The following is a 57671-nucleotide window of genomic DNA, read 5'->3' as shown; positions in this document are numbered from 1 at the left end:
CGGAAATGGTCGGGGACTGAGTGATCGAGCCGCCGCGATCCGAGAAGTGCAGGTCGGACAGGAACCGGGTCAGGCCGGGAGCCATCAGGTTGATGGCGACCCCGGCGATTATGTGATCCACGTTGAACCCGACCGCGGCCACCGCCATGACGAGGCCTCCCATGGCGCCTGCCACGGCCGCGAGGAGCATTCCGAACCAGGGGCCGCCGATCATGGTCCCGAAGGCCCCGAACCAGGTACCCAGGATCAACATCCCCTCCAGGCCGATGTTGACCACCCCGGACCGTTCCGAGAAGATCCCGCCCATGCCGGCCATCAGGATGGGCACCGACCAGGCCAGGGCGATGGCCCACGTTCCGCTCGAGGTCAGATCGTCCGTCGGCAGGGAGGCGAACTGCTGGGTGGAGGCGAGCAGGAGCACCGCGCCCAACCCGTAGACGATCCAGCGGCGATTCCCGCTCACGAGGTTCGCCCCGAGGCTCATCGTCGGCCGCTCGCGCAGGGCACTCACGTGTCGGCCTCCTCGGCTCCGGCGGCGCTCTCGACCTGTGAGGACGCGGCCGCTGCGGCCTCGATCCTCCTGCGCCGCTGAGCCAGTGCGTAGGCGATCACGGCGAACAGGATGATCACGGCCACCATGATCGTGACGATCTCACGCGGGGCGTCCCCGCGTACCTCCAGCACGCCCGACGCCCGTTCCAGCCAGCCGAACGCCAACGCGGCCACGGCCGCCCCCACCGCGTGGTTGCGGCCGAGCAGCGCCACCGCTATCCCGGCGAAGCCCAGGCCCTGCGGGAACCGGAGGCTGTAGAAGTGCTGGTCTCCGAGCAGGTCCGCCATGCCGACCAGCCCGGCCACCGCCCCGCTGAGCAGCATGGCCAGGACGATGGTCCGCTTGGGCGGCACGCCGCTCGCCTCGGCGGCCCAGGGGTTGGCGCCGGTGGCGCGCAGGTCGTATCCGAGCCGGGAGCGGTTGATGATGAGGTGGTACGCGACGCCCACCAGCGCCGCCACGAGGATGAACCCGGTCAACTCGACCCGCTTGATCTCGCGGGTCACCAGCTCGACGATAGGGTTGAGGCTGGGGAACCAACCGGTGGTGGCGATGTCACCCAGGCGGGTGTCGAGCGACTCCGACTCGATCTTCCACCGGCCCAGCAGAAACGACACCACGCCGGACACCGCGATGGCGTTGAGCATGATGGTGGAGATGACCTCGTGGACGTTCCGGGTCACCTTCATCCAGCCCGCCAGCCCGGCCCAGGCCGCACCCACGATCATCGCCGTCACGAGGATGATGGCTATGTGGAGCGGCGGGAACAGGGAACCTACGCCGGCGCCGACGTAGGCGGCGAAGAATGCCGCCAGGATGTACTGGCCCTCCACGCCGATCTGGAAGAGGTTCATCCTCATGGCGATGGCGAAGGCGATGCCCGACAGGTAGAGCGGGGTGGCCCGGTTGAACGACTCGATGACCGTCTCCAGCCGGCTGCCGTACTCCCATATGTTGCCGAAGGCCACGAGGGGGTCGGCCCCGGACACCACCAGAACGAGCGCGGCCACCAGGAGCGCCAGCCCCACCGCGGCCAATGGCGGCCCTACCACACGGCGCACACCGGTCCAGCTCACGCGGCTGCCCCTGTCATGTAGGCGCCCAACTCCCTCGGCGTGACCCTGGCCGGATCCAGCCTGGCCACGATCTCACCGCGCAGCATCACTAGGAGCGTGTCGCTCAGGCCGATCAGCTCCTCGAGATCGGCCGAGATCAGCAGCAGTCCCAAACCTTCCGCCCGGGCCCGGCGCAGGTCCTCCCAGACGGCGGCCTGCGAGCCGACGTCGATTCCCCTCGTGGGGTGGGCTGCGATCAGCGGGTTGCATTCGATGGCCAGTTCCCGGCCCACCACCAGTTTCTGCTGGTTGCCGCCGGAAAGGGCATGGACGGGCGTGTGGACACCGGGTGTGCGCACGTCGAAGCGCTCGACCACGTTGGCGGCATGGTCCCTGGAAGCCTCATCGTCGATCCATACCCGGGAGCTCAGGAAGCGCCGCCGCGTCTGGTGACCCAGGATGCTGTTCTCCCAGACCGGCGCCGGCAGCAGCAGTCCCCGCCGGTGGCGATCCTCGGGGATATACCCGAGGCCGGCCTCCCGGCGTTGCCGCACCGACCAGCCGGTCACGTCGTCGCCGTGCAGATGGATGGAGCCTCCGGTCACCGGTGCGATTCCCAGGATCGCCTCCACCAACTCACCCTGGCCGTTGCCCTCCACACCTGCCACCCCGACGATCTCGCCGCACTGGACCGAGAATCCGACGTCCCGCAACCTCGTCACCCCGGCCTCATCCACCACCGAGATCCCCTTGACCTCGACGGCGGTCCGGTCGGTGACGGTCGCCTCACGCGTCTCGGGAGTGGGAAGTTCCGAGCCCACCATCAACTCGGCCAGATCCTGGGCGGTCACGTCCTCCGGCTTGACCCGCGCCACCGACCGGCCCTGGCGGAGCACCGTGATCGTGTCTGCTATCTCCAGCACCTCGTCCAGCTTGTGGTCGATGAAGATGATGGTGTGTCCCTCGGTCTTGAGTTCCCTCAGGTTGCGGAACAACTCCTCCACCTCCTGGGGAACCAGCACCGCGGTGGGCTCGTCCAGGATGAGGATGCGCGCCCCGCGGTAGAGGATCTTGATGATCTCGATCCGCTGCCTCTCCCCCACCTCCAAGGTACCGACGGCGTCATCGAGGTCGAGCGCCAAGCCGTAGGCCTCACCCAGCTCCCTCAGCCGGGACCGGGCGGTGGCGAAGTCGATCAACGCCCCCTTGGACGGCTCCGCACCGAGGATCACGTTCTCGATCACGGTGAGGTTGTCGGCCAGCATGAAGTGCTGGTGGACCATCCCTATACCCACGTCGATCGCCTCCCTGGGGGAGGAGAAGGTGCGCTCCTGCTCGAGCACCTCGATGCTTCCCTCATCGGGAGCCTGCATCCCGTAGAGGATCTTCATGAGCGTCGACTTGCCGGCGCCGTTCTCGCCGCAGATGGCGTGGATCTCGCCCGCCTCCACTACGAGGTCGATGCGGTCGTTGGCCAGCACACCGGGGAATCGCTTGGTGATTCCCTTCAACCGCACCGCGACGCTCATCGGCTCATCATCCCTTCGTCAGCCGACGCTCGTCACCTTGTCTCCCGATCGGGCCTCCGTCAACCCGCGTAGTCGGCGGGGTCGCGGCTCACCACGATCTCGCCGGAAACGATCTTCTCCTTGAAGGCGTCGAGCTCGGCCGTTATGTCGTCCACGTGGCCGCCGGAGGTCGAGTACCCGACACCGTCCACCGACAGGTCGAACACCTGCGGACCCGGCGCGAACGTGCCCGACTGGATCGCCTGGATGGTGTTGAACACCGCCACGTCCACCCGCTTGAGCATCGACGTCAGGATGTAGGGCTGGAAGTCCGCACCCGCGGTGAGGTACTGGTCGGAGTCGACCCCGATCGCCCACACATGGGTGTTGTTGGCCTCGGAGTAGTCCTTGGCGGCCTGGAACAGACCGCCCCCGGTGCCGCCCGCCGCGTGGTACACCACATCGGCGCCCTGCTCGAACATCGACTGCGCGATCACCCGACCCGCCGCCGGATCGTTGAACCCGCTGAAATCGGGCGGCTCCGTCACGTACTGGGAGATCACCTGGATAGAGGGGTCGATGGCTTGCACCCCGGCCAGGAACCCGGCCTCGAAAGCGTGGATCAACGGGATGTTCACCCCACCGATGTAACCGACCGTACCGGTCTGCGTCTTGAGAGCCGCTATCACACCCACCAGGAAGGACCCCTGCTCCTCGGCGAAGATGAGACCGGCCACGTTTGGAGCGTCCACCACTGAGTCCACGATCGCGAAGCTCGTGTCCGGATACTCCGCCGCCACGTTCGCCATCGGCTCGCCGAACAGGAACCCGACCCCGATCACCAGATCGGAGCCTTCCGACGCCTGCAAGGCCAGCAGCTCCTCACGGTTGGTCCCGTCCTCGTTGGCAGACGCCTCCGAGTTCTGTGTCCCCAACTCCGCGGCCGCCTTGTCGAGGCCCGCCGCCGCCGCGTCGTTGAACGACTGATCACCCCGACCGCCGATGTCATAGACCAGACCGACGCTCACCGGCTCGCCTGTCGCGGGCGGCGGAGGCACCACCCCCAGGTCGGTCGGGTCGCGGCTCACCACGATCTCACCGGAGACGATCCGCCCCTTCCAGTTGTCGAGTTGGCCCGCGATGTCGTCCACGTAACCGCCGGAGGTCGAGTACCCGACACCGTCCACCGACAGGTCGAACACCTGCGGACCCGGCGCGAACGTGCCCGACTGGATCGCCTGGATGGTGTTGAACACCGCCACGTCCACCCGCTTGAGCATCGACGTCAGGATGTAGGGCTGGAAGTCCGCACCCGCGGTGAGGTACTGGTCGGAGTCGACCCCGATCGCCCACACATGGGTGTTGTTGGCCTCGGAGTAGTCCTTGGCGGCCTGGAACAGACCGCCCCCGGTGCCGCCCGCCGCGTGGTACACCACATCGGCGCCCTGCTCGAACATCGACTGCGCGATCACCCGACCCGCCGCCGGATCGTTGAACCCGCTGAAATCGGGCGGCTCCGTCACGTACTGGGAGATCACCTGGATAGAGGGGTCGATGGCTTGCACCCCGGCCAGGAACCCGGCCTCGAAAGCGTGGATCAACGGGATGTTCACCCCACCGATGTAACCGACCGTACCGGTCTGCGTCTTGAGAGCCGCTATCACACCCACCAGGAAGGACCCCTGCTCCTCGGCGAAGATGAGACCGGCCACGTTTGGAGCGTCCACCACTGAGTCCACGATCGCGAAGCTCGTGTCCGGATACTCCGCCGCCACGTTCGCCATCGGCTCGCCGAACAGGAACCCGACCCCGATCACCAGATCGGAGCCTTCCGACGCCTGCAAGGCCAGCAGCTCCTCACGGTTGGTCCCGTCCTCGTTGGCAGACGCCTCCGAGTTCTGTGTCCCCAACTCCGCGGCCGCCTTGTCGAGGCCCGCCGCCGCCGCGTCGTTGAACGACTGATCACCCCGACCGCCGATGTCATAGACCAGACCGATACTGATGGGCTCACCCGCCGGAGCCTGGGTGGTGGCGGAGGTCGCGGAGGTCGCCTGGGCTGCGGTCGTGGCGGGCGTTTCATCGCCGCCGCAAGCGGCCGCCAGCAGCCCGAAGGCCGCCAGCACGATCAACAGCCTGGTCTTAACGCGCATGATTCTGGATCCTTTGATTCGGGCCCCGATGTACAGGGACGGGTGGGTTGGACATTCTACGCCGGGTGAACGGTCGCCGCTAATGGGGAGCCGGAGGATGTGACCGCCTCGCGCCGGATGCGCGGAGCGGTTAGACAGCCGACAGTCAGGAGGAGTCGACCAGATCCAACGGGGGGCTGTCGGGGGTGTCGACCATCTCGAAGATGAGCGAGTCGCCGTCGGGATCAGCATCCACCACGATGGTGGTACCCGGCGTGTACTCGCCCAGCAACACCTGCTCGGCCAGCGGATCCTCGAGGTACCGCTGGATGGCCCTGCGCAACGGGCGGGCGCCCAGGTCGCGGTCGTAGCCCCTGGAGACCAGGAAGGTCTTGGCGGCGTCGCTGAGCACCAGGTCGAGGGATTGGGTGGCCAACTGCTCCCGATCCCGTACCAGCATCAGGTCGACGATCTGTTTGACCTCGTCGGTGGTGAGCTGGTGGAAGACGATCACCTCGTCGATCCGGTTGAGGAACTCGGGCCGGAAGTGCTTCTTCAGGTTGTCGGTCAGCCTCTCCTTCATCTTCTCGTAGGTGACCTCGTCGCTCTCCTGCTGGAATCCCACCGCCTTCTTGCGCAACGACTCGGAACCCAGATTGGAGGTCATGATGATCACGGTGTTCTTGAAGTCCACGGCCCGACCCTGAGCATCGGTCAGGCGACCGTCCTCCAGGATCTGGAGAAGGGTGTTGAAGACGTCGGAATGGGCCTTCTCGATCTCGTCGAACAGCACCACCGAGAAGGGCTTGCGGCGCACCGCCTCGGTGAGCTGGCCACCCTCGTCGTAACCCACGTAACCGGGTGGCGATCCGACCAGGCGGCTCACCGTGTGCTTCTCCATGTACTCCGACATGTCGAGCTGGATGAGAGAGTCCTCGTCGCCGAACAGGAACTCCGCCAGCGCCTTGGCGGTCTCGGTCTTCCCCACTCCGGACGGCCCGAGGAAGATGAACGAACCGCTCGGCCGCTTCGGATCCTTGAGGCCGGCCCTGGTGCGGCGGATGGCCCGGCTCACCGCCGAGATCCCGTCGTGCTGCCCGATGATCCGCTTGTGGAGCTCCTCCTCCATGTGGACCAACCGGGCGGTCTCCTCCTCGGTGAGCCGATGGACCGGAATGCCGGTCCACTGGGCGAGCACGTCGGCGATCTCGTCCTCATCGATCAACGTGTCGTCCACCACAGCGGACGACTCGGCCGACTCGGCCTTGTAGCGGGCCCGGTCGGAGATCAGAGCCCGTTCCTGGTCGCGGAGTTGGGCCGCCCGCTCGAACTGCTGCGCGGAGACCGCTTCCATCTTGTCGTTGCGGACCGCGCTCAACTGGTCGTCGATCTGGCGGATCTGGGAGCTGGAGGAGCTCCGGAAGATCCGGTTGCGGCTGCCCGCCTCGTCGATCAGGTCGATGGCCTTGTCGGGGAGGAAGCGATCCGAGATGTAGCGGTCGGCGAGGGTGGCGGCCGTCTTGAGCGCGCTGTCCGTAAAGCGCACCGAGTGATGGGCCTCGTACCGGTCCTTGAGCCCGTGCAGTATCCGGACCGTCTCGGCAACGGTGGGCTCGTCCACGTGAATGGGCTGGAACCGGCGCTCCAGGGCGGAGTCCTTTTCCAGGTACTTACGGTACTCCTCCAGGGTGGTCGCCCCGACGGTCTGCAGCTCGCCCCGGGCCAGCATGGGCTTCAGAATGCTGGCGGCGTCGATGGCGCCCTCCGCCGCTCCCGCACCCACCAAGGTGTGGATCTCATCGATGAAGAGGACGATGTCTCCCCGGTTCTTGATCTCCTTCAGGACCTTCTTGAGGCGTTCCTCGAAGTCGCCGCGGTAGCGGGACCCCGCCACCAGGGCGCCCAGGTCGAGGGTGTAGATCTGCTTGGTGTTGAGGGTGTCGGGTACCTCGCCCGCCACGATCCGCTGGGCCAGGCCCTCCACGATCGCCGTCTTGCCCACCCCGGGCTCACCGATCAGGACCGGGTTGTTCTTGGAGCGCCTCGAGAGGATCTGCATGACCCGTTCGATCTCGGGGTAGCGACCGATCACCGGATCGAGCGCGTGATCACGGGCCATATGGGTGAGGTTGCGTCCGAACTGGTCCAGCACGGTGGAACCCGATTGGGACGAACCCCTGCCGGACGGAGCGGTACCGGCCCGGGCGGGCTCGTCTCCCGAACCGCCGGAGAGGAGTTGGATTATCGTATGCCGCACCCTGGGCAGGTCGGCGCCCAACTTCTCCAGCACCTGCGCGGCCACCCCGTCACCCTCGCGGATCAGGCCGAGGAGGATGTGCTCGGTGCCGATGTAGTTGTGTCCCAGCTGCAGGGCCTCCCGCAGGCTCAACTCCAGTACCTTCTTGGCCCTGGGAGTGAACGGGATGTGGCCGGCCGGGGACTGGTGCCCCTGGCCGATGGTCTCCACCACCTGGCTACGCACGGAGTCCAGCCGGATACCGAGGTTGAGCAGACCCCGGGCGGCGACCCCCTCGCCTTCGTGGATGAGGCCGAGGAGGATGTGCTCGGTGCCGATGTAGTTGTGGTTGAGTAGCCGCGCTTCTTCCTGGGCCAGGACCACCACTCTGCGGGCCCGGTCGGTGAAGCGTTCGAACACTGGCGGTCAACCTCCGACTCGGCGGCTCTGGCTCACAGGATACAAGCTTAGGAGTACTCGTCCCGGTAACCGGCGACTATAACGCAAGCCGGTGACAAGCCGATGGGAGAAGAGCGGGGCAATCCGCTTACCATACGGCGCTCTACCGCGGCGGCGAACGGATGCCATTGTCCACCGACACCATCAGGGCCCTGATCGAGATTCCCGGGGTCTGGGAGCGAATGGAACGCGTCGAGCAACGGCTGCTCGACGTGTCCCGCGCCGGTGACGACTTTCTCACCGAGATCTCCCAACACCTGCTGCTCGCGGGAGGCAAGCGCTACCGGCCGGTCCTCACCCAGCTGGCCGGTGAGTTCGGGCCCACCCGCGACCGCCGGCTGATCGAGGCCGGCGCGGCGGTGGAGCTGATCCATATCGGATCCATGTACCACGACGACGTGATGGACGGCGCCCACACGCGCCGCGGCACCACGTCGGTCAATGCCAGGTGGGACAACTCGCTCGCCATCCTGGCCGGCGACTTCCTCATCGCCCGGGCATCGGAGATCGCTGCTACGTACCTGGGCATGGCTTCGGTCGAGCTCCTGGCGCACACCTACCGGGACCTCGTGACCGGCCAGGCCCTGGAGCTCAAGCTGACAGGCGACGTCAGCCACGGGCCCGCCGATCATTACCGGGTGATCGGGGGTAAGACCGCCAGCCTCATCAGGACCTCGGCCCGCCTGGGTGCGCTGGCCGCCGACGCGGCGGACGATACGGTCGAGGCGGTGTCCACCGCCACCTGGGAGCTGGGGATCGTGTTCCAGCTGACCGACGACGCCCTCGACCTGGTGTCCACCGGGGAGGAACTGGGTAAGCCGGCCGGGAGCGACATCCGCCATGGCGTGTACACGCTGCCGGTCCTCTACGCCCTGGAAGGGTCGGCAGGAAGCCGGATCATGGCCCTCCTGCAACAGGAGGGACCCGTAACCGAGGATGCGGTCGGTGAGGTGATCGGCCTGGTCAGGGAGGGCGGCTACGTCCAGCGGGTGCTCGACGAGTGCCGGCACCGGCTCGCCAGGGCCGCCGAAGCCACCGCCGGCCTGCCCGACATCGAGGCCCGGGAGGTCTTCCGGCGCATGGGTGACTTCCTAGTCGACCGAGTGGGATCCGTCGGAGCGAGTCGCTAGTTGCTAGTTCCTAGTCGCTAGTTATTACTAAGCACTAACGACTAGCGACTAGGCTTCAGGGCGCAGGTGGGGGAACAGGACCACCTCGCGGAGATTCCGCTGGCCGGTCAACAGCATCACCAGCCGGTCGACGCCGATGCCGAGGCCTCCGGTGGGGGGCATGCCCAGTTCCAGCGCCTGCAGGAAGCTCTCGTCCACCGGGTGGGCGGTCTGGTCACCGGCCGCGCGGGCTGCCGCCTGAGCCTCGAACCGAGCCCGCTGGTCGAGCGGATCGTTGAGTTCGGTGAACGCGTCCACATACTCGGCGCCGGCGATGTATAGCTCGAAGCGTTCCACCAGGCCCTCGACCGAACGGTGCTGGCGGGCCAGCGGGGAGATGTCGATGGGATGGTCGATCACGAAGGTGGGCTCCCACAGATGCTGCTCGACGCGCTGGTCGAACACCTCTTCGACCAGCTTCCCGAATCCCCAATCCTGATCGGCCTGCAAACCGGCCGAGCCGGCCAGGGCTCGTAGCTCGGCAACGGGAGTGGACGGCGTGATGGCGGCGCCCAGCGCCTCGGACACCAGCTCGAGCATGGGGACCCGCCGGTAGGGAGGCCGGAGGTCGAGGGGACGACCCTGGTAGCTGAGCCCGGTGGCGCCGATCACCCGCTCCGCCACAGCCGGGATCACCTCCTCCATCAGGCGCATGATGTCGTGGTAGTCGGCCAGCGCCTGGTAGGCCTCTAGGGTGGTGAACTCGGGGTTGTGCCTGGCGTCGATCCCCTCGTTCCGGAAGACCCGGCCCAGCTCGAACACCCGCTCCATGCCGCCCACGACCAGCCGCTTGAGGTGCAGCTCCGTGGCGATCCGCAGGTACATCGGTAGCCCGAGCGCGTTGTGGTAGGTCTCGAACGGACGGGCCAGCGCGCCGCCCGCCTGAACCTGCAGCACCGGGGTCTCCACCTCGACGAAACCCCGCTCCTCGAACTGGCGGCGCAACTCGGACACCACCCCGGCCCGGACCTCTGCTATCCGCCGGGATTCGGGGTTGACCAGCAGGTCCAGCTCGCGGCGGCGGAACCGGACCTCCGTGTCCTTGAGTCCGTGCCACTTGGCCGGCAGGGGCCTCAGGCTCTTGGCCAGCAGTGCGAAGTCGGCCAGGTGGACGCTCAACTCGCCACGGCGGGTGGTCATCACCTCCCCTAGGGCCCAGATCCAGTCGCCCTGATCCAGATCCTCGAAGCCGGCCAAACCCTCCTCGCCGAGACCCCCGGCCTCGGCGAACAGTTGGATACGTCCCGAATAGTCCTGGAGCACACCGAAGATCAACCGGCCGAGGCGCCGGGTGTTCATGAGGCGTCCGGCCACCCGGACCTCCACCCCGGTCCTGGTGTCCGCCTCCAGGCTGCCGAACCTCTCGTGCAGCTCGGCGGCGGCTGCGTCCCGGTCGTATCCCAGCGGGTAGGGCTCGACGCCACCGGCGCGTAACCGGGCGACCTTGTCCAGGCGACGCGAGGTAAGAGGGTGCTCGGCCAGACCGGCCCCTTCGGGAACCTCGCGCTCGGGTGGTGTCTCGGGCTCAGCCATCGGTCGGCAGGCTACTCGCCCCGGCGGATAGCCCTGAGCATTCGTGTTCCCAAAGCCCACCACCCCCCCTACTCCCATAAAGCCCTACATATGAGACGCTGGAGCTGGTGTCCCGGGTCCTTCGTCGCCGTGTTCTGTGACCAGTCACCGTGGCGGACGGCGCGGGTCCGGCGTCCGGACAAAGGGGTTGAACACGTCACATACCTGCCGCATACTGTCCGGCAGTCACAAGCACCGCCGGTTTCCTGCTTTCGACGTCGAGGGAACCGGAACCGGGATCAATTCGGGAGCGGACCCGTAGGGGGATAGCGGGACGCGTTCGGACCGAAGGAGGTGGTGGCTGGGGGATGGGCCCGCCGGGGAGGGCGTATTCCGGCGTTTTTCGCGTTCTCGATGTCTCCGAGACTGATGACGAATCCCCGAATCAAGACAATAGGAGGGCACTGAAGACGTCCGGTTGTTGAGCACACTCCTAGAGATTGCGCTCCCATACGAGCCTGAGGCCTTCAAGGGTCAGGGTGGGGTCGACGGTGCTCACCAACTGCGACAGCGGGACTATTACCGAGGCGATCCCGCCGGTGGCAACCGTCGCCACCGGCCCCCCGCCTCTCCCCTCCGCCTCTTCGAGGATCCGGGCCAGGATTCCGTCGACCAGGCCGGCGTAGCCGTAGAGCAGCCCGCTCTGGATGGCTTCCACGGTGCCACGACCCACCACGGACCGGGGCTCCACCAGGTCCACCCGCCGCAGGGCGGCCGTGGCCGACACCAGCGCGTCCATCGAGACTTCGAGCCCGGGAGCGATTGCGCCGCCGATGTAGGCGCCGTCCGCATCCACCACGTCGAACGTCGTGGCGGTACCGAAGTCCACCACCACTGAGGGAGCGCCGTAGCGCTCCCGCGCCGCCACGGAGTTGACCACCCGGTCGGCCCCTACCTCCCGGGGATTGTCGATCTTGATGGCCATACCGGTCCGCACCCCCGGCCCCACCACCAGAACCCGCGACCCGACCAGCTTCTCCAGCGACGAGCGCAGGGCGGTTGCCACCGGCGGAACCACCGAAGACATGGCCGCCCCATCGAAGTCGGCGGCGCGATAGCCGGTCGGGCCCAGCAAGCCCCGCAACAGGATCGTGAACTCGTCCTCGGTCCGTTCCCGACCGCTCGAGAGGCGCCAACGGGCGACAATCTCGGAACCGTCGAACAGACCGATCACCGTCTGGGTGTTGCCGATGTCGATTGCCAGGAACATGGTCAGGCCGCCCCGCCCGGTGGCTCCATGGCCTGTTCACGCGCGGTCATGGTTCCCTCCGATCCGTAAAGGAGGCTGGGCCGTCCCAGCCTGACTCCGCGGTCCGCCGACGCGCCATGACGGTCGGCGACCAGATGAACGTTATCGATGATCCGGACCGGCCCGAAGCGCGCAGCCGCCACCAGAACCGTCTCGCCCTCGGCGATGGTCGCCGGGGTCATCGTGGCGGCCTCGCACAGACGGGCGTACTCCAATGCATCCTCGGGAACCGCGCTCCGCACGGCCGCCTCCAACACGGTAGCTCTCCGCTCACCCCGGTCGAACCGGTCGGCCGCCAGCATCAGCCCGATCGACAGGGCCAGAGCCTCGGCTCGGCGCGCTCCCAGCAGGACGTTGCGCGACGACAAGGCCAGGCCGTCGACCTCCCTCACGAGCGGGCAGCCCACCACTTCGACCGGGAAACCCAGGTCCTGGACGAGGCGGGCGATCAACGCGAGCTGCTGGGCGTCCTTCCGCCCGAAGTAGGCCCGGTGGGGCTGCAGGCCCGCCAGCAACCTGGTCACCACGGTGGCCACCCCGTCCATGTGGCCGGGACGGAACTCCCCTTCCAGCCGCTCCCCGATACCGGCCACCGTCACTCCGGTCAGGGGCCTGCTCGGAAACATCTCCTCCGGGCCGGGCACGACCATCAGGTCCACGCCGCATGCCTCGGCGAGCGTCAGGTCGCGGTCCGGATCGCTCGGGTAGCGGGCCAGGTCGGCGGGGTCTTCGAACTGCAAGGGGTTCACGTAGAGCGTGGCCATCGTCTGATCGCACTCGGCCACCGCGCGCTCCATCAGCGAGAGGTGGCCCTCGTGGAGGAAGCCCATGGTCGGCACGAGTCCCACCAAGCCGCCGGCCTGCGCCCTGGCCTCCGCCATGGTGGTTACCACTCTCAGGGCGACCCCCCTCCCTCGATGACCGGACCCGGCGAACGAGATCCTCCCGGCGGGCGGGCGGTCACCTGGAGTATCTCCTCCACCTCGACCCTCCCGGCCAGCTGGGCGGTCAGCCTGGTCAGAACCCGGAAGGCTTCCGATGCGTCCGGCGCGTGGCGGTCGACCGCCTCGATCTGGCGCCGGACGGTCCCGAGGTCGCCCCGCGAGATCGGCCCGGTCAACGACTCCCGGAATCCCAGGTCGAAGGCGTTGGCAACCGCCTGTTCCACCATCGGGCGGGCCGCCGCGGGATCGACGCCGGCCTCCGTGAACATGTACTCCGCCACGCAGAGCGCCGCCGAGACGTAGTTGGCGGCCACGCCTCCCGCCGCGTGGTACAGCGGCTTGCGATCATCCGCCACCCGGAACGGTCGGCACCCGAGCGACCGGGCGAAGGACTCCAGCTCGGTAGCCCAATCGTCGGGGGCGGTTATCCCGACGAAGGCGCCTGGGAAGGCGCGCGATCCGGCCTCCCAGCCCGGCAAGGTCTGCAGCGGGTGGAAGCTGCCGGTCACCAGGCCGGCCTCGCGGAGCGGGTCCAGGACCCGGACCGATGTCAGGCCCGAGAGATGGATGGCGCCGCGTATCCGGTCCGCCGGCGGAGACAGGGTTGCGGCCACCTCGGGAAGGGCATCGTCCCGGACCGCCACCACCAGCAGATCGGCCTCGGGCATCGGCTCTCCGATAAGGCGGATCCGGACTCCGAGGTGTTCGGCCAGCGGCTGGTGGCGGGTCCGGCGGCCGAAGATACCCACCAACTCGTGACCTGCGGCTCGAGCGGCCACCGCCAGCGATCCACCGGCCCGTCCCGGGCCTACCACGACGATCTTCATTCACGCTCCTGGTTGCGGTCCGGATGATCCGGTACCGATCCACGGACCAGATTACAAGCTCCACCGTGGTTGCAGACTCTGCCCGCGGCGGGTGGTGCGAGCGGGCCGATGCTCAGACGGCCACCGGTGCCGGGATGGCCGGGTGGGGGTCGTAGCCGATCACGCGGATGTCCTCGTAGCGATACGAGAACAGGTCGTTCCGCTCGGGAAGGACCAGCGACGGGAGAGGCCTGGGCCGCCGCCGGAGCTGCGCATCGGCCTGCTCGACATGGTTCCTGTACAGGTGCACGTCACCGAAGGTGTGGACGAACTCTCCCGGACGGAGGCCGGTCACCCTGGCCACCATCATCAGGAGCAGCGAGTACGAGGCGATGTTGAAGGGCACTCCCAGAAAGATGTCGGCGCTGCGCTGGTAGAGCTGGAGGCTCAGGCGACCGTGGGTCACGTAGAACTGGAACAGCACGTGGCACGGAGGGAGCGCCATCTCCGGCAGGTCGGACACGTTCCAGGCCGAGACGACCAGCCGCCGGGAGTCGGGGTCGGTACGGATCCGGTCCACCACGTCTGACAGCTGGTCGATGGTCCGGCCGTCGGCGCCGGTCCAGCTGCGCCACTGCACGCCGTATATAGGACCCAGGTCGCCGGTACCCGGGTGGGCCCACGCGTCCCAGATAGACACCCCGTTGTCCTGCAGATACCGGACGTTGGAGTCGCCGGCCAGGAACCACAGGAGCTCATGGACCACCGAGCGCAGGTGGACCTTCTTGGTCGTGAGCAGGGGGAAACCCCTGTCGAGGTCGAAGCGGAGTTGGCGTCCGAAGAGGCTGTAGGTGCCGACGCCGGTACGGTCCTCCTTCAGGGTTCCCTCGTACCTGACCTCTTGCAGCAAGCTCAGATACTGCTGCATCGTCTACCGGTGCGGTATGTCGGGAACACAGGTCAAAGTTAATCAGGCGCGCGGCAGCAATCGCGGTAATTGCCGCCAAGTGAATTTCGCGGCCTGATCCGGTCGCGCCGACCCATCAGAACGAGGTCTCGCTCCAGTAGTCGAGCACGTCGCCCCGGCCTTCCACCCGGATGTCATCGGGCGGGATCCGGTTCCAGAGGTACAGGTACAGGTCGGAGGCCCGGCCCGTCACGGTGCAATCCACCGGCCCCTCTCCCCCGGCACGGCCGGCCGAGTCGGCCGGTCCGAAGGAGACCGTCCAGTGACGGCCCGCATCGGTGGCGACCACCCTGAGGGTCTTAGCCTCGGGAGCTCTCGGACCGCGGTCGGGTCGCGAGATGAAGAACACCATCAACTCGTCGATCCCGTCCGCGGCGTGTTCCGCATCGAATCCGGAGACGGCGCCGGCGACCAACTCGGCGTCAACCCGATGGATGGCGGTCTCGTGGGCCTGGCGCCGCGCCCAGAACGCCCGGGAGTCGGGCATCTGCATGATGGTCCAGCAGTCGAGATCGTCGGGGGCCGACTCCAGGGCCGACACCAGCCGCGCGTGACCCTCCCGGAACCAGTCCACCAGCCCTCCGTCGGGGGGCCAGCCGCCGGGGAGCATATCCTCACGGCCGGGAGGCTCCGGCCTGGCATCCCGGACCATCGTGCCCGCCCATCGGTGCACCCAGCCGGTGTGGCGCAACAACTGCCGCACGTTCCACTCGGGACAGGTTGGCACCGGATCATCCAGGGACAGGCCGGCAGCCACAGTGGCCATGCGCCGGCCCTCGGAGCGCAGCGACCCGATCCAGGCGCTCACGTCCATCGGCTACCCCCCTGCGAGCGGGATCCTCAGGACCAGGTGATCCTGCTCCACCGACCAGACCGCCCCGCCGACCAGGGCGAAATCGGTGTAGTCCGTCTCGGCCTGCTCTATGAACGCCCTCCGGCCCTCGCCCGCCACCGGGGGCAGGGGACGCTGGCGCACGGCTTCGGCGCGGTTTCGGAAGCGTTCCAGCATCGCATCGATATCGAACTGTGCCACTGCCCCTCCTCTCTGGCTACCAGGAACGGTAGACGAGTACAGCGTGCTTGGAGCCGGCCACAGCCGGAGAAGACTACGCCGGACGATCAGACCGAGCCGAAAGGGTCGGGTATCTGTGGTCGGAACGTTCGCGCCTCCGCCACGCGCGACAGGAACTGCTCCGACGCTAGGTAGTAGCGGCCCCGCCGCTCTCCCACCGGTCGTAGCAGCCCGAGATCCACCAGCTTCCTGAGATCGGCCGATGCCACGCGCTCGCTTGTGTCGGCGTAGGCGACGTGCCGATACCGCCGCACCCGGTACCCCTCCGCCGCGTCGAACAGCGAACCCATGTTCCGTTCGTCCAAGCCGGCCTCGGCACGCACCCGGTCCACGGTTGCCCACACGCGGTTCGACTCCTCGATCCGCCACTCCATCGAGTGCGCCTGGTGGTAGTGGGCGCCGAGGACGAACCGAATCCAGGGTCGAGCATCGCGCTCCGGCGCCCAGCCGGTCCCCCCCACCTCGGCCAGCACTCTGTAGTAGCGAGGCGTGTTGATCCCGAGATACTCCTCGATGCTCGAGAACCAGGGATCCAGCGTGCCGTTGCGGCCCATGACCAGCGTGTGTAGGGCGCGCGCCATCCGACCGTTCCCGTCCTTGAAGGGATGGATCATCAGCAGGTTGAGGTGCGCCATTCCGGCCTGCACGATCGGTGGGCTCTTGTCGCCGGCCTCGTTGAGCCGCTCGGCGAGTTCCCGCATCAGCCCGGGCACCATCTCGCTAGCCGGACCTTCGTAGTCACCCACGAAGATAGGACCAGGTCGGTACAGGCCAGGGAGCTTGTCATGATCGTGCTGCATCATCATGTAGTGGAGGCTGCGGAGCAACCCGTCACTGTAGGAGAAATGAGGATCGTCGCTCATCTGGATGACGTATCCCATAGCATCCCGGTAACCGGCCAGAGCCGCCCAGTCGGGGTCGGATGCATCGAACCGCTCGGCCCTATCCACAGACGCCACCGCATCATCACGGCTCACATGATGGCCTTCGATGCCGGTCGATGCCCGGATGGAGTCGGCTTCCAGAAGCCTCCGGAGTAGCCCACCCCATCGGCGCGGTTCGTACAGTTGATATCGCAGGCGATGCCGGACACCATCGATCGCGGCGACCACCTCCAGTTCCGCATTGTCGGGTGCAGGGGGCTGGAACAACATTTCCGTTATTCCTTTACATAGGGAAGAAGTTCCTATATTAAAGGAACACCCTGGAATCTGGAAATCGATCCTCACCGGAGGTATTCAGCTGTCCGCCCCGTCTCCGGCGGGCGGCCCTTCGACACCCGCGGGCTGCTCAGAGGCCGCACCGAGGTGCTCCTCGTCCACGTGGTGCTGCTCGACGTAGGTGGAGATGAACGCCTGGATGATCGCGGTTGCCGGAAGGGCCACCAGCGCGCCGACCACGCCGAGGAGCGAGGTACCGACCAGCACCGACCCGAACGCCACCGCGGGATGGAGCGACATCGTGCGGGCGGTGATACGGGGAGAGAGGACGATGTTCTCGATCTGCTGGTAGACCACCAGCCCGACGATCACGACCACCGCGGTGATGGGCCGCACGGTCAGGGCCACCAGCACCGGAACCAGCGCGGCCAGGTAGGTACCCACAGCCGGGATGAACTGGCTGACCACCCCAACCCACACCGCCAGCGCCAGGGCGTACGGGACCCCCACGATCAGGAGGAAGACGTAGGTGAACACCGCCGAGATCAGGGCCAGGAGGGCACGGGAGTAGACGTAGCCGCCGGTCTTGCGGATCGCGATCTCCCAGATGCGGCTCACCTCGGCCTGGCGCTCGGGACGCACCAGCGACAGCACCGTCCTGCGGAAGCGGGGCCCGTCCGCCAGCAGGTAGAAGGTGAACAGCGCCATGGTGAACAGCTGGAGCAACAGGTTGACGGCCTGCGCGCCCACACCGAGCACGCCGCTGGCCACGGACGTGGCGTAGGTCTGGAACGACCCCTGGAGGTCGAGCATCCCGGCCGACAAGTTGGAGAGGTTCAGGTTGAGACCGAACCGGTCGTTCAGGAGGGCGCTCAGGTCGGTCAACCAGCCGGGGATGTTGGATATCAGGGAGGCGATCTCCACCACCATGGGCGGGAACGTGACCGCCGCGAACACCAGACCGACCACGAAGGCCGCCGCGAACACCACGCTGGTGGCCAATCCCCGGCGCCATCCCCGCCTGGCCAGGAAGTCGACACCCGGCTCCAGCGCGAAGGACGCGAAGAGGGAGAGCAGCAGCGCCAGGAGAAAACTTCTCAGCCGGATGATCGACCACACGAGGAGGTAGGTGCCGAGGAATGCCAGCACCACGAGCACGATGACACGAGGTACCCACGGCGGCATGCCGTCGTGCTTCCGGCTTCCGTCGTGCTCCATACCGGAAAAGCCTAACGGGAAGGGCTGATCCGGATGAGGACCCGGGTCGCCCGGGCCGTACCCCGCCGGTAGAAGGGTGCTGGGAGAGACGGGGACGGTCTGGCGGCGATGCCTCGACCTGGGGTTTCGTTGCCGGCCGGCAGGCCGACGAGACGTCCTCGGTACGCTCCTAGAGTAGACCTCCGCACGAGAACAGGAACGCCCGGAGATGGACAGGCAACCGATCGTCTGGAAGGCCTCCGATGCGGAGGTGGCCCGCTCACGCACCGTCGACTTCATGGCCCGCCACGGGATCGACACCTACGAGGACCTGGTCGAACGCTCCATCGCCGATCCAGAGTGGTTCTGGGAGGCCGCCATCGGCTATCTGCGCGTCCCCTTCTCGGAGCCCTATCACACCCTGGTCGATACCAGCGACGGGATCCAGTTTCCCCGGTGGTTCTCGGGCGGGGAGATCAACCTCTCGGAGGTGTGCGTGGATCGCTGGGTGGTGCAGGATCCCGAGCGGACCGCGCTGGTGGCGGAGCGGGAGGACGGAGCCCAGCGGAGCTACAGCTTCGGCGAGTTGCTGGAGATGGTGGAGCGGGCGGCCGGCGCCCTGGCGGAGGCCGGCGTCGGCAAGGGCGACACGGTGGCCGGCTACCTCCCGATGATCCCCGAGGCCGTGGTCTCGATGCTGGCGGCCGCCCGGATCGGCGCCATCTACGTGCCGATCTTCTCGGGATTCGGTACCGAGGCGGTCGCCTCCAGGCTCGAAGCCTCGCAACCCGCGGTGATGGTGACCGCCGACGGATACACCCGCCGGGGCAATCCGATCGGAATGAAGGAGACGGCCGACCGGGCCATCGAGGCGGCGGGCGTCGCGCCCAACGTGATCGTGGTCTCGAACGTGGGGCGACCGGACACACCCTGGACAGCAGGACGGGACCGTTGGTGGGAGGAGTCGATCGAGACCGCCGCCCGCCTGGGCGCGGTCGCTACCGGCAGCGAGGATCCGGTACTGCTGGCCTATACCTCGGGCACCACGGGGAAACCCAAGGGGGTGGTCCATGTTCACGGTGGTCTGGCCGTCAAGCTGGCGGTGGAGGGCGCCTTCCAGTTCGAAATAGCGCCAGCAGACCGGGTGATGTGGATGACCGACCTGGGCTGGATCATGGGGCCTTGGATGGTGGTGGCCGGCCTGAGCAACGGCGCTTCCCTGGGCTGCTACGACGGCGCCCCCGACTACCCGACGCCCGGGCGCACCTGGCAGCTGGTCGAGACGCTGGGTATCACGGTCCTGGGCATATCCCCCACCCTGATCCGCGCCCTCCAGCCCCACGGCGCCCACCATGCCGCCGCGTGCGACCTGTCGGCTCTCCGGGCCATCGGCTCGACCGGCGAGCCGTGGAATCCGGACCCGTGGTGGTGGCTGTTCCGGGAGGTCGGGGGCGAGCGGGTGCCCATCATCAACATCTCGGGCGGGACCGAGATCGGGGCCTGCCTGCTCTCGGTAAACATGCTCCAAGGCATCAAGCCCACCTCTCTGGGCGGTCCGGCTCTCGGCATGGCGGTCGACGTGTACGACGAGAAAGGACACCCCCTGAGGGGCGACGTCGGTGAGCTGGTGTGTTCAAAGGCGTGGCCCGGCATGACCCGGGGCTTCTGGGGCAGTGACGACCGGTACCTCGACACCTACTGGAACCGCTGGCCGGACATCTGGGTGCACGGCGACTGGGCATCGGTGGACGAGGACGGCTTCTGGTACCTGCACGGACGTTCGGACGACACGCTCAGCATCGCCGGCAAGCGGATCGGCCCGGCGGAGATCGAATCGGCCGCGGTTGCCCATCCCGGCGTGGTGATGGCGGCGGCCATCGGCGTGCCGCATCCCGTCAAGGGCGAGGCCATCGCGATATACGCCGTGCCTACGGCCGGGACCGACCACAGCCCGGAACTTGTGGAAGCCATCTCCGGCCAGGTGGTGGACCATCTGGGCAAGGCCTTCCGGCCGATGGCGGTCGAGCTGGTCGACGACCTGCCGCGAACCCGGTCGGCCAAGATCATGCGCCGGGTGGTGCGAGCCCGGGCCCTGGGTCAGGAACCAGGCGACCTGACCAGCCTCGAGAACCCCGCCGCCGTGGATGCCATCAATCGCCTCAAGGTCTAATTGCCAGGTCGTTTGATCCACTACAACCAGCAACTACTGACCACTACCTGCCCTGCTGTCGCATGATGTATCGGGCCACGCGGAGGATCTGGTCGTCCGAGAGGGTACGCCGGAAGGCGGGCATACTCCCGATCCCGGCGTAGATGGACTGGACGAAGTAGCGCTCGGGCTTGTCGATCGATCCGGCGCCCTCGCCCACGAGAGCCACGCCGGTTCCGCCCCGCAGGTCCGAACCGTGGCAGCGGGCGCACATCTGGACGTAGATCTCCTGTCCGGTGGCGTCCTCGGGCAACTCCGAGCCTCCGCACGCCGCCATCACCGCCGCCAAGGCGACGGCGGCGGCCGCGCCGAGGATGCGCTTTCGCACCTTCCCTACTCGCCCCGGATCGAGTTCAGGTAGTTGTAGATGGTGATGCGGCTCACCCCCATCACGTCAGCCACCTCGTTGATCGAGCGGCGGAGCCGGAAGGCCCCGCGCTCGTCCAGCAGCCGGACCGCCACCTGCTTCTGAACCCGTCCCAGCTCGTCCAGCCTTCCGCCCAACTCCCCTTCCACCTGGGCGACCAGGTGATCCAGGGCGTCGTGGAGGGTCAGGACGCGTACCGCCGCCACCGTTTCCCCCTCCCACTCGAGGGGTATGCAGTCGCCGTCGGTCCCGTTCGGGTCGACGATCTCGGCCCCCATCGCCTCGACCAGGGGCCGGACCGCCTCGAGCAGGGGGTGCTCCTCCCTCATGGAGTGACCGTCATGGTCACCGCCACCCGGGTGGCCCCGGCCTCCATCGCCGCCCTGATACCCGCGGCCGCCCTGTCGAGCACCACGTCAAGGTCGCCCTCGACAGCGGTTCCGAACGGGCCTATGTCAGGCGACAACGGAGCGAGCGCCTCTATGGCCGCCTGGACGTGGGGACCCTGCCTGCCCTCGGTGAAAGGCTCCACAGTGAACTCGGCTCGGGCAAGCACTCTCCACACTCCTTGATCTTGGACGTTACGAGGTTATACCCCGCCGCATGGTTGCCGAATTTGCTTCGGGGATTGCTAGGATTTTGACAAAATGTAAAAGATAGCCCGGAGGAGCCGGTCGCGAAGACCGGCGAGCAGGCCCTCCTGGCTGGAGGAGGCGACCATGACCCTGATCGCAGAGAGGACCATCGACTTCACTCTCAACGGCCGGGCCGTCTCCGTCCGCGCCGACCATCCCCACCTGCTGTCTGCCCTTCGCGAGGAGCTCGACGTCACATCGGTCAAGGACGGCTGCGCGCCCTCGGGCCAGTGCGGGTGCTGCACCGTCCTGGTCAACGGACGCGCCTTCGTGGCCTGCGTGCTGGCGCTGGAGAAGATCGAGGGCAAGGAAGTGGTCACCCTCGAAGGGTTCGACCCGGCGGAGCGGGACCGCCTTGCGTCCGCCTTCGCCGCCACCGGCGCCCTCCAGTGCGGGTTCTGCACCCCCGGGATCGTGGTGCGCGCGAAGGCGTTGATCGATCAGAAGGGTGCGGGACTGACCCGGAAGGTCGCGGCCGGCCGGCTCGGCGCCCACCTGTGCCGGTGCACCGGCTACACCAAGATCTTCGACGCCATCGACATGCTGGCCCGGGGCGACATCCCCCCGCTCGAGACCCCTTCCGGAATCGGGAAGGCCGGCATCAAGTACGAGGGCTACGAGCTGGCCCTCGGCGACCGCGACTACATCGACGACATGCGCCTGGACGGGATGCTCCACGCCGCGCTCCGGTTGACCGACCACGCCCGGGCCGACGTGGTGCGGATCGACACGAGCCGGGCATTGGCCATGCCCGGCGTGGAAGCCGTCTTCACCGCCGCCGACGTTCCGGGCGAGCTGAAGGTGGGCCTGATCCACAAGGACTGGCCGGTCCTGATCCCCGAGGGCGGTCGCACCTCCTACTACGGCGACGTCCTGGCCGTGGTGGTGGCGGTGGACCGGATGACAGCCCGTGAGGCCGCCGAGGCGGTCGACGTGGAATACCGGGTGCTCAGGCCCTTCACCGACCCGGCCGAAGCGGTGGCCTCCTCGGAGGACGCGGTCTGGGGTCTGGAAGGCAACGTCCTCTCCACGTCCAAGTATGCCCGCGGCGACTTCGACTCCGCCTACCGGGCGTCCGCCCACCAGGTGCACGAGACGTTCATCACCCAGCGGGTGGAACACGCCTTCCTGGAACCCGAGTCGACGCTGGTGGTACCGGCCGGCAACGGCCGGCTCATGCTCTATTCCGGCGGCCAGGGTGTCTGGGACGACCGAGACCAGGTGGCCTCGGTGCTCGGCATCGATCCATCCCTGGTAACGGCCGAGCTGGTGTCGAATGGCGGGGCGTTCGGCGGCAAGGAGGACATGGCCAACCAGGCGCAGACGGCTCTGGCCGCCCACCTACTGGGCCGCCCGGTCAAGTGCACCCTGTCGAGGGAGGAGTCGCTCCGGATCCATGCCAAGCGGCATCCGATCCGGATCGAGCTGTGGGCCGGATGTGACGAGAACGGCAGGCTGACCGCCCTCAAGGCCCGGATGCTGGGCGATTCGGGCGCCTACGCCTCGGTGGGCATGAAGGTGCTGGAGCGGGCCGCCGGGCACGCCAGCGGCCCCTACATCGTGCCCAACATCGACGTCGAGGCAGTGGCCGCCCGCACCAACAACCCCATCTGCGGCGCCTTCCGGGGCTTCGGCGCCAACCAGGCCCAGTTCGCCATGGAGGGCGTGATGGATCGTCTGGCGCATTCGGTGGGGATCTCGGGTTGGGAGATGCGGAGCCGCAACGTCGTGGAACCCGGCGCGCTCTGGGGTCCCGGCCAGATCATGGACGACGGCTGCCGGGGCGCTCGCCAGTCACTGGACGCGGTCAAGCCCCATTACGACGCCGCTCGCGCCGCGGGTAAGGCCGTGGGAGTGGGCCTCGGGCTCAAGAACAGCGGCCTCGGTAACGGCTTCAAGGAGATCGCCGGAGCGGTGGTGCGGTTCACCAGGAACGGCGCCGTCGAGGTTCGCCACTGCTGGACCGAGATGGGCCAGGGGATCCATACGGTGGCCCAACAGGTCGCGGCGGAGGAACTGGGGATCGACCCGAAGCGGATCCGGGTGATAGTGGACACCAGCCGGGAACTCGGCGCCGGCCAGACCACCGGATCTCGGGGCACCCTGATGGGCGCCGGAGCGGTCAGGTCCGCCTGCCGGGCCGCAGACGCCGGCGGACGGCTCCCGGATGTCGACTACCACGGCGAGTACCGCGTGGACTGGACCAATTCGCTCAAGGAGAAGGTCGAGAACCCGATCATCCACTCCGCCTTCGGGTACGCGGCGCAACTGGTGATCGCTGACCGCCGCACCGGCAAGATCGAACGGGTGGTCGCGGCCCACGACGTAGGTCGGGCCATCAACCCGATCCTGTGCGAGGGCCAGATCGAAGGCTCGGTCCACATGGGCCTCGGATACGCGCTCAGCGAGGATTTCCCCGCCGACGAGGAGGGCCGACCCACCAACATGACGCTGCGGAGCCTGGGCATCATCAGGCCGAAGGACATGCCGGATGTCGAGGTCATCCTGGTGGAGGTCCCGCAGCCGAAGGCGCCGTACGGGATCAAGGGAGTCGGCGAGATCGGCCTGGTGCCGACCGCCGGCGCGGTGGCCGCCGCCTTCCACGATATCGACGGGGAGTGGAGGAACCATCTGCCGATGAACATCCACCACCAGGCCGCGAAGACGTGACCACCACGCCCGGGATGGTGTGTGCACACCACCATCTGTACTCCACCCTGACGAGAGGGATGCCGGCGCCCCCGGAGACGGCCACGAGCTTCCTGGGGATCCTCGAGCAGATCTGGTGGAGGCTCGACACGGCCCTCGACCTGGAGATGATCCGCTGGTCGGCCATGCTGGGGGCTCTCGAAGCACTGGAGTCGGGCACGACCGGGATCGTGGACCATCATGAGTCTCCCAACGCCATCGAGGGAAGCCTCTCCGTGATCGAGGAGGCCTGCCGGGAGGTGGGGGTGCGGGTGCGGGCCTGCTACGGAGTCACCGACCGGCACGGGCCGGATGGCGCCCGGCGCGGCCTCGAGGAGAACCGCCGCTACCTGAGCGAGGGCGGGAGCGGGATGGTGGGTATCCACGCCGCGTTCACCTGCGAGCCCGAGACGCTGGAGAAGGCGGCCGCGCTGGCCCGGGAGTTGGGCGTGGGTGTTCACGTCCATGTGGCCGAGGGCCCGGAGGACGCTGACTGCGTGCGGCATCTGTCGGGGCTGACTGAAGACAACTGGTTGCTGGCCCATTGCGTCCATCTCCCCGACGACCACGGGCTCCGGGGCACGGTCCTCCATCAACCACGCTCCAACCTGAACAACTCGGTGGGCTATGCCAACCCGGCCCGCTTCGCCAACCCGGTGGCGCTGGGCACTGACGGGATCGGCGCCAACATGATCGACACCTTCCGCCTCGCCTACGTGATGCAGCGCTCGGTGGATGTGACCGCCACCCCGGACACGGCGTGGGGATGGCTGGAGAACGGATGGAACCTGATCCCCGAAGCCAGGAGCGACCGGGTCACCTGGAGCTACGACCCGATGGACCCGTGGCACATCGCCTTCACCCCGAGTATCCGCCCAATTGAAGTTGAAGTAGAAGGTGAAATCATCTTCAAGGACGGCACCCCTACCCGAGTGGACGCCGCCGAGATCCGCGCCAAGGCGCGGGAGCAGGCAGCCCGATTGCACGCCCGCCTATGACCGTCACGACGCACGCCCTACGGTCGGGAGCCGCCACGAGGGTTCTGACCGAGCCGCGATCTCCCCGCGAACCTGGCCGACCCACCCCACCGAGAACGCGAAAATCGCCCGAACCGGCGCTCTGCGCCGGGCCCTCCCCCACCACCACCTTTCCGAGGGACCGGACGCGGCCCGCTAAGCCCCTGCCGGGGTGGCCTTCCGGTCTGATGAACCCGATCCGGCCGGAGGGACGTCCTGTTCCGGCCGCCGGTGCCTTGGCGTCCACCAACGTATCCGGGGGGTGTGACACGATCCGGCGGTTCGATCAGCCGGAGTCGGGAGGGGCCGGATGACCGAGGCCCACGAGCCCCTCACGCCCTTCAGCCTGTCCGACCTCCTGGCCCGGATCAGCCACGAGTGGGAGAGCCGGCACCGTATCTACGACCTGCCGACGGCCCGATTCTTCAACGTGTCGAAGGGCCCCGACATATCGATCGACTTCCTGGGACGGCCGGCGGCGACTCCGGTCGGCCCGGCGGCCGGGCCGCACAGCCAGATGGCCCAGAACATCGTGCTGTCCTGGTTGGGAGGCTCCCGGCTCATGGAGCTCAAGACCGTCCAGATCATGGACGAACTCGAGATCGGGCGGCCATGCATCGACATGGAGACCATCGGCTACAACATCGAGTGGAGCCAGGAGCTCAAGATCCCCCAGTCGCTCGAGGAGTACGTCAAGGCCTGGATGATCATCGAGATGCTGCGCCGCTGGGACGAGGTCACCCCCCTCCTGGGTACGGATACCGGACCGCTCATCTTCGACCTCTCGGTGGGTTACGACCTGGCCGGCATATCCACCGACCGGGTGGCCTGGTTCATCGACTCGATGATGGACGCCCGGGAGGAGATCGAGCGGCTCCGGCCCCAGATCGGAGGGGAGTTCGCCCGGTTCCGCGACATGGACTTCCCCGCCCGGATCGCCGACACCGTCACCCTATCCACCTTCCACGGCTGCCCTCCCGACGAGATCGAGTCGATCACCAAGCACCTGATCACCCGGCACGGGCTGGACGTCATCGTCAAGCTCAACCCCACCCTCCTGGGCTTCGAACGGGTGAAGGAGATCGTCACCGAGACCCTGGGCTACGACACGACGGTGCTCCGCAAGGAGGACTTCGACAACGATCTGCAGTTCCCCCGGGGGCTCGAACTGATCGGCCAGCTCAACACGTTCGCGGCCGATCACGGGCGCCGATTCGGGATCAAGCTCACCAACACGCTGGTGGTCGAGAACACCAAGGGCTTCATGCCCGACAACACCATGTACCTGTCGGGACCGCCCCTCCACGTGGTCTCCACCACCCTCCTGGGAGAGCTCCACAAGGCGTTGCCAGGAATGCTTCGGGTGGACGGCCAGGACGGCCCGGTGCAGGTGTCCTTCTCGGCCGGGATCACCAAGGAGAACCTGCCAGCGGCGGCCGGACTGGGCCTGGCGCCACTGACCGTGTGCTCCGACCTGCTCAAGCCGGGCGGGTACGGGCGCCTTGCCCCGATGTTGAAGGCCCTCTGGAAGGCCATGGACCGGGTCGGCGCCGGGTCGCTGCCGGATTGGCAGGCGCACCAGGCCGAACTCGCCGATGGCCAGGGCGCGGTCTCCTCCTACATCGCCACGCTCCACAATCCGGCCACCAACCGCAAGTACACCCTGGCCGGCAACTCCAAGCTGCCCCGCTCCGTGGACCACGAGCTCCAGATGTGGGGGTGCGTGGCCTGCAACTTCTGCGTCACAGTCTGCCCCAACGACGCCTTCTTCCGGATTCCCACCCCCGATGAGCTGGATGCCACCGGCCTCCAGCAGTACCTGGTGCTCACCGAACTGTGCAACGAGTGCGGCAACTGCATGGTGTTCTGCCCCGAGATCGGCGACCCGGCGGTGATCAAGCCGCGGCTGTTCATCGACCCGGACCGCTTCGAGGCCGAGACGGACCAGGCGTTCCTCATCCACCAGGACCCGGACGGATACTGGGTGCAGCCCAACGCGGCGGCGGCCGACCACACCGGCGATCTGCTCCTCCTGCTCAACGGCGAGGAGGGCTTCGTGCTCCCACCCTCCGCCAAGCCCTGGACCGAGGATCCGGAGCGGGCCGACCTCTACCAGACGGAGCAGCCGGCTTGACCCTCTCCATGGAGGACGTCCGGCGCTTCGTCAGGGCGGATCAGGGTCTGGCCGTGGTCTCCTTCGCCCGGCCGGACGGCTCGGTGCACTCGTCCCTGGTGAATGCAGGAGTGATGGATCATCCTGTCACCGGAGTGGAATCGGTGGCCCTGGTGGTGCGGGGCAACACGGTCAAGCTCCGCCACTGGCGCCACACCCCGAGGGCCACGATCCTGTTCAAATCGGGTTGGTCGTGGATCGGCATGGAGGGCGTCACCACCATCATCGGCCCTGACGACCACCTCGACGGCTTCGACCCGGCACGGGTTCCCCAGCTGCTGAGGGACGTGTTCACGGCTGCGGGCGGCACCCACGAGGACTGGGACGAGTACGACCGGGTGATGGCCGCCGAACACCGCACCGCCGTCTTCATCGAACCCGCCCGGATAACCGGGTCAGGCTGAGCGCATCAACCCCATACCGAGGAGGTCGAACGATGAACCTGCTGCCGGGCGTGGAAGCCCAATCGATCACCACCAGCCGGCTCCGCACCCACTACTACCGATCCGGACCGCCCGACGGCATCCCGGTCGTGATGATCCACGGGAACCTGTCGACCGGGCGCTTCTACGAGCACCTGTGGGGCGACGCACCCGACCGGTGCCTCTTCGTAGCCCCCGACATGCGCTCATTCGGACGGTCCGACCCGGCCCCCATCGACGCCACCCGCGGGCTTGACGACTGGGCAGACGACACGTGGGCGCTGGTCGAGGCCCTGGGGATCGACACCCCTCCCCACCTGGTGGGATGGTCGACCGGCGGAGCCGCCATCGCTTCCTACGCCATGCGCCATCCGGCCGCCTCCCTGACCTTCATCGACCCGGTGTCGCCCTTCGGCTTCGGAGGCACCCACCGGGACGGCACCCCCTGCTACCCGGACTGGGCCGGCACGGGCGGCGGGACCGGCAATCCCGACTACACCCAGCGGCTGGCCTCCGGGGACCGAACCTCCGAGACACCGGTCTCGCCCCGTAGTGTGATGAACGCCGCCTACTGGTCGACCGAGTTCAGCCTTCCGGCGGAACGGGAGGATATCCTGCTGGACGAGGTGCTGCTGACCGTCTCCGGAGACGACGGTTATCCCGGAGACCTGACACCCTCGGACAACTGGCCGATGATCGCCCCCGGCACCCGGGGAATACTCAACGCGCTGTCCGGCAAGTACTGCAACTGGGCGGACCTGCCCGACCTGGATCCCAAGCCACCGGTGCTCTGGACCCACGGTTCCAACGACCTGGTGGTGGCCGACGGTTCCGTCTGGGAGATGGGCACCCTCGGCCAGATGGAGGTCATCCCCGGTTGGCCCGGCCTGGACGTGTTCCCGCCCCAGCCCATGGTCACCCAGATCAGGGACGTGCTGGAACGCTACGCCGCCAACGGAGGACGGGTCGAGATGGAGATGCTCGAAGGTTCCGGCCACGGCCCCCACATCGACGCCGCCGATCGCTGGTCGGAGATCTTCTTCACCTTCCTGGGATCCATCTAGCGACCCCAGTGCGGGCCGGCGGATGCGACCTCGAGGTCTAGCCCTTGTTGGTCTGCTGCCTCGGACCCTCAGCCGCCGGCACGACTCTCGGGTCGAGTAGCGGGACAAGCCGGGTCCGGTGGGCCCAGTCGATGATCTTTCGGTCCGTCGTGGCAAGACGCAACCCCGCGAGCATGGCCGTGGCAACGATCAGTTGATCCGCAGGGTCGTTGTGGAATCCGGTGTTCATCAGCAATACCGACTCGACGGCTATCTCGCCGCCGATCGGGATCTCGCGCAGTCCTGATCGGAGCCTGTCGCGACGCCAGACGCCGGGATGGCATCCCAGATCGATCCGCCCGTGATGGTGCAGGCGCGTGGTCTCCACGAACGTCATAGTGGATACCGCGACGCTGCCGTGTTCAAGACCGGACTCGACCACTTGCATGAACGACTCGCTGATCTCGTCACTGGCAATCGTGAGCCGGAGCAGGACACTGGTGTCCAGCAGCAGGTTCACCGGGATGTCCCGCCGTCAGACCGGATCGCCGGTCCCGGATCCGCCACGGTCATCGATCATGTCCCAATCGTCCAGGGGAATTGCCGGGTAGTCGTCGATGTCGGCGATGATCCGCAGTTGACCCTGGCACGATCCGACCAACCGGGGACGCTCCTCGCGGAACGGGCTGACCCTCACAACCGGTCGCCGGTGCTTTGTGACGACGATCGCTGTTCCCGTCTCCTGCACCTCATCCATGAGACGCAGGCAATGCGCCTTGAATTCCCCTGCGGGCACCGAGCGTTCCGATGAGAGGGGGCGTGATTCGGCCATACGGTCATTATAGTCATATTTATCTGACTATACCCGACGGGTCGTCCTCAATAGGATGGCAAGGCAAGATCAATTGCGGCGGCGGTGGCGGGCCAGGAAGAAGCCCACGCCGGCCAGCCAGGTGATCGAGCCCCACAGCAGGAGGGGGTCACCGGCACGCACGGCTGCGACCAGGAACATGACCCCCGAGACGGTGAACAGGCACCAACCGATTAGCTCGAACCTGCCGCCCGTCATCAGCCCAGGCCGGTCAGCGAGTTGAACTCCGCTATGAGTCGGTCGATCGGGTCGGCGAGGGCCTGGATGCCGGTCCAGTAGTCGTCGTCGTACCACTGGGCCTGGATCTCCTCGTAGGTCTTGCCCTGCTGCTCCACCCAGGTGTAGTACTTGAGGTTGTGGATGCGCTTGCGGTCGTAGTAGCCGAGCTCGTGGACGTGCTCCGTGGACGTCCCCAACAGGTGCCGGTGGTAGGCGGCCACCGCGTCGTGCGTGGTGAACGTGCCCCGGTCCTCGCTCAACTCGTGGAGCCGGCTCCGGTACATGTCCATCGAGTCGGTTGCGATCGTCACCACGATGTCCCGGCCGGTCATCTCGTAGTACTTGGCCAGCTTGATGGCGGACAGCAGGTTGGCGGCGCCGGAGATGCCGAGCAGGGGGAGGCCTTCGATGACGTCGGGATCGACTCCTCGGGACACCAGGTACTCCTGGCCTGCCGCCTCGTTGAACAGGCGGGTCAGCGACATGGCGGCCTCGTCGTCCAGTCCGATGGCGAAGTCGGTGTTCTTGACGTTGTGGACCCAGGGGATGTGCTTGTCACCGATGCCCTCGATCCGGTGCTCCCCGAAGCCGTTGAGCAGCATGGTCGGGCACTGGATGGCCTCCCCACCGGCGATGACCGAGCCGGGGAAGCGTTGCTTGAGGTAGTCGCCGGCGGCGATGGTCCCCGCCGAGCCGGTGGTCACCGCGAAGCCGCGGTACCGGTCCCCCTCCCCCATCACCTCGGCCAGCACCTCCTCCACGGCGGGGCCGGTCACCGACACGTGCCACAGGTAGTTGCCGAACTCGTCGAACTGGTTGAAGATCACCAGGTCCTCGCCCGACGCGGCCAACTCGTTGCACTTGTCGAAGATCTCCTTGACGTTCGACTCGGAACCGGGGGTCTTGATGATCTCCCCCGCCACTGTCTGCAGCCACTCGAAACGCTCCCGGCTCATGCCCTCCGGGAGGATCGCGATCGACTCGCAACCCAGGAGGTTGGAGTCGTAGGCGCCTCCCCGGCAGTAGTTCCCGGTGGAGGGCCAGACGGCCTTCTGGGATCCGGGGTCGAACTGGCCGGTGACCAGGCGGGGCACGAGACACCCGAAGGCGGCGCCCACCTTGTGTGCACCCGTGGGGAACCATTTGCCGATCAGGGAGATGATCCGGGCGTCGACGCCGGTCAACTCGGAGGGCCACTCCACGTAGTTCACCCCGCCGAAGCCTCCCCCGCGGGAGACGGGCTGGTTGTGCCAGGTGATCCGGAAGAGGTTGAGCGGGTGGAGATCCCACAGCCCGATGTCCTCGAGCCCCTCACGGACGTCGGAGGGGATCAGACCCGGATCCCGCATCTGCGCGAGGGTGGGTACGCGCACCCCGCGGTCCCGGGTGTGGACGGCCACCACCTCGAGGGTGGCCTCATCAACTGTCAGATCGATCATGCCTGCTTCCTTAGGTTCTCGAGCCACTGTTCCATTCTGGCGGCAATCTCGTCCGGGTCGAGCCCGTCCGGACCCCGCCGCACCGGGAGCGGCACGGCGCCGGTCCGGTCGATCCCGCGCATGACCCCGCGGATGTCCTTCAACCCCGATCCGGTGGAGATGACCACCACCCGGTCGGAGGTTCCCACCGGCGGGACGCCCTCCTGCGTTCCCGCCACCACCTCGGCCAGCCCGGCGAAGGCGGCGGCCGCGGCCGGCTCCGGGAAGATGCCGGAATCGGCCGACACCGTCGGGATCATCTCCAGGATGGCATCGTCATCGACCGACACCCAGCCGCCGCCGGTGTCAACCACCGCTGCCATCGCCTTTACCCGATCCCGGGGCAGGTCGGCGCTGATCGAGTCGGCGGCGGTGCGGGCGCTGACCGGCGGTTTCGTGATCAGGTCCTCTCCGTTCCGCCAGGCGTCCACCATGTAGGAGCTGCCGGCGGCCTGCACCCCGTAGATGCGGGGCATGCGGTCGATCCACCCCAGTTCCAGAGCATCCTTGAGGCCCTTGTGCACCCCTCCGATGATCGACCCGTCCCCCACGCTCACGAACACCGCATCGGGCGCCTCCCAGCCCAACTGCTCGGCGATCTCCAGGGCGACCGTCTTCTTGCCCTCCCCCACGTAGGGATTGATACCGGTGTTGCGGTTGTACCAGCCGAAGCGGTCGACCGTCTCCTGGCACAGCCGGACCGCGTCGTCGTAGGTGCCTTCGACCAGCATCACGAAGGCCCCGTAGGCCAGCAACTGGGCCACCTTCGCCTCGGGCGCCGTCTCCGGGACGAAGATGACCGCGGTCTGGCCGGTCCCGGCCGCCAGACCCGCGAGTGCGGCGGCGGCGTTACCCGTGGAGGCGGTGGTCACCGTCTCGGCCCCCTCTTGGGCCGCCCTGGCCAGCGCCACCGCCGAGGCCCGGTCCTTGAGCGAGCCGGTGGGTTGGCGGCCCTCGTCCTTGATCCACAGCCGGTGCACTCCCCAGCGTTCGGCCAGCCTCTCCGCCTCGATGAGCGGCGTTCCCCCCACTCCCAGGGCCGAGACCGCCACGCCGGACCCGACAGGAAGCAGCGGCCGGTAGCGCCAGATGGATCGCTCCGGGTCGGCCGCCAGGCTGTCGGGGCTCAGCACCCGGCCGATGGCTGCGTAGTCGTAACGGGCGTCGAGAGTGCCCACCTCCCCGCAACTGTCGCATACGTACCTACCCGGCGCCGGCCGGTACGTGTCGGAGCAGACGGTGCAACGCAGACCGGTCAGGAACACTTCAGACGCCTCCGGTACCGGCGGGGTCATGAGGAGGCCGCCGGGTCGAGAACGCGAAATATAAGGGGTTGAAATTGCTGCCGATTATCGGCATATTCCAATATGTCTCTACAAACATCACCGGGTCCGGACCTGGTGATCATCCGGACTGCGCCGGACGGGTGAAGCCTCCACACGGATTAGCAACACGGGTCTCCGTTGCGAGGAAGGGCGATTTTCCACTCTCGAAGAGAGTTCGATTCCGCCCACCCGCCGGCGCGGCCGGACCTGGATCGGTGGTGGCGGGGGTGGGCAGCCCGTAAGGGCTGGCGGCGCGGCCGGAGCGGTTTTCGCGTTCTCCGGCGCCGGGCCGGATCGGACGAACGGCTCGCCAGTTCGGAGCCCCACTGGCTGCAGGCTTCGTCGACCGAGCCCCCGACGAGGTGATCCATCAGTCGTTGGCCGGGGGCGCGACCGCGCCTCGCCGCTCGGTCACCAGGCCGTAGTGCTCGGGCATCCGGTAGTAGTCGAAGTTGAACAGGGTGCCCTTGTATGTCTCGCAGAAATCGAGATCGATGGTGGCCGTGATCAACTCGTCCTCCAGGGTGATGGCCTGGGCGATGATCTGGCCCGACGGGGCGATGATCACGCTCTGGGACAGGCTCTCCACCCCCTCCTCGAAACCCCCCTTGGCCACCCCGACTACGTACGCGCCGTTCTGGTAGGCGCCGGCCTGCATGACCAGGTGGTTGTGGAACCCTGACAGGGCGTTCTGGGTGGGATCGGGAGAGTAGTACAGGGGCGTGTTGTACCCGATGAGGATCAGCTCCGCCCCCTGCAAACCCAGTACCCGGTAGGTCTCCGGCCAGCGGCGATCGTTGCAGATGGCCATCCCCACGACGCCTTCGAAGGCCTGCCATGCGCCGAAACCGTGCGGGCCGGGCTCGAAGTAGTGGCGCTCGGCGTGCTGGAACGGGCGCGACGGCTCGTAGTCGGCATGGCCAGGGATATGGATCTTGCGGAACTTGGACACCACCGAGCCGTCCCGCTCCACGAGGATGTAGGTGTTGTAACGATGCTCGACACCCTCTTCGTCGGTGTGGAGTTCGGCGTAGCCGAGGGCGAAACCGATGCCGAGGCGCCGGGCCTCGTCGAACAGCGGCTTGGTGTGCCGGTCGGGCATCTCACGGTGGTAGTAGTGGTCGAACTCGGCGGGATCCTCCACGAACCACCGCGGGAAGAAGGTCGTCATGGCCAGCTCCGGATAGACCAGCAGGTCCACCCTCTGTTCCCCTGCTTCATGGAGGAGCGCCATGAGGCGATCGACAACCTCGTCCTTCGACTCATCGCGGGCTATCGCGCCCATCTGGCCCGCTCCGACCGTGATCCGTCTTGGCATCCTTGCTCCTCTGTTTTGGCCGTCCTACTTTACAGTTTGTAAAATGGGTGAGACTCCCCCTGAAGGGGATGCCTCGGGTGGCAAGGGAGGCCAGGCAATGCCGAACGTAGTGAGGGCTGCTCTCGTTCAGAGCGAGTGGACCGGCGACAAGGAATCGATGGTCGCCAAGAACATCGAGTACGCCCGCCAGGCCGCCGCCCAGGGCGCGCAGATCCTCTGCTTCCAGGAGATCTTCAGCGGTCCCTACTTCTGCACCGAGCAGCGCAACGAGCACTTCGACACCGCGGAACCGATCCCGGACGGGCCCACCGTCACCAAGATGATCGATCTCGCCAGGGAGACCGGGATGGTGCTGGTCGTGCCCATCTTCGAGGTCGAGGACACCGGCCACTACTACAACACCGCCGCGGTCATCGACTCTGACGGCACCTTCCTGGGCAAGTACCGCAAGACCCACATCCCGCAGGTGGCGGGGTTCTGGGAGAAGTTCTACTTCCGTCCCGGCAACCTCGGGTTCCCGGTGTTCGACACCGCGGTGGGCCAGGTCGGGGTGTACATCTGCTACGACCGCCACTTCCCGGAAGGATGGCGAGAACTGGGGCTGGCCGGCGCCAAGATCGTCTTCAACCCCTCAGCCACCACCCGCGGACACTCCAAGTACCTGTGGGAGCTGGAACAGCCGGCGGCAGCCGTGGCCAACGAGTACTTCGTCGGCGCCATCAACCGGGTCGGAAGCGAGGACCTGGAGGACACCGACTATTACGGGAGCTCCTACTTCGCATCACCCCGCGGGGAGATCATCGGCGGCACGGGCTCCGACACCGCCGACGACGTTGTCGTCCGCGACCTGGACCTCGACCTGATCGAGGAGGTGCGCCATCACTGGGCCTTCTACCGGGACCGCCGCCCGGAGACATACCACCAGATCTCGTCGCCCTGAGCCGGGCGATCCGGGGGTCGCGCCTTAGTCGATGATACGGCTGACGACTAGCTCTTCTCGGTCGTCGGGTCGATGATCTTGCCGACCTCGGTGACGACCGTAGCCGGAAACCCGCTGCGTTCGGCGTGCTCGTCGATCAACTCCGGGCTATCGCAGACGTAGATGCAGAAGGTCTTCTCGCCGGCTACGTAGCTGTGCTCCCACTGGATGGGCTTGCCCTCGGACTGCATCGCTCGTAGAACCGAGTTGGACTGCTCGGCTGCGGCGCGCAACTGCTCGCGCTCGGCCGAACCGATGTCAGGAATGTCCCGTTCGATGACGAAGCGTCGCATGGTCCTCCCTTGGTATCTCCTGCCCCGACTCTAACCCGGCGGGCCTCCGGTGTGTGGCCTGGCAGGGCCTGGGATGTGGGGCGTCACCCCCGTTACGGCTTGACATGGTGGGTGCTCGACTGGTTGTCGCCGCGGGACGATGGTTCGGTCAGCGGGCTCGGCGGTGGGCCCAGGCGCTGAAACCGACGACTACGAGGGCGGCGACGGCGGCCAATCCCACCGGCACGGCCAGGTCCGGGCCGGGCGGTCCCAGGGTGGTGGCGCCGGCGCCGGTCTCGTCGCCCAGCCCGGCGGGCCACGGCCAGAGGATGCGGAACGAGCCGAGCATCAGGCCGATCATGGCGGCCACCACCAGATCGTGGTGACGGTCCAGCAGCCGGTGGAGGAACCGCGAGAAGAGGCCCAAGCCGACGGCCGCTCCGATGGCGAAGGCCGCCAGGTGACCGAGGCGGGCGTCGTTGACGATCGCCAGCACGTGCTGGTACATGCCTATCGCCAGCAGCATGAACGCTCCGCTGACACCGGGCAGGATGAACGCGCAGATGGCCAGGGCGCCGGCGCCCACGAAGACATACCAGCCCGGATCGGTGACCACCGACGATCGCAACCCGAACAGGACGAACGACCCGATGCCTACGAGTCCCGCCACGAGGCCGTGACGGACACCGGGCTCGCGGATGATCCGCCACGCCACCCATACGGATCCGGCGATGAGGCCGAAGAAGACGGCGGCCGTCCGGACAGGATGGTCGCGTAGCAACCCCTCCACCACCCGCGCCAGCGAGATCACGGCGAGAGCCGCGCCCAGCACGACCGGGGTCAGGAACCACCAGTCGACCCGTCCCGCGGCGCGGCGGGCGCCCCTGAAGTCGCCCTTGAGAACTCTCCCGGCCGAGCTGGCGCCGGCGTAGACGGCGGACACCAGGCGCGGGTAGATGCCGGAGACCAGCGCCACGGTCCCCCCCGACACCCCCGGGACCAGGTCGGCCATGCCGATCGCGTAGCCCCTGAGAGCCAGCAGCAACGTGCTCGCCACGGAGGGACGGGCAGGACGGTTCACAGGTGCCTTACCGGCCCGGTTCGAAGCCGCGTGACCGGTCTCATACGGAGAACCGGACCATCATCACGTCCCCGTCCCGGACCTGGTAGTCCCCGCCTTCGACCCGCACGGCGCTGCCTGCCCTGGCCTTCGCCCAGCCGCCGCATCCGATCACCTCCGGGATCGTGGCCACCTCGGCCCGGATGAAACCTCTCTCCATGTCCGAATGGATCTTTCCCGCCGCCTCCCGCGCCGGGGTCCCTTCGGGAACCGTCCACGCCCGGGACTCCCTGCGGTTGACCGTGTAGAAGGTAACCGAACGCATGGCGTCCTGGACCGCCCGCAGGACCCTGGTCGGAGCGCCCTCCCCCAGGCCGAGCCCCTCGTAGACCTCGGCTCGCTGCGATGCGTCGAGGCCGGCCACCTCCTCCTCGATGAGTGCCGAGACCGCCAGCACCGGATTCGTGGAGGGCACGACCGCTCGAACCTGTTCGACGAGCCTGTCGTTCCCGACATCGTCCTCGACGACATTGACCAGCCACACGCACGGCAGCAGGCTGAGCGGCGCCATGTCGCGGAAGGCCCGGACCTCGATGTCGGACCAGTCCGACCGCCGGAGCGGGACCCCCTCCCCCAACCGCTCGGCCGCCCTGGTAACCGCCTCGGCCACCGGGCGCAGGCGCGGGTCGGCGGCGGCTTCCTTCGTGAGGCGCTCGTTGCGGCGTTCGAACATCTCGAAGTCCGACAGGGCCACTTCCAACAGCAAGTCTTCGGCCTGGCCGGCCGGATCGGTTCCGTGCTCGTCGGTCGGCACCGCCGACGAGTCGTGAGCCCGCAGCACCGCCAGGAGCAGGTCCGGCTCCCGCCCGGCGCCGAGCCCCCGGATCGCACCGGGGCGGACCGCCGGTAGGTCGACCAGGTCCAGACCGGCATGGGTGACCTTGCGGGACCCCTCCAGGGCCGCCAGCCGGTCGAGGGCTCGGTCCGGCAGCCGCACCGTGCCGATCCTTGGCTGGGTGGTGGTGTAGGGGTGGGGCGCGGTGAACGCCTCAAGACCGGTCAGCGCGTTGAACAGCGTGGTCTTGCCGACGTTTGGAAAGCCGAGAAGGCCGGCGCTCGTCATGAAGCGCTGAGGGTACCCACAAAATGCTCGGGTTCGGAGGTGCTGGCGCCGTCAACCGGGTGGAGAACCATCTACGATGGTCAGTCATGCGCTTAGCGGTGATCGGGGCCGGATCTTGGGGAACGGCCATAGCGAAGCTCGCGTCCGCCAACGCCTCAGTGGGGTTGTGGACCAGGCGGGCCGAGTTGGCCATGGACATCAACACCGACCGGCAGAACGCCGAGTACCTTCCCGGGGTCCGCCTGCCCTACCAGGTCACAGCCACCACCGGCCTCACCCGGGCCGTGAACGGAGCGGCGGCCGTGCTGGTCGCGGTGCCATCACACGGCTACCGGGACGTCCTCGAGAAGGCGCGCGGCATCATCCCGACCTCCATACCGGTGATCAGCCTTGCCAAGGGCATCGAGGTGTCCACCGGCCTGCGAATGTCCGAGGTCACCCTGGACGTGCTCGACGGTCACGATCCGAACCGGGTGGGCGCCCTGTCCGGCCCGAACCTGTCGGAAGAGATCATGCAGGGCCAGCCCGCCGCCACGGTCCTGTCCATGCCCGACCGGACGGTGGGCCGGGAGATCCAGTCCATCCTGGGAACGCCCCGGTTCCGGGTGTACACCAACCCGGACCTGATCGGGGTGGAGGTGGCCGGCGCCACCAAGAACGTCATCGCCCTGGCGGCCGGGGTGTCGCTCGGTATGGGATTCGGCATGAACACCATGGCCGGCCTGGCGACGCGCGGCCTGGCGGAGATGACCCGCCTCGGCGTAGTACTCGGCGGTGAGGCTCTCACCTTCGGGGGTCTCGCAGGCGTGGGTGATCTCATGGCGACCTGTGGGAGCCCGAGCAGCCGCAACCACCAGGTGGGATACCAGCTGGGCCAGGGACGCGAGATCGGCGAGATCACCACGGGCATGAAAACCGTCGCCGAAGCGGTGCGGACCACCGAGGCCGTTCTCCAGCTGGCAGCCCGGCATGGCGTGGAAATGCCGATCGCGGAGGCGGTGGGGAGGATCCTCTACCAGGGTGAGACCGTCCAGGAGGCTATGAAGAGTCTCATGGACCGGGTGCCCACGCAGGAAGGGCACGGCATCGTCGCCTGAGGCCTGTCCCGAATCTGCGATCAGCACCATCGGGGGGATCGTGAACACTGCGGTACGATGGGAGCATGAACGCCCAACTCCGCATCTATGACATCAAGCCGGGAATGATGGAAGAGTTCGCGGCCAAAGTGGACGAAGAGCTACTACCCATCCGCCTGGACCACGGCTTCCGGCGCAGCGGCCCATGGATCGTAGAAGAGTCCTACCAGTACGTGTGGATCGTCCACCACGACGGCGACGAGCCCTTCGAGGAAGTCGACAAGCGCTACTACGCCGATCCTCGTCGCGACGAGATGTCGTTCAACCCCATGGACTACATCACCAGGGTCGACGCCCGGATGCTGACCCCGATTCAGTAGGTGCAGCGCGGTCGGCGCCCTTCCAGCAGGGTCGCCACCGTGTCGACCAGCAGCCGGTGCTCCACCCGATGGATCCGTTCTTCGAGGGTGTGGATCGAGTCGTCGGGAAGGATCGGTACCTCCTCGCTGGCTATGACCGGGCCGTCGTCCACCCCCTCGTCCACCACGTAGTGGACCATCACCCCCGCCGAGGCGGCCTCTCCGGTCCGGTATGCCGTCCAGGTGTCCTCGATGGCGTTGGCGCCGGGAAACGCCCCGGGTAGCGCCGGATGGAGGTTGACCACTTGCTCCGGGAACCGGTCGAGGAACGCCGAGGACAGGAGGTGCATCCAACCGGCCAGCACGACCAGGTCGGGCTGCTCGGCTGCCACCGCTCCGGCCAGGTCGGCGTCGTAGCGACGGCGGGCAGTCGCGCGATCGCGGGCCTTCTCGAGATACGGCCCGAGCAGGCGGCATTCCTCCGGGATCCCGGCCCGGCGGGCCCGCCGGCGGGCCGGCGCTCCATTGCGGTTGACGATCACCCTGGCCAGCTCGGCTCGAATCCGACCCGCCTCCACGGCATCGATCAGTGCCTGGAGGTTGGTGCCCGATCCGGATGCCAGGACCACCAGCCGGGCGGTCACCGCCACGACCCGGTGAACACCACCCGCTCATCGCCGCCCGAGACGGGTCCGACAGATCCGATCTCCAGGCAGCCCAGCTCGGCGGCGCGCGAACCCAGGCCGCGGTCGATCACCACGGCCATGCCGATACCCATGTTCCAGGTCCGGAGCGCCTCGCCGTCGTCGATCCCGCTCCAGGCCACGAGGCTGGCGAAGGGCTCCCGCACCTCCCACGATCCCAGGTCTACGGTCGCCCCCAGGCCGGCGGGCAGGACGCGGGGGAGGTTGTCGATCAACCCGCCACCCGTTATGTGCGCCAGCGCCTTCGGCGCCACTCCCCCGGCTTGCAGGGAGCGCACCATCGGTAGGTAGCTGCGGTGGGGCGCGAGCAGCCTGTCGAGCAGGTCCGGCGCCGGGTTCCGGCCGTCGAGCAGGCGGCGGATCAGCGAGTAGCCGTTGGTGTGGGGTCCGCTGCTCGGCAGGCCGACCACCAGGTCCCCCTCCCCGATATCGTCGAGACGGGGCCAGAGGTTGTCGCGGTCCGCCATCCCGACGATCGTTCCGGCGATGTCAACCGCGCCCGGCCGGTAGACGCCCGGCATCTCCGCCGTCTCGCCTCCCAAGAGCGCACAGCCCGCCTCGCGGCAGGCTTCCGCGATCCCCGCCACGATGTCCGCCGCCACTTCGGGGACCAGCCGCGACGTGGCGATGTAGTCGAGGAAGAACAACGGCTCGGCGCCGACCACCAGGATGTCGTTGACACAGTGGTTCACGACGTCGATCCCCACGTCATGCCAGCGCCCGTAGCGCCCGGCCAGCTCGGCCTTCGTCCCGACCCCGTCGGTGGAGGCCACCAGCACCTTGCCCGGTCCGAGCCGGTCGGCCGCGTAGATACCCCCGAAACCGCCCCCGCCGGCCAGCACCTCATCGGTAGCGGTGGAGGCGACCGATGCGGCCAGCAGCTCGACCGTCCGGTTGCCCGCGTCTATGTCGACCCCGGAGTCGCGATAGGTGATCATCACCCGGCCGCCTTCGGGAAGGGCGCGGCGCCGGTCGCGGCCCCGGGTGAGCGGCGGCCGATGTCCCGCCGGTAGTGGGCGCCCTCGAAGGATATGGCCTCCACCCCTGCGTAGGCGCGCTCGGTCGCCTTCTCCAGGGTGCTTCCCAGAGCGGTGACCGCCAGCACCCGGCCGCCGGTGGCGCGGGTCACACCGCCGATGCGGTCGGTTCCGGCGTGGAACACCACGCATCTTTCCGCCGCCGCCCGGTCGAGGCCGGTGATCGGCGCGGGGCGGGCCGGAGCGGTCGGGTAGCCGGCGGAAGCCATCACCACGGTGGTGCACGCCGACCGCGACCATTCGACGGAGAGACCGCCCAGCGAACCGGTGGCGCAAGCCGCCATGATCTCGAAGAGATCCCCCTCCAGGAGCGGCAGGACAGCCTGGGTCTCCGGATCGCCCAGGCGGCAGTTGATCTCGAGCACCTTCGGGCCGGCGGCGGTGAGCATCAGCCCGAGGTAGATGACGCCCCGGTAGGGCGTGCCCGCCTCGCCGAGCGCGTCGAGGATGGGGCGGATGAACCGGTCACCGACTCCGGCCAGCAGGTCGCCGGTGGCGACCGGTGATGGGACGAATGCGCCCATCCCGCCGGTGTTCGGTCCGGCATCCCCGTCGAGCAGCCTCTTGTGGTCCTGGGCCGGCGGCATCACGGCGAAGTCGGCCCCGTCGCAGAACGCAAGGACCGACACCTCGACGCCCCGCAAGCGTTCCTCGACCACGACCTCGCGGCCGGCATCCCCGAACCGCCCCTCCACCAGCATGGCGCGGATGGCATCAGCCGCCTCGCCGCGGGTCTCGGCGACCACCACGCCCTTGCCTCCGGCCAGCCCGCTCGCCTTGATGACCGGGACCGAGGGAAGCCGGTCGAGATGTGCCAGGGCCGGACCGGCTGCGCGGAACGTAGCCGACGCGCCGGTCGGTATCGAGAGCGCGTCGAGATAGGTCTTGCAGTAGGCCTTGGACGCCTCGAGACGGGCACCGGCCGCGCCGGGTCCGAAAGTGGGGATGCCGACCGCCTCCAGCGCATCGGCCAGGCCTTCGGCCAGCGGAGCCTCGGGACCCACCGCCACCAGGTCGACCGACTCGCGCTCGGCGAGAGCCACCAGGCCGGCCACGTCGCCGGCGCCCACCGCCACGTTCTCGCAACGTTCCTCCCGGCCGGTGCCGGCATTGCCGGGCGCCACCAGAATCCGTTCCACCCGGGCGGAACGGGCCAGGGAACGGCAGATCGCATGCTCCCGGCCGCCGCCGCCCACCACGAGCACCGCGCTCACGAGTTCACTCTCCCCACACGGAGGCGAACCGATCCTTGACGCCGAACCGCAGCTGGACATACCGCTCCCGCTGGAACGGGTACACGCCAGTGAAGCAGGCGTTGCAGAAGCCGTCCTCGGCGTCCAGCGCCCGCATCAGCCCGTCGAGCGACAGGAATGCGAGCGAGTCGGCGCCGATCTCCTCGCACATCTCGGTCACCGACAGGCGCGAGGCGACCAGTTCGTCGGGGGTGGCCATGTCTATGCCCATGTAGCAGGGATGGGTGATCGGCGGACACGCCACCCGGACGTGGACCTCCGAGGCCCCGGCGTCGCGCAGCATGCGAACCAACTGCCCGCCGGTCGTCCCCCGCACGATCGAATCGTCGACCATCACGATCCGCCGGCCCGCGAGGTTGTCGCGGAGCGGGTTGAACTTCATGGCGACCCCGGCCTCGCGGAGATCCTGGGTCGGCTCGATGAAGGTCCTTCCCACGTAGCGGTTCTTGATAAGTCCCTCGGTGTAGGGCAGGTTGGCCTCCTGGGCGAACCCGACCGCGTGGGGTGTCCCCGAGTCGGGCACCGACAGGACCAGGTCGGCGTCCACCGGGGCTTCGCGGGCCAGCTGGCGGCCGAGACGCTGGCGGACGCTGTGCACCAGCTTCCCGTCATGCACGGTGTCGGGTCGGGAGAAGTAGATGTGCTCGAAGGTGCAGAAGGCGCGGGGCGGTGGCGGCGGCCCGCCCGGGCTGATGTGGAGACCGCGGGCGTCGATGCGGGCGATCTCACCCGGCTGCAGCTCCGCCACGAAATCGGCCCTCGTCGTCGAGAAGGCGCAGGTCTCCGAGGCCAGGATGTAGCCGCCCTCGATCTCCCCGATCACCAGCGGACGGAAACCCCAGGGATCCCGTACTCCGTATACGGCGTCACGGGTGAGGATCGCCAGCGAGTAGGCGCCCTCGGCCCTCTGCATGAGCGCGCGGATCCGGTCCAGCCGGCTGCCCTGGGTCGTCGCGAGGAGGTGCAACATCAACTCGGTGTCTGAGGAGGTCTGCAGGCCGATGCCGCTCTCCAGCAGCTCCCGGCGCAGCCGGGGCGCGTTGACGAGGTTGCCGTTGTGCGCCACCGCCAGCGGGCCGTCGATGGTCTCGATGACCTGGGGCTGGGCGTTGCGCAGGGTCGATCCACCGGTGGTGCTGTAGCGGGTGTGGCCGATGGCGGCGCCGCCTCTCAGACCGGAGAGGACGTCCTCGTTGAAGACCGAGCCGACCAGCCCCTCACCCTTGTGCACGTGAGCGAAACGGCCGTCATAGGTGGCGATCCCGGCGGCTTCCTGACCACGGTGTTGGAGGGCGAAGAGCCCGAAGAAGGCGATCCGGGCCACCTCCCGGTCCCTCGCGTAGACACCTATCACCCCGCACTGCTCGCGGGGGCTGTCCCGGTCCACGCCGGGCATCATGACCCCCTCCCGAGTCGGCGCCGGGCCGCCAGAGCCCGCTCGAGGGCGCGCTCGGGGGAGTTGTCCGTACACGTGATGTGGCCCATCTTGCGGCCGGGCCGCACTTCGTCCTTGCCGTAGAGGTGGAGGTGAACGCCCGGGTCGGCCAGCGCAGCCGGCCAGTCGGGTGGGGTGGCTCCGTCGCCCCACAGGTCCCCGAGAAGTTGCACCATGGCCGCCGGGCGGCAGGCCCCGTCACCGAGGGGCAGACCGCATATGGCCCGCAGTTGGCGGGCGAACTGGCTGGTCGGGGCGGCCTCAATGGTGCAGTGGCCGCTGTTGTGGGGCCGGGGTGCGATCTCGTTGACCACCAGGTCCTCACCCGTCACGAACATCTCCACACAAAGCACTCCGACCAGGTCGAGGTGGCGGGCGATCGCGGTGGCGAGTTCCAGCGCCGCGGCGGCAACGCCGGTAGCAACCGACACGGGAGGGGTGACGGTCGTGTCGAGGATGCGGTTGACGTGGACGTTCTCCATGACGCCGTGATGGGCCACCTCACCGTCGAGACCGCGGGCGACGATGACCGAGATCTCGGCATCGAAGGGAACCACTTCCTCGACCACCATGTGCTCGCCGTCGAGACTGCCGACCACCTGGCGCGCCGTGGACTCATCTACCGCCGTGAGCCGCACCTGGCCCCGGCCGTCGTACCCGAACCTGGCTCGCTTGGCGATCACCGGCGGACCGAGTTCCTCCACAGCCCGGACCAGTCCGGTCGCGGTGGAGACCTCTCTGAAGGCCGCCACCGGGCCCCCGGCCGCCATCAGGGCGCGCCGTTCGCGGCCGCGGTCCTGCGCTGCTGCTATGACCCGCCCGGAAGGCCGTACAGGTACGCCCGACCGGGTGGCCAACTCCCCCAGCAGGCCTACCTCGACGTTCTCGAACTCCCAGGTGATGACATCGCAGAGATCGACGAAGCGCTGCAGGGCCAGGTCGTCGTCATAGCCGGCCGCCACCTCGACCTCGGCGACCCGCCCTCCCGGCGTGTCCTTGGCCCCTCCGGTCAGCACGGCCACGCGGTACCCGAGCCGGTGCGCCTCGAAGGACAGCATCCTCCCGAGCTGCCCGCCCCCCACGATGCCGATGGTCGCGCCCGGCGCCAAGGCCCGTTCCATCACAGTTCGAGCTCGCTCGCCATGACCTCGGCGGCTCGCCCGGCGCGGTAGGCGGTGAGCCGCTCCGCCAGTTGCGGATCGTTGCGGGCCAGCATGGCCACCGCGTAGAGGCCGGCGTTGGTGGCCCCCGCCTCCCCGATCGCCATGGTGGCCACGGGCACCCCGGCGGGCATCTGGACGATCGACAGGAGCGAGTCCATGCCCTTCAGGGCCCTGCTCATGATCGGGACGCCGATGACCGGGACGACGGTGTGTCCGGCCACCATCCCCGGAAGGTGGGCGGCGCCGCCCGCGCCGGCGATGATGGCCTGGAGCCCCCGCCCGGCGGCCGATTCGGCGTAGCTCACCATCAGGTCAGGCGTTCGGTGCGCCGAGACGACCCGGCACTCGTGCAGGACGCCGAAGTTCTCGAGCACCTCGGCGGCGCGGCGCATGGTGGGCCAGTCGGACTCGCTTCCCATGATGACCCCGACGAGTGGTCGATCGGTCACGCTGCTGTCCTACCCCTCTCGCTCGCGGCGCGGCCGTCAGGGGGTGCGGTCATGGACCATGGTAGGCGCGCAGCGCGGCGACGGCTCGCGGTGCTGCCGGATAGGGCGCCGGCGCCAGCGGCCGGCGGGTAAGGGCCTCGAACACCTCCAGATAGGCCCGGGCCGCCCTGGCGGCGAGATCGGCGCCGAGCGGCGGCGGGTCGCCGTCGCCGGTGAATCCCTGCGCGGCATAGGCGAGCCGCACCAGTTCCTTGTCCAGGTTCTCGGGCTCCGCGCCGGCGGCGCGGCGCTCCTCGACGGTGGCGCTCCGCCAGAAGCGCGACGAGTCGGGCGTGTGCACCTCGTCGATGATGACCACGCCGCCGTCCGGGTCGACCCCGAACTCGTACTTGGTGTCGACCAGCGCCAGCCCGGCCTCCTCGGCCGCCTCCCGGCCCCGCTCGAAGACGGCCAGCGCCACGCTCCGTACCTCCTCCCAGATCCCGGTCTCCACCAGGCCATCCTCCACGATGTCGCGCTCGGTGGTCGGCCGGTCGTGGGCGCCCGCCGCCCCCTTGGTGGTGGGGGTGATGATGGGCCGGGGCAGCGGGTCGTTCTTCCGCAGCCCGTCCGGGAGGCGGATGCCGTAGGCGTGGCGGGCGCCGGCCGCGTACATGGTCCAGAGTGAGGTGCCGGTGCTGCCGGTGAGCCGGCTCCGGACCACCACCTCCACCGGCAGGGTCCGGCACTTGCGGGCGATCATCACGTTGGGGTCCGGCGTCGCGACCATGTGGGTGGGAACCAGATCGGCGATCTGGTCGAACCACCAGGCCGACAGCTGGTTGAGGACCTGGCCGCGGTACGGGACCGTTCCCAGCACCCGGTCGAAAGCGGACAGGCGGTCGGTGGCGATCAGCGCCAGGCGCTCACCCAGATCCACCACGTCGCGCACCTTGCCCCTCACCACCGGGCCGAGGTCGTCCACGGAGGCGGGATCGATCCCGGTGAACGGCCGGGCCATCGCCGGGCCGAGGTCGACGCCGGACCCCTTACCGGGCGGCATCGACGAACGCCTCGAAGATGGCCAGGCCCAGGCCGCCGGGCGGGCCGCCCGGTCGCTGCCAGTCGACAACGTGGTCCTCCGGATGCGGCATCAGCCCGACCGCCGTCCCGGTCGGGTCGCAGAGGCCGGCGATGTCGCCCACCGACCCGTTGGGGTTGGCCGGGTAGCGCCCGCCCGCCACCTGATCCGTTCCAGCGCGGCTGTCCTCCGATAGGTAGCGGAAGGCGACCAGCCCCTCATCCTCCAGGATCCTGACGACCTCGGGGTCGGTCACGGCCACCCGGCCCTCGCCATGGGCCACCGGGCACCGGATCAGGGCGCCCTCGATGGCGCTCAGCCAGCCGGACCGGCAACCGGGCTCGACACGCAGGTTGACCCAACGACACTCGAAACGCCCGTTGGCGTTGTCGGTGAGCGTCACCCGCCTCGGCGTTCCCGGTTCCACCAGGAGGCCGGACTTGAGCAGCGCTTGGAACCCGTTGCAGATTCCCAGCACTGGTCGCCCCGACCGGACAGCGCCGGCCAGTTCCTCGTACAGCCACGTCCGGAGCTCGAGAGCCAGGCGGGCGCCGGCGCCCAGGGCGTCACCGTAGGAGAACCCGCCGGGAAGCACCAGGGCGGCGAAGCCGGACATCGACACCGCTCCCCCACGGAGGTCGTTCATGGAGACGATGCTCGGGTCTCCTCCGGCCAGCTTCACAGCCAGCGCGGCCTCCGCATCGCGATTGGTCCCAGGAGAATACAGGATGAGGATCGGCGGCGCGGCTACGGCATCCTCCTTCGGGCTGTTCTCACAGGTTCCTTCCTCAAGGGCGTCCGTCCGGGGATGTTCCTCGTCCGGTGAAGGCTCGCACCGCCGCATCGAGGTCGATCGTAACCGGCTCAAGGCCGGCCACCGGCCCAGCCACACGTATACGGATGTAGGGCGCTGCGGTCACCCAACCGATGCGGCGTCCGAGCGAACCCAGCCGGGTCGCTATGCGGTCGCGCCGCGCCCGGGGCGACTCCAGCAGCAACCGTCCAGGCGCCTCGTTGGTGAGCGCTACCACGACGTTCTCTCCTGGAGCCGGGACGGTCACGTCGACCCCGAGCCTTCCACCGACTGCCATCTCTGCGAGCGCCGCCGCGACACCTCCGTCGCTCACATCGTGGGCGGCGGTGACGCTTCCCTCGGCGATCAGCCGGTGCACCGCCAGGTAGCGCCGCAGGGGATCCTCCACCGCGGGTGGGACCAGCCGGTCGCCGATGCCCAGCAGGTCGTCCACGAGCGAGCCCCCGAGCCGCTCCGAGGGCTCCCCCACCAGCCAGAGATCGTGACCGGTGCGGGTGAGGGCGCTGCCGATCGTCCGGTGCAGGTCGGGAACCAGTCCCAGGGCCGAGATGAGCAGCGTGCCTGGGATCGCCTCCCCGGCGAACTCGTTGAACAGGCTGTCCTTGCCGGAGATGAAGGGCATGCGGTAGCGGCGCGCCCCCTCCAGGCAGCCCTCCACCGCCCTCACCAGCGATCCGAGCCGGTCCGGCTTGGTGGGGTCGCCCCAGCAGAAGTTGTCGAGCAGGGCGACCCGTCCCGGATCGGCCCCCACCGCGACGAGATTGCGCACCGCCTCGTCGACCGCATGTAATGCCATGGCCCAGGGATCGAGCCGCCCGACGCGCGGGTTGATGCCCACGGCCAGCGCCACGGCCATGTCATGGCCCCAGGTGCCCAGGGGTTTGAGCACCGCACCGTCCCCCGGCCCGTCGGCCCGGACGCCTACGAACGGCCGGCCGACGGTTCCTCCCCGGACCTCATGGTCGTAGGTACGGACGATGGCCTCCTTCGAGGCGACGGTCGGATGGGACAGGAGGTCGAGAACGAGCTGGGCCGGGTCGGCATCGGGTACGCGCACGGGCGCCGGTGTCGGGTCGGCCCATCGACCGACCATCTCCCGTCGCGGGACACCCCCGTGCAGGAAGTCCATGGGGAGTTCGACCACCGGGGTCTCGGCGTAACGCACCACCAGGCGTCCGGTGCCGGTGAACGACCCGAGATCGGTCATCTCCACGTCGTGGCGGTCACACAGGCGGCGGAGGGTCTCGACCTCGCCCCCCGGCACCGCCATGACCATGCGCTCCTGGGCCTCGGACAGCCAGATCTCCCACGGTTCCAGGCCCTCGTACTTCAAAGGTGCTCCCGCCAGGTCCACCTCGGCGCCGAGGTGCTCGCCCATCTCGCCCACCGCCGACGAGAACCCGCCCGCGCCGCAGTCGGTGATGGCGTTGTAGAGGCGGCGGTCGCGAGCCTCCTCGACCACCTCGATGCAGCCCTTCTCGGTGATCGGATCGCCGATCTGGACCACCGTCCCGGCCTGCTCGGCGGTCGCCTCGTCCATCCCGGCGGAGGAGAAGGTGGCCCCGTGGATGCCGTCCCGGCCGGTCCGGCCCCCGATGGCGATGATCCGGTCGCCGACCCTCGGCTCGGTGGGATGCGATCCCGACGGCAGCAGGCCCAGCGCCCCGCAGTAGACGAGCGGATTGGCGATGTATCCCTCGTCGTAGAGCACCGCGCCGTTGACGGTGGGAAGGCCCAGCTTGTTGCCGTAATCGCCTATCCCGGCCACCACTCCGTCGCGGAGCCTCCGGGGATGGAGGACACCGGCCGGCAGATCCCGGTCCGCCAGATCGGGAGGCCCGAAGCAGAGGACGTCGGTGCAGGCGATAGGCCGCGCCGACACTCCCATCACGTCTCGAACCACCCCGCCGATACCCGTATTGGCACCCCCGAATGGTTCCAACGCCGATGGATGGTTGTGGGTCTCAACCTTGAAGGCTAGGTCGAAGTCACCGTCGAACGCGACGATGCCGGCGTTGTCATCGAAAGCCGACCGGAGCCAGGGCGCAGCGAGCTCTTCCGTGACCGTCCGCAGCGCCGCCAGCAGGCCGTCGTAGTGAGCGACGGTGACGGAGCCGTCCGCCCCGGTGTGCTCTAGGCGGACACGGGCCCGGAACGTCTTGTGCATGCAGTGCTCCGACCAGGTCTGCGCCAACGTCTCCAGCTCGGCATCGGTCGGATCCCTTCCCTCATACCCGAAGTGTTCCTGGATGGCCCGCATCTCGGCCAGATCCAGCGAGAGGAGACGTTCCCGGCTGAGACTCATGAGATCCGCGTCCGCCAGGCCGGACAGCCGGACGGAATCGACGCGGGCGCCCGCCTTGGCCGGTGCGTCGAAGGCGGGCGGTATGGAACCGAGCGAATACTGCTCGATGGTGTCGTTGGCCAGCAACCGCCTGCTTACGGCCGAGACCGCGGCCGCGTCGAGGTCGCCGATCAGTTCGTACCTGCGGGCGGTCGAAGCCCGTACCGGGGGCAGTCCCAGGGCGGCCGCGGCCCGCTCGAGCTCCCGCGCCTCGGTATCGGTGACACCCGGACGCGGCGCCACCTCCACCGCCGGATGGGGCGTGGCCTCCGGGGGACCCACCACCAGTTGGTCCACCACCGGGTCGGCCAGTACCTCGCGGCAGAGCCGGTCGATGTCGACCGCGGACAGGTCTCCCTGCAGGTAGTGGACCCTGCTGACCCGGCAGGCCACCAGGCCGGCTACGCCCAGATGGCGAGCTCCCTCCACGATCCGGCCCGCTCTCGGGTCGTCAGAGGATGTCACCTGGATGCGTACCGTCACGCCCCTGTCTCCCCGGACCGCCTGCCTACGTGGGTGGTCGGCAACTCGGACAAACCTCAGATGGCTGTCTGGTTTGAAGCTATCGGGAGACCTCGTCCAGCGCGGCCAACTCGTCCTCGGTGAGCGTCATTGTCGTGAACTCGATCAGCGGTTCCAGTTGCTCGGGGTTGCGGACACCCGCCAGCGCGGCCCCCACCCCCGGCTGGGCAGCCACCCATGCCAGCGCGACGGAAGCAAGCCCGACCCCGTGAGACCCGGACACCTCCTCCATCACGGCGAGGATGCGCCGTCCCTGCTCGTTCAGGTAGGCGGAGGCGGTGCCGGCCCGAGGGCTGTCGACCTGCTGCCCCGACGAGTACTTACCGGTCAGGAAACCTACCGCCAGTACGTAGTAGGGCAGGAAGGCCCATCCCTCGCGCCGGGAGATAGGAAGGGTCGTCTGCTCGACACCCCTCTCGACCAGGCTGTACATCTGCTGCAGGGCGATGGGACGGTGGAAGCCGCCGGCCTCCGTGACGCGCACCCATTCCTCGAGACGGTCCGCCGAGTAGTTGGAGAGGCCCAGGTAGCGCACCTTGCCCTCATCCACCAGTTCCGACAGGGTTCCGATGGTCTCCTCGAGGGGTGTGTCGGGGTCGTCGTAGTGGGTGTAGTAGAGGTCGATGACATCTGTTCCCAGACGCCTGAAAGAGGCTTCGATGGCAGCCCTGATGGTGGCGGGGGCCAGACCCTTGTAGTCGGGATGGTGGCTGACCTTGGTCGCGATGACCATGTCCTCGCGGTTGCCCCGGTTCTTCATCCACCGGCCGATGATGGTCTCGGACTCCCCGCCTTTGTTACCCGGCGCCCAGGCCGAGTACGAGTCAGCGGTGTCGAGAAAGTTGCCACCGGCTGCGGCGTAGGCGTCCAGGACTGCGCACGAGGTGGCCTCGTCGGCCGTCCAGCCGAAGGTGTTCGTTCCCAGGGCCAGCGGGTACACCTCCAGCTCGGAGCCGCCTAGTGGTCGTCGCGGCGAGTTTATGGTCAGGGCATCCTCCTCACGTGATGTCCGGTATTCAAGCAAACCGCGTTCATGGGTTGGCGGCAGCGGGCGGAACGATCCCCGACCATTGACCACCTCATGGCCGTCACAACCGCATGTCATAATCGGCTGGTGACGAATCAGACAGTGGGAAGGGTGCTCGGCACCGATGATTCGACTCCGCTCGAGTTCTGGGTAGCGGTCGCGAACGGTGAGCATCTACAGCTTGACGACATCGTCGCGCTCGACCGGATCCTGCCGACCGGCGAGGTCATCTCGATCTACGGGATCGTCGGGCAGGTGCGGGCGCGTCATGAAGGGGCTCGGTTCGACTCGGACGTCTTCCTGATCGCCGATGGTGTCCTGCCGGCAGACGTGTCGGAGGCAGCCCAGATCCAGGTCACCCGGGTCGTGCCTGAAACGTTCGTACCACCGCTGCCGGGCGCCGAGGTACGGAAGGCAGTCGACGAGGAGCGCGACGAGGCGCTCGACATGGTCGATGTCGAGCATCGGTTGCCGGCCGGCCTCACGCGCGACGGCCAGCCGGTGGTACTCGACCTCGAGTTCATCGACGGCACCAAGGGCGCCCACGTCAACATCTCGGGGATCTCCGGAGTCGCCACCAAGACCAGCTACGCGACGTTCCTGCTCTACTCGCTGTTCAACTCGGGCGTGCTCGGTGCGGCCGCCACGAACACCAAGGGGCTCATCTTCAACGTGAAGGGCGAGGATCTGCTCTTCCTCGACCATGCCAACACCCGCCTCGACGATACGGAGCGGGACCGCTATGCCGCGCTAGGGCTCGAGGCGGGGCCGTTCCGTTCGATGAGGGTGCTCGCCCCACCCCGCAAGGGCGATCCCAACGCTACGCCGGCCACCGGCGCACGGACCAGAGGCGTCCGGCCGCTGTACTGGACGGTCGCCCAGTTCTGCGAGCAGGGGCTCCTGCCGTTCCTGTTCGCCGATGCCGAGGACGAGCGCCAGCAGTACACCATCGTCGTGCAGTCGGTCACGGCGCAGCTGCAGCGTTGCGCGAGGCAGTCCCACACCTCGGACGGCGCCGTACGGATCGACGGGAGGACGGCGCGCACCTTCTCCCAGTTGGTCACGATCATCTGCGACAAGCTGCTTCCGGAGGACCCGGACGAGGACGCCGATCCGCAGTGGACCGGGCGATCGATCTACACCGGGACGATCAACGCGTTCGTGCGCCGCCTCTCCTCGGCGGAACGGCACGTCGCACACCTCATACGGGCCGACATCGACGATGCCGAGACGCACGCCATCGACCTCGACTCCCAGCAGGTCACCGTCGTCGACCTGCACATGCTCCATGACCGGGCGAAGCGTTTCGTGGTGGGCGTGGTGCTCCGGCAGGCGTTCGAGGCGAAGGAGGCCGCCGGCACCGCCGAGCCGCTGCAGTTCGTGGTCCTGGACGAGTTGAACAAGTACGCGCCCCGTGACTCGTCGAGCCCGATCAAGGAGATCCTGCTCGACGTGGCGGAGCGGGGCCGCAGCCTCGGGATGATCCTCATCGGCGCCCAGCAGACGGCCAGCGAGGTGGAACGGCGGGTCGTCTCGAACTCCGCGGTCCGGGTGGTCGGCCGGCTCGATGCCGCCGAGGCCGGGCGCGAGCAGTACGGGTTCCTGCCGGCTGTGCAGCGGCAGCGGGCCACGATCCTCAAGCCCGGTTCCATGTTCGTCTCCCAACCCCGCCTTCCCGTGCCCGTCCTGCTCGAGTTCCCGTTCCCGGCCTGGGCCACCAGGGTCGCTGAAGCCGATCTGAGCGGAGAGCGGAGCGATCAACCTGCCGACCCCTTCGACGGGCTGACTGAAGCCGGGCCTTGAAGCTTCTGCACACTTCGGACTGGCACGTTGGAAAGACGATCCGGGGGGCATCGCGGGCGGATGAACACGCCACCGTCCTGGCCGAGATCGCGCACATAGCGGCGCGTGAGGAGGTCGATCTGGTCATCGTGGCCGGCGACCTGTTCGACTCGGCTGCTCCGTCCGCCGAGGCGGAGAGCATCGTCTACCGGGCCCTCCTAGACCTGGCGGACACCGGGGCCGACGTGGCCGTGATCGCCGGCAATCACGACAACCCCCGCCGGCTCCGGGCGGTCGCTCCCCTGCTGCAGCTCGGACAGGTACACGTGGTTGCCGAGCCGACCCGTCCCGGAGACGGCGGCGTCATCGAATTGCGCGCCCGTGACGGATCGGACGTCCGGTTGGCGATGCTTCCGTTCGTGTCCAAGCGCGGCATCGTGCGCGCCAAGCACCTCATGGCCGGAGAAGCCTTCGAGAACGCCCAGCACTACAGCGACCGGCTACGCCTCCTGATCGAACGGCTGTGCGAGCCGTTCGGCACCGACACCGTGAACCTCTTGACGACCCACGCCTTCGTACTCGGCGGCCAGGCCGGAGGTGGCGAACGTCCGGCCCACCTGGTCGAGGAGTACGCCATCACGGCACAATCCTTCCCCGTCACGGTCGGGTACGGCGCGCTCGGGCACCTCCACCGTCCACAGGCCGTCAGACACCCGCTCCACTACTGCGGTTCGCCGCTGCAGCTGGACTTCGGCGAGGCCGAGCAGGTCAAGCAGGTGAATGTGGTCACCATCGAACCGGGCACACCGGCCGATGTCGAGCCAGTGCTCCTCACAGCCGGCCGTCCGCTGCGGACGCTGACGGGCACCCTCGAGGAACTGAGTGAGATGCGCGCGGAGGACGACGCTTGGCTGAAGGTAGTCGTCCAAGGCCCCGGCCGGGCCGGGCTAGCACAGACCGTGCGAGAACTCCTCGGTCCGGGGGTGGTGGACGTTCGGGTCGAAGCACCCGCCTCGGATGCCCGGAGGCGGAACCTCGATCACCGCAGCCGGTCGCCGCAAGAACTCTTCGGCGAGTACCTGAAGCACGAGAACATCGAGGACCGCCGGGTCCGCGAACTCTTCGGGGAACTGCTCGAGGAACAGGGCGATGTGCCGGCCGGGCTCGCCTCATGAGACCGCTACGCATCACCATGAAGGGTTTCGGAACGTTCCGCGAGCGGACGGACATCGACCTCGCCGACGTCGACCTCGTCGCGCTGGTAGGGCCCACCGGGTCGGGCAAGTCGACGATCATCGACGCCATCACCTTCGCCCTCTACGGAACGGTCGCCCGCTACGAGGACAACCGTCTGGTGGCGCCGGTGATAAACCAGACCAGCAACGAGGCCCGGGTGGCGCTCGACTTCGAGCTCGACGGGCAGGTTCTGACCGCCGCCCGCGTCGTGCGCCGGACCACCGGTGGCGGTGCGACCACCAGGGAGGCTCGCCTCGAGCAGGGCGACAACGTTCTCGCCGACGACGCCACCTCCATGTCTCAGGAAGTCGAGGGGATTCTGGGGCTGGATGTGGAGCAGTTCAACCGGACGGTCGTGCTCCCGCAGGGCAAGTTCGCCACCTTTCTCCACGACAAGCCGAAAGACCGGCAAGCCACGTTGGTCCGACTGCTCGGAGTGGAGCTGTACCAGCGGATAGGCCAAGCCGCGCGTCGGCGAGCAACCCGGGCTGGCAACCAGGTTGATGCGCTACGACCGGACTTCGATAGAGAGGCCCGAGAACTAATCGACGAGCGGCGTGCCGCAATCGAGAGTCGCATACAAGAGCTGGACTCGGCGCATGGCCGGTTCAAGGCTGATCGGCTAAAGATCACCGCACTCGACACCGAACTGCGTGACCTCAAGGCCTACATCGAAGTGCTTGATGGGCAACTTGACCGGATGGGAACCATCGAGAAACCCGACGGCCTCACCGAGTTGGCCGATCAGATCACCAAAGCGAGCGAGGCCCGGATCAAGGCGGAAGAGAAACGAAGAGAACTAAGTGCGACGAGACTCGCATTCAGGGAAGCCCTTGAGAACGGTCCCGAGGAAGCCATCGTCAAGCTGGGCCTGGAGAAACACTCCAAACTAGCGCAGCGAAGCCTGGACCACGCAGCGGTCGTGGCGCGGCACGGGCAAGCCACCCGAACGCACGAGTCGGCAAAGAAGGTGGCCGACCAAGCCCGCACGAGGCAAGGCGAACTAGAAGGGTTGCTCCAGCAGGCCAGGGAGTCGGAACGGAGCGCGCAAGCCGCCCTCGCGTCGGGCGTTACGACCCGCCAGGTTGAAGCGTGGGCCGCGGCGCACGCCCGCCATGAGGCCTCCGCGAAGGATGCCGGCCAGGCCACGCTCGCCGCCCGGTCTGCCGAGGAGTCGGTGCATCCACTCCTGGTCGTCTTCGAAGACGCCCATTCCGCTGCCCAGAAAAGCTCGGATCGGCTTGCCGAATTACGTCGCCGCGCCGGTGTGCTCGGTCTGGTCGACCTGCTCAGAGTGGGATCGGCCTGTCCTCTCTGCAGTCAAGAGGTCCACGAGCTGCCCGTTCATGACCTCGACGTCCACCTCGAACAAGCGCAGACGGACCATGAGCTCGCCCAAAGCCGATGTGCAGAGGCCAAGCGAGCATACGAGGACGCGGAAAGGGAACGGATTACAGCGGGCGCGGCCGCCTCCGCCGCTCTGAAGAGTCTGGCGGACCGCGAGGCCGAAATCGCTTCGATCCCGCAAACCGAGGAACTCGATGCCTTGCGGTCTGAGGCCGAAGGGCTGAGCAAGGCGGTGGCCCGCGCGGAAGAGGCGACGCGGGACGCCAACATCGCTGCCATACAACACCGGGAATCGTCCGCTTACAGCGACGCTCTAAGAGTTGAGCAGGATGCGGAACAGCAAGTCGCCGGGTTAGCCGCGTCCAAGGAGCTCTTGAGCAGCCAGCTCGAATTGCTCCGTTCCGAAATAGCAAGCATCCCCGGGAAGGATGAACTGGAAGCGCAACTGGAGGAAGCCAACCGGCTGAAGGAAGACCTGGATGTCGCCGAGTCCGCGTCCAGCGAGGCGGATTCAGCCTACGAGAAGGCGAAGTCCGAGTTTGAGAAGGTGAAGGGTCGGCGTGATCAGGCCATTAGATACCTCCTTGAGAGTCGCGACCGGATCGCCGCCTTCGGACCGCCGGCACTAGAGCCATCCGACCCGGCGACAGGCTGGGAGGTGCTGGAAGGATGGATCCGAGATGAGTTGCGTATCGCCCGCGACGAGCGGGAGACCGCCGACGCGAAACGGTCCGCGAAGTCGACTCGCCGAGACGAGATCGTTGGTGCGCTCCGGGAAAGATGCGCCGCTGTCTTCGGGGGGTCCGATCCCCGTGCATCGGTGGACGATCTGGGCGAGATGCTCGCCACGAACCGTGCGACATCCGATGCTGAACTCAAGGACTTCGACCGACGCCGTAGCAAGCATGAGGAGCAGCGTGAGCGTATCAGGGCGTTAGAGGAGCAGAAGGTGGTGGCCGAACGCCTCGGACGGCTCCTAAGGGCGAACATGTTTGAGCGATGGCTGTTGGAAGCGACGCTCGAACAGTTGGTCGCCCGGGCAACCGGACGGCTCTACGAGCTGTCCGGCGGCCAGTACTCGCTCACTTCGGACGACAAGAGCAATTTCGCGGTGCGTGATCACACCAACGCCGACGAGGTCCGCAGTGCACGGACCCTCTCGGGCGGCGAGACGTTTCTGGCCTCGCTTTCGCTGGCGCTGGCTGTGGCCGACGCCACCGCGGAACTGGCCCCCGAGGGAGCGCCGAGGATGGAGTCGATCTTCCTCGACGAAGGATTTGGAACCCTCGACCCCCACACCCTCGACACCGTCGCCACCGCGGTCGAGGAGCTGGGGACCACAGGGCGCTTCGTGGGGATCGTCACCCACATCCGGGAACTCGCCGACCGCATGCCCGTACGCCTGGAGGTCACCAAGACGGGAGGGTCCGCAAGCGTGGAAAGGATCGAGACCTGATGGAGTTCAGCGTCGAGTCCTGGGCGCCCGAATACGGATCGTCCCTCAACGTATCGGCGATCGAAGACACCGACGACCAGACCGATGCCACCGTCGAGTGCCGGCTCGACGAGTGGACTCCCATCGACCCGGCACCTGCGACCAGGCCCGATGAGATCGCCTTCATCGATGGCATCCAGCGCATCGACGCGCGCATCTGGATACACGAGAATGGCATCTCCACCCCGGCCGTATGCGTGTCGGTGGCTGCCGGCGCAACGGTCTGCGCGCCCGGAACGGCCACCACCCAGGGCGTGCGGGTCGCCCGTGCGCTCATCGCTCCCGCCTCCTCCACGGCGGGGCCGATCGGCACCCGCCACGCCACCTACGACTTCGTGCCCGCCCAAGACGCGACGCCCGAAGCCACCTACCTGGCCATTCACGGGCGCCGTACCGAACTGGAGGTCGGCGTGGCCCACTCCGTCTCCTGCGGTCTCATCGTGTTCGATGGCCCGTTGCGCGGACAGGGAGACCAGCGAGGCGTCGGTTACATCAAGACCCACCACAAGGTCTACCTCCCACCCGCAGTACAGGCGATACTCGGCGACCTGGGCGACGGCCAGCGAACGCCCCTCTTCTTCCTCAGCGGAGGCCCGGGAGGCGGCCGCTGGTCCTGGTACCTGCGCCTGCCCGGCCCACGGGTCCACCCGATGTCAGGGATCGTCCGGCTCGAACTCCCGGGGACGGGTACCGCGGCCGCGGCTGTCGAACGTGCCGACCACGTCAGCGCCTGCCTTCCCCAATTCGCCAGCGAGCCCCACAAGGAGCCAAGGGCGCCACAGAACCTGTACCCAATAAGCGGGATCGAGCGAGAGTTACGTAGGCGACTCGGCGACGCCCACCTACTGGAACGCGCTCTGCGCATCGCCGCGGGACACCCGGTCTGAGGGGTCCTCCATAGCCGCCATGAACATCCCTCGCTGGTCTCGTAGCAGCAAGGTGAGCGCTAGATCAAGAGGCATAGGGGTTGACCTGCCCCCTTGTTTGCCGCATATTTGACTGGTGAAAGGACCTGAACTGACTAGTCTGCTATCTAGTCAGCTAGGAGTTCCAGGATGTCCCGAGGCGAAGAGGATCGTATGGAAGCAACGTGGCAGGTTCAGGAAGCGAAGGCTCGGTTCAGCGATCTGCTCCGGAAGAGCCTGGCGGAAGGTCCCCAGGTCGTCACATACCGCGGTGTGGAGACAGCGGTCGTGATCCCGATCGAGCAGTGGCGCCGGATGGAACGCGCCACACGACGAAACATCAAGGAGTGGCTGCTCGCGCCTGAAGCACGGACGGAGACGCTCGTACC

The 57671-nt window shown here is 67.9% G+C and carries 51 protein-coding genes (1 of these 51 running past the window's edge); 15 read left to right on the top strand and 36 right to left on the bottom strand.

From position 1 onward, the window contains the following. From OXK16_05905 to OXK16_05885, 5 genes are all read right to left on the bottom strand, one after another. On the bottom strand, positions 1-511 hold the beginning of the coding sequence (locus tag OXK16_05905) for an ABC transporter permease (protein MDE0375483.1). The gene continues 773 nt to the left of window position 1, outside the view; the window shows 511 of its 1284 coding nt (coding positions 1-511); the start codon lies at positions 509-511; its stop codon lies off the left edge, out of view. Further along, complete coding sequence (locus tag OXK16_05900) at positions 508-1629, bottom strand: ABC transporter permease (GenBank protein ID MDE0375482.1); 1122 nt, start codon at positions 1627-1629, stop codon at positions 508-510. The genes OXK16_05905 and OXK16_05900 overlap by 4 nt, the downstream gene beginning before the upstream one ends. Beyond that, positions 1626-3137, bottom strand: coding sequence for an ABC transporter ATP-binding protein (locus OXK16_05895; GenBank protein ID MDE0375481.1), 1512 nt, complete (start codon positions 3135-3137; stop codon positions 1626-1628). The genes OXK16_05900 and OXK16_05895 overlap by 4 nt, the downstream gene beginning before the upstream one ends. A gap of 59 nt (positions 3138-3196) precedes the next feature. Then, the gene (locus OXK16_05890; GenBank protein MDE0375480.1) at positions 3197-5266 is read right to left on the bottom strand and encodes a BMP family ABC transporter substrate-binding protein; all 2070 of its coding nucleotides are present in this window, start codon (positions 5264-5266) and stop codon (positions 3197-3199) included. 145 nt (positions 5267-5411) lie between these two features. Next, the gene (locus OXK16_05885; protein ID MDE0375479.1) at positions 5412-7901 is read right to left on the bottom strand and encodes an ATP-dependent Clp protease ATP-binding subunit; all 2490 of its coding nucleotides are present in this window, start codon (positions 7899-7901) and stop codon (positions 5412-5414) included. 161 nt (positions 7902-8062) lie between these two features. On the opposite strand from OXK16_05885, the gene OXK16_05880 reads away from it, so the two are divergent. Further along, the gene (locus OXK16_05880; GenBank protein MDE0375478.1) at positions 8063-9070 is read left to right on the top strand and encodes a polyprenyl synthetase family protein; all 1008 of its coding nucleotides are present in this window, start codon (positions 8063-8065) and stop codon (positions 9068-9070) included. A 48-nt stretch (positions 9071-9118) separates the two neighbouring features. On the opposite strand, the gene lysS is transcribed toward OXK16_05880, so the two are convergent. The 9 genes from lysS to OXK16_05835 form a co-directional block, all read right to left on the bottom strand. Beyond that, positions 9119-10642 (bottom strand): lysine--tRNA ligase, encoded by a 1524-nt coding sequence (gene lysS, locus OXK16_05875; GenBank protein MDE0375477.1) that lies wholly within the window; start codon positions 10640-10642, stop codon positions 9119-9121. A 472-nt stretch (positions 10643-11114) separates the two neighbouring features. Then, positions 11115-11891, bottom strand: coding sequence for a type III pantothenate kinase (locus OXK16_05870; GenBank protein ID MDE0375476.1), 777 nt, complete (start codon positions 11889-11891; stop codon positions 11115-11117). A 2-nt stretch (positions 11892-11893) separates the two neighbouring features. Further along, the gene (panC, locus tag OXK16_05865) at positions 11894-12811 is read right to left on the bottom strand and encodes a pantoate--beta-alanine ligase (GenBank protein ID MDE0375475.1); all 918 of its coding nucleotides are present in this window, start codon (positions 12809-12811) and stop codon (positions 11894-11896) included. 14 nt (positions 12812-12825) lie between these two features. After that, positions 12826-13701 (bottom strand): DUF2520 domain-containing protein, encoded by an 876-nt coding sequence (locus tag OXK16_05860; GenBank protein MDE0375474.1) that lies wholly within the window; start codon positions 13699-13701, stop codon positions 12826-12828. A 112-nt stretch (positions 13702-13813) separates the two neighbouring features. Further along, positions 13814-14608 (bottom strand): thymidylate synthase, encoded by a 795-nt coding sequence (locus OXK16_05855; protein MDE0375473.1) that lies wholly within the window; start codon positions 14606-14608, stop codon positions 13814-13816. A 115-nt stretch (positions 14609-14723) separates the two neighbouring features. Then, positions 14724-15455: a maleylpyruvate isomerase family mycothiol-dependent enzyme gene (locus OXK16_05850; protein MDE0375472.1), complete on the bottom strand. Its 732-nt coding sequence runs from the start codon at positions 15453-15455 to the stop codon at positions 14724-14726. Positions 15456-15464: 9 nt separating this feature from the next. Further along, entirely contained in the window at positions 15465-15680 is a 216-nt protein-coding gene (locus tag OXK16_05845) for a hypothetical protein (GenBank protein MDE0375471.1), read from the bottom strand. 86 nt (positions 15681-15766) lie between these two features. After that, complete coding sequence (locus OXK16_05840; protein ID MDE0375470.1) at positions 15767-16873, bottom strand: Fic family protein; 1107 nt, start codon at positions 16871-16873, stop codon at positions 15767-15769. A gap of 84 nt (positions 16874-16957) precedes the next feature. Further along, positions 16958-18097 (bottom strand): AI-2E family transporter, encoded by a 1140-nt coding sequence (locus tag OXK16_05835; GenBank protein ID MDE0375469.1) that lies wholly within the window; start codon positions 18095-18097, stop codon positions 16958-16960. A gap of 208 nt (positions 18098-18305) precedes the next feature. Here OXK16_05835 and OXK16_05830 point away from each other — a divergent pair, with 208 nt between their 5' ends. Then, on the top strand, positions 18306-20246 hold the full coding sequence (locus OXK16_05830; GenBank protein MDE0375468.1) for an AMP-binding protein: 1941 nt from the start codon (positions 18306-18308) through the stop codon (positions 20244-20246). Between the two features lie 43 nt (positions 20247-20289). Here OXK16_05830 and OXK16_05825 read toward each other — a convergent pair whose 3' ends face one another. From OXK16_05825 to OXK16_05815, 3 genes are read right to left on the bottom strand one after another with little or no spacing between them, the layout of a single operon-like run. Then, positions 20290-20613, bottom strand: a complete 324-nt coding sequence (locus tag OXK16_05825; protein ID MDE0375467.1) for a cytochrome c — start codon at positions 20611-20613, stop codon at positions 20290-20292. 5 nt (positions 20614-20618) lie between these two features. Then, on the bottom strand, positions 20619-20981 hold the full coding sequence (locus tag OXK16_05820) for a helix-turn-helix domain-containing protein (protein ID MDE0375466.1): 363 nt from the start codon (positions 20979-20981) through the stop codon (positions 20619-20621). Then, on the bottom strand, positions 20978-21208 hold the full coding sequence (locus OXK16_05815; protein ID MDE0375465.1) for a thiamine-binding protein: 231 nt from the start codon (positions 21206-21208) through the stop codon (positions 20978-20980). Before OXK16_05815 ends, OXK16_05820 begins: the two co-directional genes overlap by 4 nt. A gap of 163 nt (positions 21209-21371) precedes the next feature. Between OXK16_05815 and OXK16_05810 the strand changes: the two genes are divergently transcribed. The 5 genes from OXK16_05810 to OXK16_05790 all read left to right on the top strand — a co-directional run bounded on the left by OXK16_05810 (position 21372) and on the right by OXK16_05790 (position 28650). Continuing rightward, positions 21372-23957, top strand: a complete 2586-nt coding sequence (locus OXK16_05810) for a molybdopterin-dependent oxidoreductase (protein MDE0375464.1) — start codon at positions 21372-21374, stop codon at positions 23955-23957. After that, positions 23954-24973: an amidohydrolase family protein gene (locus OXK16_05805; GenBank protein ID MDE0375463.1), complete on the top strand. Its 1020-nt coding sequence runs from the start codon at positions 23954-23956 to the stop codon at positions 24971-24973. The genes OXK16_05810 and OXK16_05805 overlap by 4 nt, the downstream gene beginning before the upstream one ends. 328 nt (positions 24974-25301) lie before the next feature. Then, a complete protein-coding gene (locus OXK16_05800) occupies positions 25302-27125 on the top strand; it encodes a 4Fe-4S dicluster domain-containing protein (protein MDE0375462.1) in 1824 nt (607 codons plus the stop codon). Between the two features lie 8 nt (positions 27126-27133). After that, positions 27134-27568, top strand: coding sequence for a pyridoxamine 5'-phosphate oxidase (locus OXK16_05795; GenBank protein MDE0375461.1), 435 nt, complete (start codon positions 27134-27136; stop codon positions 27566-27568). Between the two features lie 32 nt (positions 27569-27600). Then, positions 27601-28650, top strand: coding sequence for an alpha/beta hydrolase (locus OXK16_05790; GenBank protein MDE0375460.1), 1050 nt, complete (start codon positions 27601-27603; stop codon positions 28648-28650). Between the two features lie 37 nt (positions 28651-28687). Here OXK16_05790 and OXK16_05785 read toward each other — a convergent pair whose 3' ends face one another. The 6 genes from OXK16_05785 to OXK16_05760 all read right to left on the bottom strand — a co-directional run bounded on the left by OXK16_05785 (position 28688) and on the right by OXK16_05760 (position 33840). After that, positions 28688-29149, bottom strand: coding sequence for a type II toxin-antitoxin system VapC family toxin (locus OXK16_05785; GenBank protein ID MDE0375459.1), 462 nt, complete (start codon positions 29147-29149; stop codon positions 28688-28690). 15 nt (positions 29150-29164) lie between these two features. Next, a complete protein-coding gene (locus tag OXK16_05780; GenBank protein ID MDE0375458.1) occupies positions 29165-29461 on the bottom strand; it encodes a type II toxin-antitoxin system Phd/YefM family antitoxin in 297 nt (98 codons plus the stop codon). Positions 29462-29530: 69 nt separating this feature from the next. After that, positions 29531-29698, bottom strand: coding sequence for a hypothetical protein (locus OXK16_05775; protein ID MDE0375457.1), 168 nt, complete (start codon positions 29696-29698; stop codon positions 29531-29533). Next, positions 29698-31158, bottom strand: a complete 1461-nt coding sequence (locus tag OXK16_05770; GenBank protein MDE0375456.1) for a pyridoxal-phosphate dependent enzyme — start codon at positions 31156-31158, stop codon at positions 29698-29700. The genes OXK16_05775 and OXK16_05770 overlap by 1 nt, the downstream gene beginning before the upstream one ends. Next, positions 31155-32492: a threonine synthase gene (gene thrC / locus OXK16_05765; GenBank protein MDE0375455.1), complete on the bottom strand. Its 1338-nt coding sequence runs from the start codon at positions 32490-32492 to the stop codon at positions 31155-31157. The genes OXK16_05770 and thrC overlap by 4 nt, the downstream gene beginning before the upstream one ends. A 400-nt stretch (positions 32493-32892) precedes the next feature. After that, positions 32893-33840 carry an N-carbamoyl-D-amino-acid hydrolase gene (locus tag OXK16_05760; GenBank protein MDE0375454.1) on the bottom strand — a complete coding sequence of 316 codons (948 nt, stop codon included), beginning with the start codon at positions 33838-33840 and terminating at the stop codon, positions 32893-32895. 97 nt (positions 33841-33937) lie between these two features. Between OXK16_05760 and OXK16_05755 the strand changes: the two genes are divergently transcribed. Next, the gene (locus OXK16_05755) at positions 33938-34780 is read left to right on the top strand and encodes an acyltransferase (protein MDE0375453.1); all 843 of its coding nucleotides are present in this window, start codon (positions 33938-33940) and stop codon (positions 34778-34780) included. 47 nt (positions 34781-34827) lie between these two features. Here OXK16_05755 and OXK16_05750 read toward each other — a convergent pair whose 3' ends face one another. The 3 genes from OXK16_05750 to OXK16_05740 form a co-directional block, all read right to left on the bottom strand. Continuing rightward, positions 34828-35112: a DUF4242 domain-containing protein gene (locus tag OXK16_05750; GenBank protein MDE0375452.1), complete on the bottom strand. Its 285-nt coding sequence runs from the start codon at positions 35110-35112 to the stop codon at positions 34828-34830. A 148-nt stretch (positions 35113-35260) separates the two neighbouring features. Next, positions 35261-36172 (bottom strand): DUF368 domain-containing protein, encoded by a 912-nt coding sequence (locus OXK16_05745; GenBank protein ID MDE0375451.1) that lies wholly within the window; start codon positions 36170-36172, stop codon positions 35261-35263. Between the two features lie 40 nt (positions 36173-36212). Beyond that, on the bottom strand, positions 36213-37274 hold the full coding sequence (locus OXK16_05740; GenBank protein MDE0375450.1) for a DUF933 domain-containing protein: 1062 nt from the start codon (positions 37272-37274) through the stop codon (positions 36213-36215). Between the two features lie 86 nt (positions 37275-37360). Between OXK16_05740 and OXK16_05735 the strand changes: the two genes are divergently transcribed. Continuing rightward, a complete protein-coding gene (locus OXK16_05735; GenBank protein MDE0375449.1) occupies positions 37361-38371 on the top strand; it encodes an NAD(P)-dependent glycerol-3-phosphate dehydrogenase in 1011 nt (336 codons plus the stop codon). A 65-nt stretch (positions 38372-38436) separates the two neighbouring features. Continuing rightward, positions 38437-38730, top strand: coding sequence for an NIPSNAP family protein (locus OXK16_05730; GenBank protein MDE0375448.1), 294 nt, complete (start codon positions 38437-38439; stop codon positions 38728-38730). Here the strand turns inward: OXK16_05730 and purN are convergent. The 10 genes from purN to OXK16_05680 all read right to left on the bottom strand — a co-directional run bounded on the left by purN (position 38724) and on the right by OXK16_05680 (position 50514). Next, entirely contained in the window at positions 38724-39353 is a 630-nt protein-coding gene (gene purN / locus OXK16_05725; protein ID MDE0375447.1) for a phosphoribosylglycinamide formyltransferase, read from the bottom strand. The two genes, OXK16_05730 and purN, sit on opposite strands and share 7 nt — an antisense overlap. Then, a complete protein-coding gene (gene purM / locus OXK16_05720) occupies positions 39350-40351 on the bottom strand; it encodes a phosphoribosylformylglycinamidine cyclo-ligase (protein MDE0375446.1) in 1002 nt (333 codons plus the stop codon). Before purM ends, purN begins: the two co-directional genes overlap by 4 nt. Then, complete coding sequence (gene purD, locus OXK16_05715; protein MDE0375445.1) at positions 40351-41664, bottom strand: phosphoribosylamine--glycine ligase; 1314 nt, start codon at positions 41662-41664, stop codon at positions 40351-40353. Before purD ends, purM begins: the two co-directional genes overlap by 1 nt. Before the next feature lie 4 nt (positions 41665-41668). Next, on the bottom strand, positions 41669-43102 hold the full coding sequence (gene purF, locus OXK16_05710; GenBank protein ID MDE0375444.1) for an amidophosphoribosyltransferase: 1434 nt from the start codon (positions 43100-43102) through the stop codon (positions 41669-41671). Next, on the bottom strand, positions 43099-44259 hold the full coding sequence (locus OXK16_05705; GenBank protein ID MDE0375443.1) for a 5-(carboxyamino)imidazole ribonucleotide synthase: 1161 nt from the start codon (positions 44257-44259) through the stop codon (positions 43099-43101). Before OXK16_05705 ends, purF begins: the two co-directional genes overlap by 4 nt. Then, positions 44259-44720, bottom strand: a complete 462-nt coding sequence (purE, locus tag OXK16_05700; GenBank protein ID MDE0375442.1) for a 5-(carboxyamino)imidazole ribonucleotide mutase — start codon at positions 44718-44720, stop codon at positions 44259-44261. The genes OXK16_05705 and purE overlap by 1 nt, the downstream gene beginning before the upstream one ends. A 79-nt stretch (positions 44721-44799) precedes the next feature. Further along, complete coding sequence (locus tag OXK16_05695) at positions 44800-45792, bottom strand: phosphoribosylaminoimidazolesuccinocarboxamide synthase (GenBank protein MDE0375441.1); 993 nt, start codon at positions 45790-45792, stop codon at positions 44800-44802. Continuing rightward, positions 45779-46654 (bottom strand): phosphoribosylformylglycinamidine synthase subunit PurQ, encoded by an 876-nt coding sequence (locus OXK16_05690; GenBank protein MDE0375440.1) that lies wholly within the window; start codon positions 46652-46654, stop codon positions 45779-45781. The genes OXK16_05695 and OXK16_05690 overlap by 14 nt, the downstream gene beginning before the upstream one ends. Beyond that, positions 46599-49451, bottom strand: coding sequence for a phosphoribosylformylglycinamidine synthase subunit PurL (purL, locus tag OXK16_05685; GenBank protein ID MDE0375439.1), 2853 nt, complete (start codon positions 49449-49451; stop codon positions 46599-46601). The genes OXK16_05690 and purL overlap by 56 nt, the downstream gene beginning before the upstream one ends. Positions 49452-49530: 79 nt before the next feature. Beyond that, positions 49531-50514 carry an aldo/keto reductase gene (locus OXK16_05680; GenBank protein ID MDE0375438.1) on the bottom strand — a complete coding sequence of 328 codons (984 nt, stop codon included), beginning with the start codon at positions 50512-50514 and terminating at the stop codon, positions 49531-49533. A gap of 57 nt (positions 50515-50571) precedes the next feature. Between OXK16_05680 and OXK16_05675 the strand changes: the two genes are divergently transcribed. The 5 genes from OXK16_05675 to OXK16_05655 all read left to right on the top strand — a co-directional run. Beyond that, the gene (locus OXK16_05675) at positions 50572-52320 is read left to right on the top strand and encodes an ATP-binding protein (protein MDE0375437.1); all 1749 of its coding nucleotides are present in this window, start codon (positions 50572-50574) and stop codon (positions 52318-52320) included. Further along, positions 52317-53474, top strand: a complete 1158-nt coding sequence (locus OXK16_05670) for an exonuclease SbcCD subunit D (GenBank protein MDE0375436.1) — start codon at positions 52317-52319, stop codon at positions 53472-53474. Before OXK16_05675 ends, OXK16_05670 begins: the two co-directional genes overlap by 4 nt. Further along, the gene (locus tag OXK16_05665; protein ID MDE0375435.1) at positions 53471-56338 is read left to right on the top strand and encodes an SMC family ATPase; all 2868 of its coding nucleotides are present in this window, start codon (positions 53471-53473) and stop codon (positions 56336-56338) included. Before OXK16_05670 ends, OXK16_05665 begins: the two co-directional genes overlap by 4 nt. Continuing rightward, a complete protein-coding gene (locus OXK16_05660; GenBank protein MDE0375434.1) occupies positions 56338-57264 on the top strand; it encodes a hypothetical protein in 927 nt (308 codons plus the stop codon). Before OXK16_05665 ends, OXK16_05660 begins: the two co-directional genes overlap by 1 nt. 168 nt (positions 57265-57432) lie before the next feature. Then, a partial coding sequence (locus OXK16_05655) for a type II toxin-antitoxin system prevent-host-death family antitoxin (protein ID MDE0375433.1) occupies positions 57433-57671 on the top strand: 239 nt, incomplete at its 3' end.

The sequence above is a fragment of the bacterium genome (assembly GCA_028821235.1).
Taxonomy (GTDB): Bacteria; Actinomycetota; Acidimicrobiia; order Spongiisociales; family Spongiisociaceae; genus Spongiisocius.
Note: the sequence above shows the minus strand (reverse complement) of the source record. Positions and strands in the feature narration are given on the sequence as shown.

Coding starts and splice junctions, on each gene's coding strand:
- OXK16_05895 (MDE0375481.1), bottom strand. CDS start 3,137: ATGAGCGTCGCGGTGCGGTTGAAGGGAATCACCAAGCGATTCCCCGGT.
- OXK16_05890 (MDE0375480.1), bottom strand. CDS start 5,266: ATGCGCGTTAAGACCAGGCTGTTGATCGTGCTGGCGGCCTTCGGGCTG.
- OXK16_05880 (MDE0375478.1), top strand. CDS start 8,063: ATGCCATTGTCCACCGACACCATCAGGGCCCTGATCGAGATTCCCGGG.
- lysS (MDE0375477.1), bottom strand. CDS start 10,642: ATGGCTGAGCCCGAGACACCACCCGAGCGCGAGGTTCCCGAAGGGGCC.
- OXK16_05870 (MDE0375476.1), bottom strand. CDS start 11,891: ATGTTCCTGGCAATCGACATCGGCAACACCCAGACGGTGATCGGTCTG.
- panC (MDE0375475.1), bottom strand. CDS start 12,811: ATGGCGGAGGCCAGGGCGCAGGCCGGCGGCTTGGTGGGACTCGTGCCG.
- OXK16_05860 (MDE0375474.1), bottom strand. CDS start 13,701: ATGAAGATCGTCGTGGTAGGCCCGGGACGGGCCGGTGGATCGCTGGCG.
- OXK16_05855 (MDE0375473.1), bottom strand. CDS start 14,608: ATGCAGCAGTATCTGAGCTTGCTGCAAGAGGTCAGGTACGAGGGAACC.
- OXK16_05840 (MDE0375470.1), bottom strand. CDS start 16,873: ATGTTGTTCCAGCCCCCTGCACCCGACAATGCGGAACTGGAGGTGGTC.
- OXK16_05835 (MDE0375469.1), bottom strand. CDS start 18,097: ATGGAGCACGACGGAAGCCGGAAGCACGACGGCATGCCGCCGTGGGTA.
- OXK16_05830 (MDE0375468.1), top strand. CDS start 18,306: ATGGACAGGCAACCGATCGTCTGGAAGGCCTCCGATGCGGAGGTGGCC.
- OXK16_05820 (MDE0375466.1), bottom strand. CDS start 20,981: ATGAGGGAGGAGCACCCCCTGCTCGAGGCGGTCCGGCCCCTGGTCGAG.
- OXK16_05810 (MDE0375464.1), top strand. CDS start 21,372: ATGACCCTGATCGCAGAGAGGACCATCGACTTCACTCTCAACGGCCGG.
- OXK16_05800 (MDE0375462.1), top strand. CDS start 25,302: ATGACCGAGGCCCACGAGCCCCTCACGCCCTTCAGCCTGTCCGACCTC.
- OXK16_05795 (MDE0375461.1), top strand. CDS start 27,134: ATGGAGGACGTCCGGCGCTTCGTCAGGGCGGATCAGGGTCTGGCCGTG.
- OXK16_05790 (MDE0375460.1), top strand. CDS start 27,601: ATGAACCTGCTGCCGGGCGTGGAAGCCCAATCGATCACCACCAGCCGG.
- OXK16_05780 (MDE0375458.1), bottom strand. CDS start 29,461: ATGGCCGAATCACGCCCCCTCTCATCGGAACGCTCGGTGCCCGCAGGG.
- OXK16_05775 (MDE0375457.1), bottom strand. CDS start 29,698: ATGACGGGCGGCAGGTTCGAGCTAATCGGTTGGTGCCTGTTCACCGTC.
- OXK16_05770 (MDE0375456.1), bottom strand. CDS start 31,158: ATGATCGATCTGACAGTTGATGAGGCCACCCTCGAGGTGGTGGCCGTC.
- thrC (MDE0375455.1), bottom strand. CDS start 32,492: ATGACCCCGCCGGTACCGGAGGCGTCTGAAGTGTTCCTGACCGGTCTG.
- OXK16_05760 (MDE0375454.1), bottom strand. CDS start 33,840: ATGCCAAGACGGATCACGGTCGGAGCGGGCCAGATGGGCGCGATAGCC.
- OXK16_05755 (MDE0375453.1), top strand. CDS start 33,938: ATGCCGAACGTAGTGAGGGCTGCTCTCGTTCAGAGCGAGTGGACCGGC.
- OXK16_05750 (MDE0375452.1), bottom strand. CDS start 35,112: ATGCGACGCTTCGTCATCGAACGGGACATTCCTGACATCGGTTCGGCC.
- OXK16_05740 (MDE0375450.1), bottom strand. CDS start 37,274: ATGACGAGCGCCGGCCTTCTCGGCTTTCCAAACGTCGGCAAGACCACG.
- OXK16_05735 (MDE0375449.1), top strand. CDS start 37,361: ATGCGCTTAGCGGTGATCGGGGCCGGATCTTGGGGAACGGCCATAGCG.
- OXK16_05730 (MDE0375448.1), top strand. CDS start 38,437: ATGAACGCCCAACTCCGCATCTATGACATCAAGCCGGGAATGATGGAA.
- purM (MDE0375446.1), bottom strand. CDS start 40,351: ATGATCACCTATCGCGACTCCGGGGTCGACATAGACGCGGGCAACCGG.
- purF (MDE0375444.1), bottom strand. CDS start 43,102: ATGATGCCCGGCGTGGACCGGGACAGCCCCCGCGAGCAGTGCGGGGTG.
- OXK16_05705 (MDE0375443.1), bottom strand. CDS start 44,259: ATGGAACGGGCCTTGGCGCCGGGCGCGACCATCGGCATCGTGGGGGGC.
- purE (MDE0375442.1), bottom strand. CDS start 44,720: ATGGGAAGCGAGTCCGACTGGCCCACCATGCGCCGCGCCGCCGAGGTG.
- OXK16_05695 (MDE0375441.1), bottom strand. CDS start 45,792: ATGCCGCCCGGTAAGGGGTCCGGCGTCGACCTCGGCCCGGCGATGGCC.
- OXK16_05690 (MDE0375440.1), bottom strand. CDS start 46,654: ATGCGGCGGTGCGAGCCTTCACCGGACGAGGAACATCCCCGGACGGAC.
- OXK16_05675 (MDE0375437.1), top strand. CDS start 50,572: ATGGCCGTCACAACCGCATGTCATAATCGGCTGGTGACGAATCAGACA.
- OXK16_05665 (MDE0375435.1), top strand. CDS start 53,471: ATGAGACCGCTACGCATCACCATGAAGGGTTTCGGAACGTTCCGCGAG.
- OXK16_05660 (MDE0375434.1), top strand. CDS start 56,338: ATGGAGTTCAGCGTCGAGTCCTGGGCGCCCGAATACGGATCGTCCCTC.